Annotated in this window: 55 protein-coding genes (2 of these 55 running past the window's edge); 27 read left to right on the top strand and 28 right to left on the bottom strand. The window is 68.6% G+C overall.

What is annotated here, in order from left to right; genetic code table 11:
• The 4 genes from ACLF6J_RS11345 to dnaB form a co-directional block, all read right to left on the bottom strand.
• Positions 1-459, bottom strand: partial view of a ThiF family adenylyltransferase gene (locus ACLF6J_RS11345; protein ID WP_421076884.1) — the start only. Its footprint begins 789 nt before the window's first position; 459 of the gene's 1,248 nt are visible here — the first part of the coding sequence; the start codon lies at positions 457-459; its stop codon lies off the left edge, out of view.
• A gap of 55 nt (positions 460-514) precedes the next feature.
• Positions 515-1,021, bottom strand: coding sequence for a hypothetical protein (locus ACLF6J_RS11340; protein WP_005054597.1), 507 nt, complete (start codon positions 1,019-1,021; stop codon positions 515-517).
• 2 nt (positions 1,022-1,023) lie between these two features.
• A complete protein-coding gene (locus ACLF6J_RS11335) occupies positions 1,024-1,980 on the bottom strand; it encodes a hypothetical protein (RefSeq protein ID WP_005054599.1) in 957 nt (318 codons plus the stop codon).
• 201 nt (positions 1,981-2,181) lie between these two features.
• Complete coding sequence (gene dnaB / locus ACLF6J_RS11330) at positions 2,182-3,558, bottom strand: replicative DNA helicase (RefSeq protein ID WP_414021151.1); 1,377 nt, start codon at positions 3,556-3,558, stop codon at positions 2,182-2,184.
• A 531-nt stretch (positions 3,559-4,089) separates the two neighbouring features.
• Here dnaB and ACLF6J_RS11325 point away from each other — a divergent pair.
• Together ACLF6J_RS11325 and ACLF6J_RS11320 are read left to right on the top strand one after the other, a co-directional pair.
• Complete coding sequence (locus ACLF6J_RS11325) at positions 4,090-5,148, top strand: hypothetical protein (RefSeq protein ID WP_244093545.1); 1,059 nt, start codon at positions 4,090-4,092, stop codon at positions 5,146-5,148.
• A gap of 105 nt (positions 5,149-5,253) precedes the next feature.
• Positions 5,254-7,326 carry a beta strand repeat-containing protein gene (locus tag ACLF6J_RS11320; RefSeq protein WP_421076883.1) on the top strand — a complete coding sequence of 691 codons (2,073 nt, stop codon included), beginning with the start codon at positions 5,254-5,256 and terminating at the stop codon, positions 7,324-7,326.
• A gap of 635 nt (positions 7,327-7,961) precedes the next feature.
• Here ACLF6J_RS11320 and ACLF6J_RS11315 read toward each other — a convergent pair.
• The 10 genes from ACLF6J_RS11315 to ACLF6J_RS11270 all read right to left on the bottom strand — a co-directional run bounded on the left by ACLF6J_RS11315 (position 7,962) and on the right by ACLF6J_RS11270 (position 15,852).
• Positions 7,962-8,405, bottom strand: coding sequence for a hypothetical protein (locus ACLF6J_RS11315; RefSeq protein WP_134352551.1), 444 nt, complete (start codon positions 8,403-8,405; stop codon positions 7,962-7,964).
• A gap of 309 nt (positions 8,406-8,714) precedes the next feature.
• Positions 8,715-9,167, bottom strand: coding sequence for a 50S ribosomal protein L9 (gene rplI, locus ACLF6J_RS11310; RefSeq protein ID WP_047523968.1), 453 nt, complete (start codon positions 9,165-9,167; stop codon positions 8,715-8,717).
• An 11-nt stretch (positions 9,168-9,178) separates the two neighbouring features.
• Entirely contained in the window at positions 9,179-9,433 is a 255-nt protein-coding gene (rpsR, locus tag ACLF6J_RS11305) for a 30S ribosomal protein S18 (RefSeq protein WP_017203799.1), read from the bottom strand.
• A 56-nt stretch (positions 9,434-9,489) separates the two neighbouring features.
• Positions 9,490-10,002, bottom strand: a complete 513-nt coding sequence (locus ACLF6J_RS11300; RefSeq protein ID WP_045262453.1) for a single-stranded DNA-binding protein — start codon at positions 10,000-10,002, stop codon at positions 9,490-9,492.
• A 5-nt stretch (positions 10,003-10,007) separates the two neighbouring features.
• On the bottom strand, positions 10,008-10,376 hold the full coding sequence (gene rpsF / locus ACLF6J_RS11295) for a 30S ribosomal protein S6 (protein WP_047523969.1): 369 nt from the start codon (positions 10,374-10,376) through the stop codon (positions 10,008-10,010).
• A 261-nt stretch (positions 10,377-10,637) separates the two neighbouring features.
• A complete protein-coding gene (locus tag ACLF6J_RS11290; RefSeq protein WP_047523970.1) occupies positions 10,638-11,477 on the bottom strand; it encodes an ABC transporter ATP-binding protein in 840 nt (279 codons plus the stop codon).
• Positions 11,470-12,288 (bottom strand): ABC transporter ATP-binding protein, encoded by an 819-nt coding sequence (locus ACLF6J_RS11285; RefSeq protein WP_134352552.1) that lies wholly within the window; start codon positions 12,286-12,288, stop codon positions 11,470-11,472. Before ACLF6J_RS11285 ends, ACLF6J_RS11290 begins: the two co-directional genes overlap by 8 nt.
• Positions 12,285-13,196 carry an ABC transporter permease gene (locus tag ACLF6J_RS11280; protein WP_134352553.1) on the bottom strand — a complete coding sequence of 304 codons (912 nt, stop codon included), beginning with the start codon at positions 13,194-13,196 and terminating at the stop codon, positions 12,285-12,287. The genes ACLF6J_RS11285 and ACLF6J_RS11280 overlap by 4 nt, the downstream gene beginning before the upstream one ends.
• On the bottom strand, positions 13,193-14,254 hold the full coding sequence (locus ACLF6J_RS11275; RefSeq protein WP_134352554.1) for an ABC transporter permease: 1,062 nt from the start codon (positions 14,252-14,254) through the stop codon (positions 13,193-13,195). The genes ACLF6J_RS11280 and ACLF6J_RS11275 overlap by 4 nt, the downstream gene beginning before the upstream one ends.
• Positions 14,255-14,265: 11 nt before the next feature.
• Positions 14,266-15,852 (bottom strand): ABC transporter substrate-binding protein, encoded by a 1,587-nt coding sequence (locus tag ACLF6J_RS11270; protein ID WP_134352555.1) that lies wholly within the window; start codon positions 15,850-15,852, stop codon positions 14,266-14,268.
• A 204-nt stretch (positions 15,853-16,056) separates the two neighbouring features.
• Between ACLF6J_RS11270 and ACLF6J_RS11265 the strand changes: the two genes are divergently transcribed.
• A complete protein-coding gene (locus ACLF6J_RS11265) occupies positions 16,057-16,590 on the top strand; it encodes an Lrp/AsnC family transcriptional regulator (RefSeq protein ID WP_047523975.1) in 534 nt (177 codons plus the stop codon).
• A 13-nt stretch (positions 16,591-16,603) separates the two neighbouring features.
• Here the strand turns inward: ACLF6J_RS11265 and ACLF6J_RS11260 are convergent, their stop codons facing one another.
• The gene (locus tag ACLF6J_RS11260) at positions 16,604-16,960 is read right to left on the bottom strand and encodes a hypothetical protein (RefSeq protein ID WP_226533924.1); all 357 of its coding nucleotides are present in this window, start codon (positions 16,958-16,960) and stop codon (positions 16,604-16,606) included.
• Positions 16,961-17,037: 77 nt separating this feature from the next.
• Between ACLF6J_RS11260 and ACLF6J_RS11255 the strand changes: the two genes are divergently transcribed.
• Positions 17,038-18,006: a hypothetical protein gene (locus tag ACLF6J_RS11255; protein ID WP_134352556.1), complete on the top strand. Its 969-nt coding sequence runs from the start codon at positions 17,038-17,040 to the stop codon at positions 18,004-18,006.
• Positions 18,003-19,106, top strand: a complete 1,104-nt coding sequence (locus ACLF6J_RS11250; RefSeq protein ID WP_134352557.1) for a hypothetical protein — start codon at positions 18,003-18,005, stop codon at positions 19,104-19,106. The genes ACLF6J_RS11255 and ACLF6J_RS11250 overlap by 4 nt, the downstream gene beginning before the upstream one ends.
• A 210-nt stretch (positions 19,107-19,316) precedes the next feature.
• On the opposite strand, the gene ACLF6J_RS11245 is transcribed toward ACLF6J_RS11250, so the two are convergent.
• A complete protein-coding gene (locus ACLF6J_RS11245; protein ID WP_134352558.1) occupies positions 19,317-20,642 on the bottom strand; it encodes a glycosyltransferase in 1,326 nt (441 codons plus the stop codon).
• A gap of 64 nt (positions 20,643-20,706) precedes the next feature.
• Here ACLF6J_RS11245 and ACLF6J_RS11240 point away from each other — a divergent pair, with 64 nt between their 5' ends.
• Both ACLF6J_RS11240 and ACLF6J_RS11235 read left to right on the top strand, forming a co-directional pair.
• Complete coding sequence (locus ACLF6J_RS11240; RefSeq protein WP_134352559.1) at positions 20,707-21,348, top strand: TetR/AcrR family transcriptional regulator; 642 nt, start codon at positions 20,707-20,709, stop codon at positions 21,346-21,348.
• A 125-nt stretch (positions 21,349-21,473) separates the two neighbouring features.
• Entirely contained in the window at positions 21,474-21,974 is a 501-nt protein-coding gene (locus tag ACLF6J_RS11235; RefSeq protein ID WP_208526492.1) for a GNAT family N-acetyltransferase, read from the top strand.
• Positions 21,975-22,059: 85 nt separating this feature from the next.
• Here ACLF6J_RS11235 and ACLF6J_RS11230 read toward each other — a convergent pair whose 3' ends face one another.
• On the bottom strand, positions 22,060-22,806 hold the full coding sequence (locus tag ACLF6J_RS11230; RefSeq protein ID WP_421076882.1) for a 3-hydroxybutyrate dehydrogenase: 747 nt from the start codon (positions 22,804-22,806) through the stop codon (positions 22,060-22,062).
• 18 nt (positions 22,807-22,824) lie between these two features.
• On the bottom strand, positions 22,825-24,186 hold the full coding sequence (locus ACLF6J_RS11225; RefSeq protein WP_131491690.1) for an MFS transporter: 1,362 nt from the start codon (positions 24,184-24,186) through the stop codon (positions 22,825-22,827).
• Positions 24,187-24,292: 106 nt separating this feature from the next.
• On the opposite strand from ACLF6J_RS11225, the gene ACLF6J_RS11220 reads away from it, so the two are divergent.
• A complete protein-coding gene (locus tag ACLF6J_RS11220; protein WP_134352561.1) occupies positions 24,293-25,204 on the top strand; it encodes a LysR family transcriptional regulator in 912 nt (303 codons plus the stop codon).
• A gap of 6 nt (positions 25,205-25,210) precedes the next feature.
• Here ACLF6J_RS11220 and ACLF6J_RS11215 read toward each other — a convergent pair whose 3' ends face one another.
• Together ACLF6J_RS11215 and ACLF6J_RS11210 are read right to left on the bottom strand one after the other, a co-directional pair.
• Entirely contained in the window at positions 25,211-25,714 is a 504-nt protein-coding gene (locus tag ACLF6J_RS11215; RefSeq protein ID WP_131491688.1) for a GNAT family N-acetyltransferase, read from the bottom strand.
• The gene (locus ACLF6J_RS11210) at positions 25,707-25,991 is read right to left on the bottom strand and encodes a DUF1778 domain-containing protein (protein WP_047521454.1); all 285 of its coding nucleotides are present in this window, start codon (positions 25,989-25,991) and stop codon (positions 25,707-25,709) included. The genes ACLF6J_RS11215 and ACLF6J_RS11210 overlap by 8 nt, the downstream gene beginning before the upstream one ends.
• A gap of 121 nt (positions 25,992-26,112) precedes the next feature.
• Between ACLF6J_RS11210 and ACLF6J_RS11205 the strand changes: the two genes are divergently transcribed.
• From ACLF6J_RS11205 to ACLF6J_RS11175, 7 genes are read left to right on the top strand one after another with little or no spacing between them, the layout of a single operon-like run.
• The gene (locus ACLF6J_RS11205) at positions 26,113-26,808 is read left to right on the top strand and encodes a DUF1684 domain-containing protein (protein ID WP_134352562.1); all 696 of its coding nucleotides are present in this window, start codon (positions 26,113-26,115) and stop codon (positions 26,806-26,808) included.
• A gap of 28 nt (positions 26,809-26,836) precedes the next feature.
• On the top strand, positions 26,837-28,333 hold the full coding sequence (locus ACLF6J_RS11200; RefSeq protein WP_134352563.1) for an ABC transporter substrate-binding protein: 1,497 nt from the start codon (positions 26,837-26,839) through the stop codon (positions 28,331-28,333).
• A 52-nt stretch (positions 28,334-28,385) separates the two neighbouring features.
• The gene (locus ACLF6J_RS11195; protein WP_421076881.1) at positions 28,386-28,955 is read left to right on the top strand and encodes an ABC transporter permease; all 570 of its coding nucleotides are present in this window, start codon (positions 28,386-28,388) and stop codon (positions 28,953-28,955) included.
• Positions 28,956-28,960: 5 nt separating this feature from the next.
• Complete coding sequence (locus ACLF6J_RS11190; RefSeq protein WP_421076880.1) at positions 28,961-29,347, top strand: ABC transporter permease subunit; 387 nt, start codon at positions 28,961-28,963, stop codon at positions 29,345-29,347.
• Entirely contained in the window at positions 29,344-30,204 is an 861-nt protein-coding gene (locus ACLF6J_RS11185; RefSeq protein ID WP_134352565.1) for an ABC transporter permease, read from the top strand. Before ACLF6J_RS11190 ends, ACLF6J_RS11185 begins: the two co-directional genes overlap by 4 nt.
• Positions 30,201-30,998: an ABC transporter ATP-binding protein gene (locus tag ACLF6J_RS11180; protein WP_134352566.1), complete on the top strand. Its 798-nt coding sequence runs from the start codon at positions 30,201-30,203 to the stop codon at positions 30,996-30,998. The genes ACLF6J_RS11185 and ACLF6J_RS11180 overlap by 4 nt, the downstream gene beginning before the upstream one ends.
• Complete coding sequence (locus ACLF6J_RS11175; RefSeq protein ID WP_047521428.1) at positions 30,995-31,750, top strand: ABC transporter ATP-binding protein; 756 nt, start codon at positions 30,995-30,997, stop codon at positions 31,748-31,750. The genes ACLF6J_RS11180 and ACLF6J_RS11175 overlap by 4 nt, the downstream gene beginning before the upstream one ends.
• 11 nt (positions 31,751-31,761) lie before the next feature.
• On the opposite strand, the gene ACLF6J_RS11170 is transcribed toward ACLF6J_RS11175, so the two are convergent.
• The 4 genes from ACLF6J_RS11170 to ACLF6J_RS11155 form a co-directional block, all read right to left on the bottom strand.
• Positions 31,762-32,163 carry a DUF779 domain-containing protein gene (locus ACLF6J_RS11170; RefSeq protein WP_208526493.1) on the bottom strand — a complete coding sequence of 134 codons (402 nt, stop codon included), beginning with the start codon at positions 32,161-32,163 and terminating at the stop codon, positions 31,762-31,764.
• Between the two features lie 64 nt (positions 32,164-32,227).
• Positions 32,228-33,778: an acetaldehyde dehydrogenase ExaC gene (exaC, locus tag ACLF6J_RS11165; protein WP_131491681.1), complete on the bottom strand. Its 1,551-nt coding sequence runs from the start codon at positions 33,776-33,778 to the stop codon at positions 32,228-32,230.
• A gap of 182 nt (positions 33,779-33,960) precedes the next feature.
• Positions 33,961-35,289 (bottom strand): GAF domain-containing protein, encoded by a 1,329-nt coding sequence (locus ACLF6J_RS11160; protein ID WP_134352567.1) that lies wholly within the window; start codon positions 35,287-35,289, stop codon positions 33,961-33,963.
• A gap of 79 nt (positions 35,290-35,368) precedes the next feature.
• Complete coding sequence (locus ACLF6J_RS11155; RefSeq protein WP_047521414.1) at positions 35,369-36,796, bottom strand: CCA tRNA nucleotidyltransferase; 1,428 nt, start codon at positions 36,794-36,796, stop codon at positions 35,369-35,371.
• Positions 36,797-37,068: 272 nt separating this feature from the next.
• On the opposite strand from ACLF6J_RS11155, the gene ACLF6J_RS11150 reads away from it, so the two are divergent.
• The 11 genes from ACLF6J_RS11150 to ACLF6J_RS11100 all read left to right on the top strand — a co-directional run bounded on the left by ACLF6J_RS11150 (position 37,069) and on the right by ACLF6J_RS11100 (position 50,119).
• Positions 37,069-39,615: a purple acid phosphatase family protein gene (locus ACLF6J_RS11150; RefSeq protein WP_134352568.1), complete on the top strand. Its 2,547-nt coding sequence runs from the start codon at positions 37,069-37,071 to the stop codon at positions 39,613-39,615.
• A 143-nt stretch (positions 39,616-39,758) separates the two neighbouring features.
• Positions 39,759-40,403, top strand: coding sequence for a hypothetical protein (locus ACLF6J_RS11145; RefSeq protein WP_134352569.1), 645 nt, complete (start codon positions 39,759-39,761; stop codon positions 40,401-40,403).
• Positions 40,404-40,563: 160 nt separating this feature from the next.
• Entirely contained in the window at positions 40,564-41,589 is a 1,026-nt protein-coding gene (locus tag ACLF6J_RS11140; RefSeq protein ID WP_047521408.1) for an Lrp/AsnC family transcriptional regulator, read from the top strand.
• Between the two features lie 115 nt (positions 41,590-41,704).
• Positions 41,705-43,195 (top strand): aldehyde dehydrogenase family protein, encoded by a 1,491-nt coding sequence (locus tag ACLF6J_RS11135; protein WP_134352570.1) that lies wholly within the window; start codon positions 41,705-41,707, stop codon positions 43,193-43,195.
• The gene (locus ACLF6J_RS11130; protein WP_047521405.1) at positions 43,192-43,950 is read left to right on the top strand and encodes a gamma-glutamyl-gamma-aminobutyrate hydrolase family protein; all 759 of its coding nucleotides are present in this window, start codon (positions 43,192-43,194) and stop codon (positions 43,948-43,950) included. Before ACLF6J_RS11135 ends, ACLF6J_RS11130 begins: the two co-directional genes overlap by 4 nt.
• On the top strand, positions 43,947-44,417 hold the full coding sequence (locus ACLF6J_RS11125; protein WP_017829890.1) for a DUF3830 family protein: 471 nt from the start codon (positions 43,947-43,949) through the stop codon (positions 44,415-44,417). Before ACLF6J_RS11130 ends, ACLF6J_RS11125 begins: the two co-directional genes overlap by 4 nt.
• 41 nt (positions 44,418-44,458) lie before the next feature.
• Positions 44,459-45,538, top strand: a complete 1,080-nt coding sequence (locus ACLF6J_RS11120) for an ABC transporter substrate-binding protein (protein WP_047521403.1) — start codon at positions 44,459-44,461, stop codon at positions 45,536-45,538.
• Positions 45,535-46,362: an ABC transporter permease gene (locus ACLF6J_RS11115; RefSeq protein WP_134352571.1), complete on the top strand. Its 828-nt coding sequence runs from the start codon at positions 45,535-45,537 to the stop codon at positions 46,360-46,362. The genes ACLF6J_RS11120 and ACLF6J_RS11115 overlap by 4 nt, the downstream gene beginning before the upstream one ends.
• Before the next feature lie 2 nt (positions 46,363-46,364).
• On the top strand, positions 46,365-47,165 hold the full coding sequence (locus tag ACLF6J_RS11110) for an ABC transporter permease (RefSeq protein ID WP_244093546.1): 801 nt from the start codon (positions 46,365-46,367) through the stop codon (positions 47,163-47,165).
• Complete coding sequence (locus tag ACLF6J_RS11105) at positions 47,165-48,208, top strand: ABC transporter ATP-binding protein (RefSeq protein WP_047521395.1); 1,044 nt, start codon at positions 47,165-47,167, stop codon at positions 48,206-48,208. Before ACLF6J_RS11110 ends, ACLF6J_RS11105 begins: the two co-directional genes overlap by 1 nt.
• Positions 48,209-48,367: 159 nt before the next feature.
• A complete protein-coding gene (locus ACLF6J_RS11100) occupies positions 48,368-50,119 on the top strand; it encodes an alkaline phosphatase family protein (RefSeq protein ID WP_134352573.1) in 1,752 nt (583 codons plus the stop codon).
• Between the two features lie 36 nt (positions 50,120-50,155).
• Here ACLF6J_RS11100 and ACLF6J_RS11095 read toward each other — a convergent pair whose 3' ends face one another.
• The 4 genes from ACLF6J_RS11095 to ACLF6J_RS11080 all read right to left on the bottom strand — a co-directional run bounded on the left by ACLF6J_RS11095 (position 50,156) and on the right by ACLF6J_RS11080 (position 55,018).
• Positions 50,156-52,090 carry an MSCRAMM family protein gene (locus ACLF6J_RS11095; RefSeq protein ID WP_134352574.1) on the bottom strand — a complete coding sequence of 645 codons (1,935 nt, stop codon included), beginning with the start codon at positions 52,088-52,090 and terminating at the stop codon, positions 50,156-50,158.
• A 10-nt stretch (positions 52,091-52,100) separates the two neighbouring features.
• Positions 52,101-52,253 carry a hypothetical protein gene (locus ACLF6J_RS11090; protein ID WP_166804674.1) on the bottom strand — a complete coding sequence of 51 codons (153 nt, stop codon included), beginning with the start codon at positions 52,251-52,253 and terminating at the stop codon, positions 52,101-52,103.
• Between the two features lie 169 nt (positions 52,254-52,422).
• The gene (locus ACLF6J_RS11085) at positions 52,423-53,478 is read right to left on the bottom strand and encodes an LLM class flavin-dependent oxidoreductase (protein WP_131491663.1); all 1,056 of its coding nucleotides are present in this window, start codon (positions 53,476-53,478) and stop codon (positions 52,423-52,425) included.
• Positions 53,479-53,506: 28 nt separating this feature from the next.
• Complete coding sequence (locus ACLF6J_RS11080) at positions 53,507-55,018, bottom strand: DUF7059 domain-containing protein (RefSeq protein WP_134352575.1); 1,512 nt, start codon at positions 55,016-55,018, stop codon at positions 53,507-53,509.
• A gap of 95 nt (positions 55,019-55,113) precedes the next feature.
• On the opposite strand from ACLF6J_RS11080, the gene ACLF6J_RS11075 reads away from it, so the two are divergent.
• Positions 55,114-55,912, top strand: the 5' end (the start) of a protein-coding gene (locus ACLF6J_RS11075; protein ID WP_134352576.1) for a DUF6049 family protein. Its footprint extends 1,334 nt past the window's final position; 799 of the gene's 2,133 nt are visible here — the first part of the coding sequence; its start codon is at positions 55,114-55,116; the stop codon falls past the right edge of the window.

The raw sequence follows: 55,912 nt of genomic DNA, 5'->3' as shown, positions 1-55,912 counted from the left end.
TGGCCAGAGGCTTCCAAGGGCGGTCACATGCTGGGTTCCGTCCTGGATGTCCAAAGAAATGGGGCGGACGGTGTCGTTCGAGATCGTCCACGCCGACCAGGCCGGAAGCCGTTCCCCATCGCGGATCTCCGGAGGGTCGGGACAGAAGGTCACGGCGATGTGCCATTGGCCGGGAAGCGGTGCGATCGCCTGCGGGACGAGGGTCTGGAAGGCGTCGAAGGGCATTGTCGCGTGTTGGTGGGTGAGAAGGTACGCGCAAAACGCGGCGTCCGCCGGCACTCGGTACCAGTGGCCGACGCGATTGAAGTCGGCGACCGTGAGGAAGTGGTCGGGATCCTCCGTGAGATGGACGAGGTCCGAGTCTTCGTTCGAGAGGGCGACGACTATGGCGGCCTTGTCCGGTGCGGACAGACGGCAGGTGAGATTGCCCCACGCGTACGACTTGTCGATGACCTCCATCGCTTCGGTGGGCAACAGCACCAGCCAGTTCTCGCCACTCATGCGCTGTGCTCGGTCACGCTGTCTCTTCCGCGGTCGCGGTGATCAAGTGATCGAGTTGCTCGTCGGTGACGATGCCGTTGACTGTCATGTTCGGGATCTTGCCGCGCTGAAACAGGGCGAACTCGATCATCCATCCCGACGCTTTCAGGATCAGATCGCTGGTCCGCGAGAAGAGGTCCCACTGGTCGGCATCACGGAGCAGGCAGAGGCCGCCATTGGGGAGCACGTGGTACTGGGTGAAGCTTCGCAGGGTGACGTCGGGCTGCGGTTCCAAAGGGTAGAGGATTGGTGGGACCGCGGGGAAGCCGTGCCCGTACGCGACCCGCGCGCGCAGCGGCTGGTCGACGAGGTTTGACAGCCCGGCTGGTTCGGGTCGTGTGAATGGCCATACCGGGAGTGCGCCGCTGAAGTGACCGGCACCTTCGGGCGTCCACTCGAGGGCGGGGGCCACCGAACCGATGTCGTCGATCTCCTGCGCGAGACGACCCGGGTCATCCTCCCACCAGCTGCGGAGGATCAAGGTCAGCCCTGCGGGGAATCGCGAACCGGACGCGGCCCAGTCTCTCCCGCTCCACCGGGAGGCAGTACGAGCGGGAACGCAGTCCCGAAGACGGACTGCCAGTGACGTGTCGCGGCCGGCTGATCATTGGAGGCGACGGCCCGAAGCGCCGCGACGGCGTCAGCTGCTGCATCCTCTAGGGACCTGCGCAGACCGGCCACGTCCAGACTCGGCTGGATCAACCCGGAGAGCTCCGCGGGATCTTCAACGCGCAAGGAGTGCGTCGAGGCGTTGACGAAGAAGTTCTTCAACGCCTCGGGTCGGTTGTTGCTCACCGACAGGCAGTCCAACGCGAGAACCTCCATCACGAGCGACTTGACCGTGCCGGTCACATCTTCATGCTGACGCGACCAGTACTTGAGGACCCGGACCAGCGGGCGAAACAACGACCAGTCCTGCTGCCGCCGTGCGACCTCGTTGATGAGGTACTCAGGGTCTGCGAGCGACCAGCGCTCCTCCTTCTTGAACGGGATCAGGATCCCGTCCGGACGTCGCAACGCTGGCATCACATCGACAGTGAACGCGTTGTCCTGCTCCGGCGGATCGACGAAACACTTCGCGGCGCGATTGCGGTCGGCGGTGCGGATCAGGCGCACCAGCTGCGCGCGCGATCCGTGGGACACGGAGAGGAGATCGTTCACCAGATCATGGCAACGCTCGATCGCCTCTTCGGCAGAGCCCCCGTCCTCGCCCCAGTCCGGGTGCTCGTCCTGATCGAACTCGACCACGAGATCCACATCATGCACCGGCTGCAGCTGGGTGCTGCGGGCGAGCGAACCCGACCCCCACACCACCTTCACATCCGGCGCGGTCAGCAACGCGGACGTGAAGGTGTCGCGACGGTCACGGGCAATCTGCACGACCTTCACATCCGCGTCGACAACCGACTGCAGGGTAGCGAAAGACTCGAGAACCGTCATGGAGCACCTCTCCCCAGCGGCCCGGGTGCGGGCGCTGATTCAGCGTACGGCCGACCTCGGACATCTTGCGGAAGAGTCGCCGTCTCTCGTCCCGCATACTCGGCGCCCTCACGTCCGACTACATGCAGCGTTCTCAGGAACATGGCGGATCCGCCATTTGTCCGCCACTTCATCTGAGAATCCGCCATCTTCGCCGAGAACCTACAAGTTGAAGTCGCCGCCGGGAGCCATGTCGGCGAAGCGTGAGTAGTGACCCTGGAACGCGACGGTGATCGTGGCGGTCGGGCCGTTGCGGTGCTTGGCGACGATCAGGTCGGCTTCACCGGGTCGCACGTCTTTGTCGTAGACGGAGTCGCGGTGCAGCAGGATGACCATGTCGGCGTCCTGCTCGATCGAGCCCGACTCTCGCAGGTCGCTGATCGCGGGCTTCTTGTCGGTGCGCTGCTCGGGGCCACGGTTCAGTTGCGACAGGGCGATGACCGGAACCTGGAGTTCTTTGGCGATGAGCTTCAGGCTTCGCGAGAACTCCGAGACCTCCTGCTGTCGCGACTCGACGCGCTTGCCCGACGTCATCAGCTGCAGGTAATCGATGATGACCATGCGCAGCCCCTCGCGCTGCTTGAGGCGACGGCACTTGGCGCGGATCTCGACGAGCGTCATGTTGGGGCTGTCGTCGATGTAGAGCGGCGCGTCGTTGATGCGTCCGCGGGTCGCGGCGACCGTGGTCCAGTCGCGGGGGTCGAGGTTTCCCTTGCGCATGTTCTGCAGCGGGATCGCACCCTCGGCGCTGAGCAGACGCATCGCGATCTCGCTCTTGCCCATCTCGAGGGAGAAGAAGACGGACGGAAGGTCATGGCCGATGGAGGCCGCACGCGCGAAGTCGAGCGCCAGCGTCGACTTACCCATGGCGGGTCGCGCGGCGACGACGATCATCTGACCGCCGTGCAGACCGTTCGTGAGTTCGTCGAGTTCCTTGAACCCGGTCGGGACACCGGTCATCGAACCGTCACGACCGCTCGCTGCCTCGATCTCTTCGAGCGCGGCATCGACGGCGATCTGCAGGGGGACGTAGTCCTCCGCGGTCTCGGATCCGGTGATCGAGTAGATCTCGGCCTGCGCGTTGTTGACGAGGTCGGTCGCGTCACCCTCGCCCGCGTAGCCCAGCTGCACGATGCGGGTGCCGGCGTCGACGAGTCGGCGCAGGATCGCACGCTCCGAGACGATGCCGGCGTAGTAGCCCGCATTCGCCGCGGTGGGGACGATCGAGGTCAGGGTGTGCAGGTAGTCGGCACCGCCGGCGCGACCGAGCTCGCCCGTCTTGATGAGCTCGTCGGTGACGGCCACGACATCGGTGGGCTCGCCGTGCGAGTACAACGAGAGGATGGCCTCGAAGATCAACTCGTGCTTCGGGATGTAGAAGTCGGCGCCCTTCAGCGTCTCGATCACATCGGCGACCGCGTCCTTCGACAGGAGCATTCCGCCCAGAGCACTCTGCTCGGCGAGAAGGTCGTGGGGAGGCGTGCGCTCCGGCCCGCGCGACGAACCCATGCGCTCCTCTGAGATGTCGGCGATCGACACAGTCTTCCCTTCGATGCGACGTTTCCGATGCGATGCCCTGATGAGGCGTCTCGACGGCTGAGCCGTCTGATCCTCGACCGTCACGCCGTCCTGCACAGCGAAACAGGTGCCTCCGACATTCGGTCGCTCGCTCACGCTACGAGCGACTCTTTCCCCATGCAACACGGCCTGTGGATAACCATGTGGAAAGCGTGCGGACAAAGTCGGAGTGTCTGTGCACAACAGGTGTGGATAACCCCGTGGAGTGCTCCGACTTAAAACTTTTTTATCGTGCTTGAGCAGGGCTTTCCTGTTTCCCCACCCTGTGGATGAGAATCAGTTTAAATCGGGCGTTGAAGGTTGGCCCCGTCGGGGATGGGATGTGTAGAACCTGGGGAAAGTCAAGCCGAGATTTCGTCGGGCGCGTCACAGGCCGACATCGGCGGAAACTCGCGGATACCCCCCTAGACAGACGGTCGGGACGCGAGTATCGTCACCCGCAATCGACGCATCTGCGCCGAGGTGACGTTGCCTTCGGAGGGGGAGGTCGACGTGGACGTTCGGGCCACCCGACGCGGCGTTCCAGCCGCCGTCCTCTGGGGTGCCCTGGGAGTGCTCGCCTGGGCGACTCTCGCCGTCTTCCTCGGAGGCGGATCCGCGCATGCGGACGACCGCGACGATGGCCCACTCGACGGACTCACCTCGCTCGTCGGCGACACCGTGTCGAGCGTGACAGCTCCCGTGAAGCCGGTCGTCACGGAGGTTGTCGCTCCGGTCGTCACCAAGGTGGTCGCGCCGGTCGTCACCAAGGCCGTCGCACCCGTCGTCACCAAGGTCGTCGCCCCCGTGCAGCAGACCGCACCGGCGGTCGTCGAGACCGTCACGGAGACGGTCGCCGCGACTCCGGTCGTCGGCACCGTGACAGCGCCCGTCGTGCAGGCGGTCACGGAGACGGCGCACGACGTGGTCGCCCCCGTCACGGCGGTGCTCTCCGACGCACCGGTCTCGCAGATCACCGATCCACTCCTCGACACCGTCGCCGGCCTTCCGCTCGTCGGAGGACTCGTCACCGATCTCGGCGTGATCACGACCGTCGACGACCTGGTCGACGTCGTCGACGACACCACAGCCGTTCTCGGCGGTGTGGTGGAGTCGACCGTCCCGCCCGTGCTCGACGCCCTGGACCCGACGACACCCGATCCCGCACCGGGTTCCGGAGTGGTCGTGGAGCCCTCGACGCCCGGCGCCACCACGGTCGCGCCCAGAGATGAGGCCGCGCCCGGACCGGCGCCGTTCTCGGCGTCGTCCCGGGTGCTCGCCGGCGCGGCATTCGTCGCGACCGCTCCGACGGTGTCGACCGGGTCTTTCGACACGGTCGGATCCGGCGCCGACGCCACCGGTGCGCCCGAAAACTCTCCCCCGGGAACCCTCCCGGGCGGCCCTGTTCCCGCGTCTTCCTCCGCCGGTTCCGGCGGAGGGGCAGGCGCTGCCCACGCGCGCCTCAGCGACGTGGATCCTTCTCCGCTCCGTGCTGGCGAGCGGACCTCCGGCGCATCCGACGACGCTCTTCCGACGTCGCCGGTCGCCGACACCGACGTCTCTCCTGACTGACGGACCGTCACGTCGTTCCTTCGGGGACGACAGATGCCGTGCTGCGCGCGCACGTCGATCGCGCGCACCCATCAGACGATCCCATCATCAGTCAGGAGAACGATCATGCGCACGTACATCAAGCGGGCCCTGTGGGGCACGCTCATCGCCGGGGGCATCACGCTCCTCGGTGCGACGGCCGCCAATGCGGCCGAGACGACCGGAGAGGACGGGTTGCTCTCGGGCACCCAGGCGGAGACAGCGATCACCGCCCCGATCACGGTCGTCGGCAACGCGATCTCGGTGCTGGGCGACACTGTCGTCTCCGCACCGGCACCCGCGCCCGCACCGGCACCCGCCCCGGCACCCGCACCCGCCCCTGCACCCGTCACCAGCGGGTCGGACGGCACGGCATCCGGCACCCAGGCCGTGGTGACCGTGAACCTTCCCGTCACCGTGTCGAACAACGCGGTGAGCCTGGTCGACGACAGCTCCTCGACCAGCGCCCCGGCCGCGGCTCCCCAGACCCCGGCTCCCCAGTCCGGGACACCGGCCGAGGCGCCTCTCGTGACCACGAACGGCGTGGACGGCGTGCTCTCGGGCACGCAGGCGCTCCTCGCGGTCAACGCACCGATCACCGTCACGGGGAACGCGATCTCCCTCGTCGGCGACAGCGCCAGCACCGGCACGGGCACGCAGGGAGCCGCAGCACCGGCACCCGCCACCCCCACCGACGCAGCCACCTCCGGCGAAGACGGCATCGGCAGCGGCACACAGGTCGTCGCGCCCGTCACAGCACCGATCACCGTCACGGGGAACGCGATCTCCCTCCTCGGCGACAGCGCCAGCACCGGCACGGGCACGCAGGGAGCCGCAGCACCGGCACCCGCCACCCCCACCGACGCAGCCACCTCCGGCGAAGACGGCATCGGCAGCGGCACACAGGTCGTCGCGCCCGTCACAGCACCGATCACCGTCACGGGGAACGCGATCTCCCTCCTCGGCGACAGCGCCAGCACCGGCACGGGCACGCAGGGAGCCGCAGCACCGGCACCCGCCACCCCCACCGACGCAGCCACCTCCGGCGAAGACGGCATCGGCAGCGGCACACAGGTCGTCGCGCCCGTCACAGCACCGATCACCGTCACGGGGAACGCGATCTCCCTCCTCGGCGACAGCGCCAGCACCGGCACGGGCACGCAGGGAGCCGCAGCACCGGCACCCGCCACCCCCACCGACGCAGCCACCTCCGGCGAAGACGGCATCGGCAGCGGCACACAGGTCGTCGCGCCCGTCACAGCACCGATCACGGTGTCGGGGAACGCGATCTCCCTCCTCGGCGACAGCGCCAGCACCGGCACGGGCACGCAGGGAGCCGCAGCACCGGCACCCGCCACCCCCACCGACGCAGCCACCTCCGGCGAAGACGGCATCGGCAGCGGCACACAGGTCGTCGCGCCCGTCACAGCACCGATCACGGTGTCGGGGAACGCGATCTCCCTCCTCGGCGACAGCGCCAGCACCGGTACAGGCACGCAGGGAGCCGCAGCACCGGCCACTCCGGCCATCGGCGGGAACACCACCAGTGGTTCCGACGGCGTCCTCGGCGGCACCCAGATCACCGCACCCGTCACCGCCCCCGTGGGCGTGACCGGCAACGCGATCTCGCTGCTCGATGACGCGACCGTCACCGGCACCGGCGGGAACACCTCGGCACCGGCCACCCCGACCACCGGCGGCATCACCACCAGCGGTCTCGGCGGCATCCTCGGCGGCACCCAACTGGCACTGCCGATCAGCCTTCCGATCACGCTCGGCGGCAACGCCATCTCGGTGCTCGGCGAGGCCGCGGTGACGGACCCGGGAACGGACCCCGGCACCGACCCGGGAACCGACCCCGGCACCGACCCGGGAACCGACCCCGGCACCGACCCGGGAACCGACCCCGGCACCGACCCGGGAACCGACCCGGGAACCGACCCGGGAACGGATCCGGGCACGGACCCCGGAACGGACCCGGGAACGGACCCCGGCACTTCGACCGGTTCCGCCACCGCTTCGGGCGCGGCGTGGACCGGCCAGTCGACGGGGCTCGCGATGACGGGCGGGGGCTCATCGGCAGGACTGATCGTCCTCGCCATGATCCTGCTCGCCCTCGGAGGCGCGGGCCTTCTGCGACGTCGCGGAGCGTCGGCGTAGGGAGAAACGCCGGCGGTGCGGCTGTCCTCGGGGGAGGAGACCCCGCACCACCGGTGCGCCGACGCGTCATCACCCACCCCATCGCGACGGGTTCGTAGCCCCCAGCTCCCCGTCGCCGGACGCCGGCGCAGAACGGGCGGATGCCCCGTGGAAATCCCACCACGGGGCATCCGTCGCGCCCGTCCAAAGCATCCGAGGTCCACTTGTCGGGAGCCTGGGCAGATGCAAGGAGAAAGTAGCCTCGAACGCCGTCTCCGGACGGATTCTCCCGACAGGTGCACCGCCAACCGGCGAGGAGGCAGCGCGGGAAGACCGAGTCAGGGGATGTCGTCGACCTCGCCGTACGGGATGATCGCCGCGCGATACCGCTCCACGAGGTCACGCCATCCGAACCCCTCGGAGGCTTCGGCGATAGCCTCTCGCAGGTGCGTCGGGGACGCGCTTGACCATGGTCACTGCTTCGGTACCGGCTCACGCGTCGCCGCCACCACGGCCGGGGTGTAGCGAGTTCGGCCGCATAAGACCGGCACTGCTGTCGTTCGATGGGCCCGCGGACCATCGACCTTGAGGCCAGTTCCACGCTCTCGTGCTGCTGAGATTCCTCGCCGCCGACGGGGCGGACGCCGGTGCCTGGACTAGACGAGCAGGGCGCGCGACGGCGCGGAGTCCGCAGCGAGGACGAACGCGCTCAGCCGCCGGGAGATCTCTTCCGCCTCTGCTTCCTGCCGGTGCAGGAGCTCGTGGGTGAGACGGTCGGCCGGCGTCGGGTCCGGCGACCCCTCGAACGACATGGGCAGCGCCGCGCACTGCGTGTGCCCGCAGAGCAGATGCGCCAGTTGGTGGACCACGACGTGCAGCCGGTACCACCGCGGGTCGGATTCCCGGAGGAGGATCCGCGCGCGATCACCGTTCACGAGCACGAAGGGCGCGATGCTCGCCCACTCCCCCTCGCCGAGCAGCTCGACCTCGATGTCCACCCCCTGCAGGACCGACACCCGGTCCGTGATGCACTCCACACTTGCGCCGCATTCGACTTCCAGCTCCTCGAAGAGCTGAGTCACTCCGTTTCGTCCGTTCATGAGGCCCCTCCGCCCGATGAGCTCGCACCGTGATCGGCCGAGCATTGCTCCCACTAATGAGACGGGTCGAGGGCACGTCTCATTACGCCGATATATTGGCGACTTTCGTCCAGATCTCTCGCCGAACGTCTAAGCCTCGCCGACCAGGTCAGAGGACGCGCGGAGCGGATACGTGAGGGGCACTACTGAATCTCGGCGGCGCTCCCCACGCGGTCGACCTACCCCGTGTCCTCGTGCGGCCGTGCCCTCACGCCCCGGAGACGCCGAACGCCCCCTCTCCCGAGGGAGAGGGGGCGTTCGAGAACAGCGTTACTTCGCGGCGATGACCTGCAGCGTGATGACTGCAGTGACGTCTTCGTGCAGACGCACGGTCGCCTCGTGGTCGCCGGTCGACTTGATCGGCGAGGTGATGTGCACCTTGCGCTTGTCGATCGACCCCAGGCCGGCGGCTGCGACAGCATCCGCGACGTGGTCGGTCTTGACCGAGCCGAAGAGACGACCCTCCTTGCCGGCCTTGACCGTGAGGCGCACCTTGGTGCCCTCGAGAGCGTTCTTCAGCGCGACAGCGTCGTCACGATCGTGGATCGCGCGTGCCTGACGCGCGGCCTGGATCGATGCGACCTGCTTTTCGCCACCGCGGGTCCACGCCGTAGCGAAACCCTGGGGGATGAGGAAGTTCCGGGCGTACCCGTTCTTGACCTCGACCACGTCACCGGCGCTACCGAGCCCGGCGACCTCATTCGTGAGAATCAGCTTTGCCATCTCGATACCCCTTACCGGCCGGCGCCAGCGTAGGGCAGGAGCGCCATTTCGCGCGCGTTCTTGATCGCCGTGGCGATCAGACGCTGCTCCTGCACCGAGACACCGGTGATACGACGGGCGCGGATCTTGCCGCGCTCCGAGACGAACTTGCGAAGGGTGGCGACATCCTTGTAATCGATGACACCGACCCGGATGGACTTCGCGGGAGCAGCGTTCTTCGCGCCCTTCCGCGGCTTGCGGCGGTCGCCGCTCGACTTTCCAGCCATTGTTTTTCCTTAGTGATGAGCGGATGCCGGCCCTGCGGACCGGATCCAGAAGTTGTTCAGAACGGAGTGTCGTCGCCGAAGCTGCCCGGAGTGCTCCAGGCATCCGCGCTGGTCGACGAGCCGGGCGTGGACCACGGCTCCTCCGACACCTGCTGCTGCGCGGGGCGAGACTGTCCGCCGCCGCCACCACCGGCACCGCCGGTCGAGGCCGCGCGCGTGACCTGAGCGGTCGCGTACCGGAGCGAGGGGCCGATCTCGTCGACCTCCAGCTCGATCGCGGTGCGCTGGTTGCCCTCGCGGTCCTGGTAGGAGCGCTGACGCAGACGGCCCTGCGCGATGACGCGCATGCCCTTCGTCAGCGAGCCCGCCACGTGCTCGGCGAACTCGCGCCACACGGATGCACGGAGGAACAGCGCATCGCCGTCCTTCCACTCATTCGCAGCGCGGTCGAAGTTCCGAGGCGTCGAAGCGATGGTGAAGTTCGCCACCGGCAGCCCGTTCTGCGTGTAGCGCAGCTCGGGGTCGGCCGTGAGGTTTCCCACCACGGTGATGACGGTTTCGCCAGCCATGGACGTCAGGCCTTCGCAGCCTTGGCGGCCTTGCGAGCAGCCTTCTCTTCGCTGCGCTTGGCCTCGGAAGCGATCATCGCCTGAGCCTCTTCAGCGCGGAGGACCTTGGTGCGCATGATCTGCTCGTTCAGCTTCAGCTGACGGTCGAGCTCCTGCGTGGCTGCGCTGGTCGCGGTGAAGTTGACGACGGCGTAGATGCCCTCGTTCTTCTTCTGGATCTCGTAAGCGAGACGGCGCTTGCCCCAGATGTCGACGTTCTCGATAGAGCCACCATCGTTGGTGATGACCTTCAGGAACTTGTCGAGCGTCGGGGCGACCTGGCGCTCGTCGATCTCGGGGGTCAGAATGACCATGAGTTCGTACTGGTGCGTCACTTACCCACCTCCTTCGGACTAGAACGGCTCTCGGGACTTTCCCGGGAGCAGGAGGGTGTGTGCACGTGTCTGCCCCAGGATTCCCGATTGGAGTCCGGAAGGCAGACAACCTGCACAGTCTAGCGGATTGCGCCCCGGGCTGCTGAACGGAGCCCCCTGTGCGAAAACGGAGAGCAGCCGCGCGTGGGGCGGCGTGTCCGGGCGAGGCGCGCCGCCCCGCCCGCGGTTCGTCTCCGTTTCGGCCGCCCCGTCCCCAAAGGATCAGTACGTGACCGGCGGTACTTCCGCCCACACGGTGCGGTCGTCGACCGAGGGCGCTGCGGGGATGCGTCCGGCCCCGTCCGGTTCCGGGATCGCCGCCAGCAACGCCTGCGTGTAGGGATGCTGCGGTGCGGCCCACAGCGGCGCCGTCGGCCCCGATTCCAGCACACGACCACCGAACATCACGTGGGTCCGGTCGGCGATGCGTCGCACCACCGCGAGGTCGTGCGAGATGAACAGCATCCCCGCTCCCGACTCCGCGACCAGGTCGCGCATGAGCCGGGCGACGCTCGTCTGCGTCGAGGCGTCGAGGGCGGAGATCGGCTCGTCGGCCACGAGGAGCGACGGCCGCGCAGCCAACGCCCGCGCGATCGCGAGGCGCTGCTTCTGCCCGCCCGAGAACTGGTGGGGGAAGCGCGTGCTGACCTCGGTCGGCAGCCCGACGCGGTCGAGCCATTCGTCGACGGTCGATCCGGCCTCGCCGCGGGCCCGTGCCGTCGCGATGCCGTCCGCGATCTGGTCGCCCACACGCCGTCGGGGGTTCAGCGACGTGGACGGGTCCTGGAACACCATCTGGATACCGGTCATCGCGGTGGGTCGACGACGGATGCCGAGCGGGGCGACGGGCACATCGCGGAAACGGACGGCACCGCCCGCGATCTTCTCGATGCCGACGACGGCGCGGGCGAGGCTCGACTTCCCGCTTCCGGACTCGCCGACGAGAGCCACGGTCTCCCCCGCGGCCACGCTGATCGACACGCCGTTCACGGCGACGACGGGCGGATTTCCCGGGTAGCGCACGACCACGTCCTGCGCGTCGAGGACGGCGACCTCACTCATCTGCGGACTCCTGTTCCGGTGCCTCGTCGACCCGCGAGCCCGGCAGGGCCGCGAGCAGCATGCGCGTGTAGTCGTGCTGAGGATCGAGGAAGAGCGTCTCCCGGTCGGCGAGCTCGACGATCCGCCCGTCCTTCATGACGGCCACCCTGTCGGCGATCGCGCTCATCACGCCCAGGTCATGCGTCACGAGCAGCACCGCGAGGTTCCGCTCGACCGCGAGGTCGCGCAGCAGCTTCAGGAGGCCAGCCTGCACCGTGACGTCGAGGGCCGTCGTGGGCTCGTCGGCCAGCAGCACCTCGGGGTCGCACGCGAGGGCGCACGCGATCGCGATGCGCTGGCGCTGTCCGCCGGAGAACTGATGCGGATAGCGTTTCAGCGCCTCGGCGGGATTCGGCACCTGCACGGTCTCGAGCAGCTCCACCGCCCGCGCCCGTGCGGCGGCGCCCGTGAGCCCGAGATGCACACGCATGTGATCGGTGAGCTGACGGCCGACCGGAAGCTGCGGGTGCAGCGAGGCGGACGGATCCTGGAACACCATGGCGATCCGCTTGCCCCGCACGCGGTTGAGCGCACGTCGACGCAGGCCGACGAGCTCTTCGTCCCCGAGCAGGATCGATCCCCCGGTGCGCGCCTGCCGCGGCAGCAGCCCCAGCACGGCGAGCGAGGTGAGGGTCTTGCCGGATCCGGATTCCCCCGCGAGCCCCTGGACACGACCCGCCTCGAGTTCGAGCGAGACGCCCTTCACCAGCGGACGGCCGATGTCGATCGTGAGGTCGCGGATGCGCAGGACCGTGGCTCCCTGTGCGCTCATGCCGTCGCCCCCGTCGCCGATGCCGCGTGCTCGTCGGCCTTCTCGTGCGTGATCTCCGCGGTCGGGTCGAGCACGTCGCGCATCGCGTCACCGAGGAAGTTGAACGCCAGCACGACCGTGAGGATCGCGAGGCCGGGGAACACCCCGAGCCACCAGGCGTCGAAGTTCTGCATCGCTGCGGAGATCATCGACCCCCACTCCGCCGTCGGCGGCTGTGCACCGAGACCGAGGAACGAGAGTCCGGAGAGGAGGAGGATGGCCGCGCCGATGTCGAGCGTGGCGAGGACCAGGATCGGGCCGGCGATGTTCGGCAGGATGTCGACGACCAGCGTGCGCACCGGCGAGTGTCCGAGGAGCCGGCCCGCGATCACGTAGTTCTGCCCACGCAGCCCCAGCACGATGCTCCGTGTGACACGCGAGTACTGCGGCCAGGACACGACGATCGCGGCGATCACCGCGTTGAAGAGGGAAGGTCCGAGCGAAGCCGCGACCACCATGGCCAGGATCACCGTCGGGAACGCCATGAAGAGATCGGTGATGCGCATCAGGGTCTCGTCGACCCAGCCACCGAAGTACCCGGCGACGGCGCCGATGACCGTGCCGATGATCATGGCGGCGATCACGAGCATGAGCGCGAGCGGAAGGCTCACCGTCGCGCCCGTCATCAGCCGGGAGAAGATGTCGCGGCCGTTGCCGTCGGTACCGAGAAGAGTCTCGATCCCCGGCGGCTGCAGACGGGGTAGCACCTGCGCGTTCGGCGGATACGGCACCCACCACTGGGCGGTGAAGGCCACGATGACCCAGGCGCCCGCGATCACGGTGCCGATGATGCCGAGCGGGGTGCGCCAGGCTCGGGGCCAGCGGAAGCGGAAGCGACCGGCCGGGGTGGCGGCGGCGATGCGGCTCATGCGATCCTCACTCTCGGGTCGAGCACGCCGTAGAGGATGTCGACGATGAAGTTGATGAGGAGGTAGATGATGCCGACCACGAGACCGACCCCCATGATGCCGGGCAGATCGAGGTTCGCCGCCGAGTTGTACGCGTAGGTACCCAGTCCCGGCCAGGCGAACACGGACTCGACGAGCACCGTGCCCGAGAGCAGGGCTCCGAACGCGACGCCCACGACCGTGAGGATCGGCAGCGAGGCGCCCCGCAGGACGTAGCCGACGATCACGCGCATGGCCGGGAGCCCCTTGGCCCGGGCGGCGCGCACGTAGTCGCTCCCCAGGACCTCGAGCACCGAGGTGCGGATGAAGCGGGTCAGCAGGCCGATCGTCACGAGCGAGAGCACCATGACGGGGAGGGCGAGGTGCGCGAGGGCGTCGAAGAACCCGACCGCGTCTCCGTTCAGGAGATAGTCGACCGTGTAGAGCCCGGTCACGCGCGGCGGCGGGGTGATCGACGGCGAGATGCGCCCGGAGCCCGGCGCGATCCGCAGCTCCAGGAAGAAGACGTAGAAGCTGACGAGCGCCAGCCAGAACGTCGGCACGCTCAGGCCCACCAGCGTGACCACGCGGATGACCTGGTCGGTGACCAGTCCGCGACGGTAGGCGGCGAGGGTGCCGAGCACGATGCTCACCGCGAGACTGACGATGATCGCACCGATCGCGATCTCGATGGTCGCCGGCACCGCGGTGGCGAGGTCGCTGGTGACCGGGCGTCCGGTCACCAGCGACGTGCCGAGGTCTCCGCGGAGCAGATTCCCCATGTAGATGAAGTACTGCACGAACAGTGGCTGGTCGAGACCCTGCTCCCTGATGAACGCTTCGCGCGTCGCGGGGTTCTGCGACGCGCCCTCACCGAGCGCGGCCGAGACCGGGTCCCCCGGCACCAGGTTGGTGAGCGCGAACGTGACGATCGTCACGCCCACCAACAGGAGCAGGGAGGTGCCGGCCCGCCGCAGCAGGTATCCGACCAGAGGCGATCGACGCCGCTGCGCCTGCCTCTGCACCGCCACTGTCGTCATGAGATGTCCGCTCAGCCGGCCGGCGTGATCTCGGCGATGTCCATCTCCCACACGGAGTTGTACACGGCGCCCTTCACGCTGTCGGCGGAGGAGATGTTGCGACCGGGGACGATCATCGGGACGAACGGCCCCTCGGCCTGCATGGCCTCGGCGAACTCCGTGAAGGCGGCCGTGCGCTGGTCGGCGTCGGTCGCGGCAGCGGCACCGGCGGCGATCCCGGCGATCTCCGGGTTGGCCTCTGCGGCCCAGCCGGCGCGCAGGCCGACCTTCAGCCCCGGACCGAACGGAAGGAAGTTCGCGGAGTCCGCGTAGTCGGGGCCCCAGAACCAGAGGCCGAAGCCCTCGGTGCCGTTGACGTAGGCGTCGAGCTCGGTCGCGAACGGCGCGGGGGCGAGGTCGACCGTGATGCCGGCGTCCTTGAGCTGCGCCTGGATGCGCTCGGCGAGGGGCGTGAACTCCACGCCGCCGACCGGGTAGTCGTTCGGGAACTGCAGCTTCAGCGTCTGGCCGGTGTAGCCGGCTTCTTCGAGTGCGGCCGCGGTCTTGTCGAGGTCCTGCTCCACGCCGCTGTCGAGCGCGCCCTCGAATCCGGGCGGGATGACACCGGTCGCCTGCACGGATCCGGCTCCGGCCAGCTCCAGCAGTGCGTCGTAGTCGAGTGCGTAGCGGATGGCCTCGGCGATCTTGACATTCGCCAGGTCACCGGCGACCGCTTCGGACTGGTTCAGCAGCAGGAAGATCGTCTGGCCGGAGGGGACCGAGTCGACCGTGATGCCGTCGCCGAGACCGGCCACCTGGTCGCCGTTCAGGTCCATCGCGACCATGGAGTCGCCACCCTTGAGGTTGGCGAGCTGCGTGGCGCTCTCCGACACGTTGCGCACGACCACGCGCTTGTAGTCCGATGCCTCGTCGCCGTTGTACTCGTCGTTCTTCGTCAGGACGACCTGCGAGCTGAGGTCGAGGGTGTCGAGCACGAAGGGCCCGGAGCCCGCGGAGGCACCGTCGAGGAACTTCTGCGCCGAGTCGGTGCCGTCGGTGGCGCCGCCGTTCTCGAGCACGACATCGGAGTTGACGATGCCCAGGGCGGGGTTCGCGAGGATCGCGGGCAGCTGCAGCAGCGGGGTCTCGGAGGTGAAGCGGATCGTCTTGTCGTCGACCTCGGTGATGGTCAGGCCGCCCAGGAGGAAGTTCGGCTTGGCGTCTTCCATGCCCTGAATGCGCTGCAACGAGAAGACGACGTCCTTGGCCTCGATCGGCGTCCCGTCGGAGAAGACGCGGTCGCCCTCGAGCGTGAACGTGAACTCGGTGGCCTCGTCGTTCTGCTCCCACGAGGCGAGCCCGGGAACGGGGGTCGAGACATCGGAGCCCTCGAAGTCGACGAGGGTCTCGTACAGTGCCTTCGCGATCATGTTGCCGGTCGGGTCGTAGGTGTGACCCGGGTCGGTGGTCTCGATCGAGAACGCGGTGTCGATGACGAGGGAGTCGGAGCCGGAGGAGTTGTCGCCGTTGTTGGCGGAGTTCCCTCCCGAGCATCCTGCGAGCGCGAGGAGCGCGACGGCTCCGAGCGCGATGACCGGCGTGATACGGCGTGACGACATGAGGGCCTCCAGAGGCGAGGAGTACATTCGGGTGAGTCGCCACCGATGTGGACGACCGTGGATCAGATTCGCATCATATGCGACGATGTGTCCAGCAAGAGTGGGTCACCTCGACACGCTCTGTCCAGAACCTCGACCGTGAGGAACAATATGTCCAGCAAGGATGCGGAACACTCGAAGCATTCTGGACGAAGTGCTGCCCCTTTGGACGAGACGGCATACAGAATCCTCGAAGTCCTCCGGGATAACGGTCGCGTCTCGATCGCGGCGCTCGCCGAGAAGATCGGAATATCGCGCGCGAACGCCTACACCCGGGTCGAGTCGCTGGTGCACGACGGCGTCATCACGGGATTCACGGCGCGTGTCGATCAGGCAAAGGCCGGGCTCTCGATCGGAGCGCTGGTGTTCGTCACCGTGATGCCCCAGGCCTGGGCGTCGTTCCGCGAGCGGGTGCTCGAGATGCCCGATGTGGAGTGGTGCGCCATCACGACCGGCGAGCACGATGCCATGCTGCTGATCCGCGCGGTCGACGTCAGCGGCGTGCACGAGTTCTCGACCGGGGTGATCGCGCAGCTTCCCGAGGTGCGAACGGTCGTCAGCGTCGTGGTGCTCGACGAGGTGATCCGCCGGCCCTATCTGCTGCCGGGAGACCTGCCCGAGCGCGACACCGAGATCCCGCTCGGGATGACGCGCTGGACACCGGCCTCACCCGGACGCGACACGTTGCCGCCGCGCTGAGGCCGGCTCGACGTCAGGCTGCGATCTCCTCGCACACGCTCAGCTGCGGGAGTCCGTGCATCTCGTAGTGCTCGACCAGACGGATGCCACCGTCGTCGGTGAGCTCGAGCTCGCTCTCGCCGTCTCCGGTCACGACCGTGCCGTCGGCCTTGAGCACGTGCACGAACGACACCCAGATCGTGTCACCGGTGCGGGTGCCCACGAACTTGCCGAACGTGACCGTGTCACCCTCGTACCCGCCCCAGATCGCGCCGTCGCGCTCGAAGTACTCGAAGATGCTCGGAGATTCCGGGTCGACCGCCGAGGTGGTGGACGAGATCATCCGGAAGCGGCGGCCGTCGAGGGAGGGGAGGGTTGCAGTCGCAGTCACACCCTCGATTATGGGGGATCCCGCCACGAGTCGTCCGTGCGAGCATCGGAGGCACTGCCCCCGGGTAGCGTGGTGGCATGGAGTGGATTTCCGATCCCTCGGCGGGGGCATGGCTGCGCGAGCGGCTCGACGCAGGTCACGAGACGATGCACGGGGTGGTCCCCCGCGGCTATGCCGCCTACGCCCGGGTGCTGCATCCCGCCGTCGCCCGGACCCTGCCGGATCGCGCGGTGCCGACGGCCGAGGAACTGGTGCGGATGCCCGAGGCGGAGCATCAGGCCCTCGTCGCCCGGTTCGTGGATGAGCCCGTCACCTGGGCGCAGACGGCAGCCGCATTCGGCACGGTCCTGCATCCGCTCGCGCAGTGGCAACGGATCGTGCGCACGCCCGCGGATGGCGACTGGGGCGTCAGGATCGCCCCCGACGGCCGCGAGTTCTCGGCCCCGATCGAGGGGGAGCTCGACCCGGACCTCCTGGCGGCGGTCGCCGAACATCTCGCCGACCACACGCAGACCCCTGACGCCGGGGTCGCAGCGCTCTGGGAGGGACGAGGCGGCCTGCTCGGGTTCGTCGGCATGTCGCCTTCTCGGGCGTTCCTGACCTTCTCGGACGACCCGAACCATCAGGCGATGCTCGATCGCAGCATGAAGGATCCGTTCAACAACGTCTTCCGCAAACCCACGTGGCAGGAGGGCATCCTGTCTCGCGAGATCTCCGAGGGGCCACGCCTTCAGCTCACCGACCGGGGCCACGTGCTGTTCTCCGCCGCCCCGAGCGCCTTCGCCGACCCGGACTGGATCCTGCACGTTCCCTGGCGCGATCACGCGGCCGAGGAGCACGGGTTCCTGCTGTCGGCGCAGAGTCCGAGCATGCTGTGGCCGGAAGACCGCTCGTGGGTCCTGGTGAGCGAGGTCGACTTCGATTCGACGATCGTGGCCGGCTCGTCCGCCCTGATCGACGCGATCTGCGCGGACGAACGCCTGGAGGCCCTGCCGATCCCCGAGGGTGCCGCGCTCACGTGGGATGCCGACACGGTGAACCGGTGACCCCGCCGCAGCTGAGCTTCGACCCGCGGCCGCTCACCGAGCCGGTCGACGCAGCATCGGTGCGCGCGTTCGCCGCGGAGCTCCGTTCCCGCCGCACTGCAGGCATGTCGGCGTCCACCGTCATCGGCATCGCGGTGGCGGTGATCGCCGCGGTCGTGATGATCCCGATCTTCGTGAGCGTGGTGCTGGCGCTGGCGTCCTTCGGAGGCTCTCCCGCCACCGCGGCCATCCCGCTGGTGCTCATCCTGCTCCTGCTCGCGGCAGTGGGGGTCATGATCTGGCTGAGCGTGCGCAACGCCCAGGCGACGCGGTACCGACTCGATCGCTTCGCCCGGGCGAACGGCATGTCGTACGAGCCGAAGATCGTCGATCCGCCTCTTCCCGGCATGATCTTCAGTCTCGGCCGCGCGCGCCAGTCGACCGATCTGATCCGGGGCACCCGGCCACGTTTCGTCGAGTTCGGCAACTACCAGTACACGGTGCAGTCGGGGAAGAACTCGACGACCTACCGCTGGGGCTACGTCGCCGTGAAGCTCGACGTGCCACTGCCGAACATCGTCCTCGATGCCAAGGGGAACAACGGTTTCGGGTCGAACCTGCCCGCGTCGTTCCAGAAGGCGCAACGCTTGTCGCTCGAGGGCGACTTCGACCAGCACTTCACCCTGTACTGCCCCGCCGGGTACGAGCGCGACGCCCTGTACCTGTTCACGCCCGACATCATGGCGCGGTTCATCGACAACGCCGCCCAGCTCGACGTCGAGATCGTCGACGACTGGCTGTTCCTCTACACGCAGCGCAAGGTATCGACCCTCGATCCCGCCACCTGGGCCTGGCTGTTCGGCGTGGTCGGCGCGCTGCTGACCAAGTTCGATCAGTGGGCGCGGTGGCGCGATGACCGGCTGATCGCGGAGAATCCGGGGGCCACGGCATCCGTCGCTCCACCGAACCAGGCACTCCCCTTCGCACCACCCGCGGGCCTGCTCACACCGCCGCCGGGTGTCGCACCGCAGGGGCGTCGTCTGAAGCGCGGCGGAACCTGGGTGCCGATCATCATCGTGATCGGGTTCATCGCGTTCTGGATCGTGAGCCGGATCATCTGACGCAGAACCGAGTGTGGGGGTGGGTGCCGGCTGGGGACCGAACTCCCACCCCATCCCCCCTCGGGATCGAAAGAAGATCGACTCTCCCTCCGCATGGCGGCTGAGCCGCCCCGCCCACGGTCAGCTGGGGACTGACGCTGCTGGGCGTATACCGAAATGGTATACCGCGAGAGGTTGCAACACGTTGCATCCATGCGTCGGAATGCGCTTTCACACGCCCTCCGCTCGACCGGCGCGGGAGCGAGTGCGGCCCCACTGCGCCGAGACCTCGTCCAGGACGCGATCGAGCGCGCGTCCTGCATCGGCCTCGCGCATGGCGGCGCCGATGCGTTCCGCGTTCGCACGGAACGCGGGCTCCGACAGGACACGCTCCACGGCACGGGAGACCTGAACCGGCGTCGCGTTGGTCGTGCGCAGGTTCACTCCGGCACCCGACCACCCGACGCGCGCCGACACCTCGACCTTGTCTTCGGTCTGGCCCGCGACCACGAGCGGGATCCCGTGGGCGAGCGCCTGCTGGACACCGCCGTAGCCACCGTTGGTGACCAGCACGTCGACCAGCGGGAGCAAGCGGTCGTAGGGCAGATACTCCGCCACGCGCACGTTGTCCGGCAGCGTGACCCCCAGGGCGTCGACCGGTCGTCCGCCCGTGGTCACCACCACGAGGACATCGGAGCCCGCGAGCGCCGTGATCGTCGGGAGGACGAGCTGCCCGAAGTCGGAGTTGGCGATCGTGCCCTGCGTGACATGCACCACGGGACGGGATCCATCGAGATCGGGCCACCACTCCGGCACGCCCGCCGTCGACGTCACGGCCGGCAACGGTCCCGCGAAGTGCACGGTCGCGGGCAGGTCGGTGCGCGGGTACTCGAACTCGGGCACGGTGAACTGCACGTAGGCGTCTGCGCGGCCGGCCCAGTCGAGCACGAAACCGCCGAGCTCACGGCCGACCGTGCGGCGCGCCATCTCGTCGGCCTCCTTCTGCACGCCCCCGAAGATCGCTCTCTCGGCGATCACACGCAGGGCGGCGTTGCGGAGGCGGCCGAACGGCCCTGGGATGGGCGCGGCCCCGAGGCCGAACGGCGCCGTGTCCCTGCTGCGCACTCCGAGCGGGAAGATACCGAGGACGACGACCGGCGGCCGTTCGTGGACGGGCATCAGCTGCAGGAGAGCACCCCCGACGAAGAGCGGCTCCGTGAGGACGGCATCGACCGGGTGGGCGTCGAGCTCGGCCTGGACGGCAGCGAGCTGCGCCGCGCCAGGACGCACGAAGAGAGTGCTCATGTCGAACCGCAGCGCGGCGGGGCCGGTGAGTCCCGCACGCTCCGGGAACGACCCGTCGGCGTCGTCGAGGTCGACGTCCGCCTCGGCAGGCAGAGCGAGGAAGCGTGCGCCTGCATCGGCCACCCGCTCGGCGTAGCGGCTGCTCGTGAGGAAGCTCACCTCGTGGCCGCGGGAGAGGAGGTGGCGCGCGACCTGCAACAGCGACAGGACATGACCGTGAGCCGGTGTGCAGGTGAGGAGGTAGCTGGACATGCCGAGCCCTTTCGCTAAGATTGAATGTACCGTCGTAGTATTCATAACACCGACAGGAAAGTCAATGGTTGAGATCGCTCCCCGCGCCTATCGATCCGAGTTGCGCGCACGCCAGGCGCTGGAGACCCGCGAGCGCATCGTCTCCGCATCCGCCCGCCTGTTCGCCACGCAGGGCTACCAGGCGACCACGATCGCCGCGATCGCTCGTGAGGCAGGGGTCTCGGCCGAGACCGTGAAGACGACGGCATCGAAAGCCGAGCTGCTCATCGCCGCTTTCGAGGTCACCTTCTCCGGCTCGGAAGGAGCGGAGACGCTCGCCGACACCGAAGTCGCGAACGGACTCTTGGATCTGCCGGACGACGTCTTCCTCGATACCGTGCTGACGCAGATCACGACCGCGAACGCGCGCGGACACGGCTTGTGGACGGTGCTGCTGGGGGCTGCGCTGTCGGATCCCGTCGTCGACGAAGCGCTCCGCCGGATCCTCGAGCACCGCAGCGCGGACTACCGGGGGCTGGTTTCGGAACTACGCCGCCGCGACCTCGCCTCACCGGACATCGACGACTCCGCAGTCGCCGATGCCCTGTCGTTCCTGCTCTCCCCCGAGAGCTACCAGCAGCTGGTCACGCAGTCGGGGTGGACGAGTGAGCGCTACGCCGAGTGGCTCCGCCGCGCCGTGCACGCCGAGATCGCCTCAGCGAGCTGACCAGCCGCCGTCCATCGTGTAGATGGTTCCCTCGAGGACCCACCCCCTTCTTCGAGGAGGAAGCTCGATCGTCGTACCCTGCTATACATGTTGCGAAGAGGGGTGTCAGCGTGTCAGAAAGATCGATGAATCTGCAGGCCGACGCCCGTGGACCGATCATCCGTCCGCGTGTTTCGAGTGACATGGCCGAATGCGCCAAGGTCCTCCGCGCAGTTCACCTGCGGGATTCGTACCCGGTCAACTGGCCCGCGGATGCCGAGAGCTGGCTCGCGGAAGTTGAGTCCGCGTGGGTTGCGGAGATCGACGGTCGGGTGGTGGGGCACGTCGCCGCGACGATATCGGACGACGACGCGAGGGTGGTGACCGTCGAACGGCTCTTTGTCGCACCTTCGGTCAATGGCCGCGGGATCGGAGCGCTATTGCTTGATGTGGCCACGGCCCATGGTGATGCGGAACTAGCGCTCCTCGCAGTGGCGGATAACGGCCACCACGCCCAACGCCTCTACCGCGAACGCGGCTGGTCTCTTCGCTCGCGCACACCGATCACCTGGGGCGGCTCGGACGCATCGAGTCTGCTCTGGTATGAGCTTCGCCGGAACGTCCGCGAGGATCCTGGCTCCGGTTGATTCCTGATCCAGGGGAGCCAACCGGTCGCAGCCCTCGCTCGACCACCTCGTGAGCGGTCGCACGCAGGGTTGGTCGTCTCGTACCTCACCGCGCCGACCAGCCACCGTCCATCGTGTAGCTCGCGCCCGTCACCATGCCCGCGGTATCGCCGGCGAGCCAGAGTGCGAGTGACGCGACCTCATGCGGTTCGACGAGCCGCTTGATCGCCGACTCGGTGAGCATCACGGTCTCGAGCACCTCACTCTCCGGGATGCCGTGCACCCGGGCCTGGTCGGCGATCTGCTTCTCGACGAGCGGCGTGCGCACGTAGCCGGGATCGATGCAGTTGCTCGTCACCCCGCGGGTGCCGCCTTCCAGCGCCGTCACCTTCGACAGGCCCTCCAGGCCGTGCTTCGCCGCGACATAGGCCGACTTGTAGGCAGAAGCGCGCACGCCGTGCACGCTCGACACGTTGATCACCCGCCCGAACCCCCGCTCGTACATCCCGGGCAGAGCGGCGCGGATGAGGAGGAACGGCGCTTCGAGCATGAGGCGCAGGATGAACGAGAACCGCTCCGGCGCGAAGTCCTCGATCGGGCTCACGTGCTGGACGCCGGCGTTGTTGACGAGGATGTCGACGTCGAGGTGCGCATCGGCCAGCGCTCCGACATCCGACAGATCGATGTGCCACGCCTCTCCCCCGATCTCCGCGGCGAGCGTCTCCGCCGCCGTGCGATCGACATCGGCCACGACGACCCACGCGCCCGCCGTGGCGAAGGCTCGGGCGCACGCCGCGCCGATCCCGCTCGCGCCGCCGGTGACGAGAGCCCTGCGTCCGTGCAGATCGGTCATGTCGTGCTCCTCCGTGGTTCAGGCCGCGGCGGTACGCGCCGCGTCCGCGTCGTCGATCGACTGCAGCGAGATGCCCTTGGTCTCCCGCAACGACAGCACGGCGACGGCGGTGACGACGCACGCGATGACGATGTAGATCGCGATCGGCAGCCAGGAGCCGAAGTCGCGCAGCCACTGGATCGCGAGGATCGGTGCGAGCGATCCGGCGAGGATCGCCGTGACCTGGGATCCGAGCGAGACGCCGGAGTAGCGCATGCGGGTCGGGAAGAGCTCGGCCATCACCGCGGGTTGCGGCGCGTACATGAACGCGTGGAAGCAGAGCCCGACCGTCACCGCGAGCACGATCAGCACCGGGTTGAGGGTGTCGAACAGCGGGAAGGCGAAGAACGCCCAGGTCGCGCTGAGGATCGCACCGGTCAGGTATACCGGCTTGCGTCCCCAGCGATCGGCGAGACGCCCGAGCTGCGGGATGATCGCGAAATGCACCACATGCGCGATGAGCAGAGCGAGCAGAAGCTGACTCGTGTCGTACTCGTGCACCGTCTTCAGATACACGATCGTGAAGCTCACCACGATGTAGTAGACGATGTTCTCGGCGAAGCGGAGTCCCATCGCCTGGAGGAGACCCTTCGGGTAGCGGCGCAGCACCTCGACGACGCCGTAGGACGTGGCCTTCTCCGCCTCGACCTGTGCCTTCGCTTCGAGGAAGATCGGCGCCTCCTCGACGTGACGACGGATGTAGAAGCCGACCAGGACGATCACAGCCGACAGCCAGAAGGCGATGCGCCACCCCCACTCGAGGAAGGCGTCGGAGGTCATCACCCAGGAGCTCACGAGGAGCACGAGCGTGGCGAGCAGATTGCCCACCGGCACGGCGGCCTGCGGCCAGCTCGACCAGAAGGAACGGGAGCGGTCGGGACTCTGCTCGGCGACGAGAAGCACCGCGCCGCCCCACTCACCGCCGACCGCGAACCCCTGGAGGAAGCGCAGCGCGACCAGTAGCGCCGGGGCCCAGTAGCCGATGCTCTGGAACCCGGGCAGGCACCCCATCAGGAACGTCGCCGCGCCCACGATGATGATCGTCGCCTGCAGGGTGGGCTTGCGGCCGAACCGGTCACCGATCTGCCCGAAGACGATGCCACCGAGCGGGCGAGCGATGAAACCGACCGCGTAGGTGACGAAGGCGGCGATGATGCCGTCGAGCGGGGAGCCGGTGGCCGGGAAGAAGTAGGTGCCGAAGACCAGGCTCGCGGCCGTGGCGTAGAGGAAGAACTCGTACCACTCCACGACCGTGCCGGCCATGGAGGCCGCGACGACGCGCTTGAGCTTCGAGGTCGGGGCCGAGGGGGCGGCGGGGGCCGCGCTCACTGAGGATGTCATGTCTGTCTCCTTCGGGTGTCGCCGGTGACACCCGCGTCCCAGTGTCAGGCACCTGCGGCTTTGCAACAACGCCCAGTGCTGCACATCGCATGTGCATAATTGCAGAATGGATGCCGCCAAGCGCCCCCGTGCCGATGATCTGCTCGTCCTCCTCGCAGTCGCGCGCACCGGGCGCTACATTAGTGCCGCCACGCATCTGGGCCTCGACCACACGACGGTCGCCCGGCGCATCGCGGCCCTCGAGGACGTGCTCGGCGGTCGCGTGGTCGCGCAGTCCGCGACGGGATGGGAGCTGACCGACCTCGGCCGATCCGCCGCGGAGACGGGAGGCCGTATCGAAGCCGCGCTGTCTCAGCTCGACAGCGGCGCCGAGACCCCCGATCCGGTCTCGGGAGTCGTCCGCATGTCGGCCACCGATGGCTTCAGCGCCTACATCGCGGCTCCCGCGGTCGCCGCCCTCCGCATCGCGCATCCGCGGCTCACGGTCGAGATCGTCGCGGCGACCCGGCGCGCTGCCGAGCATCGCGCCGGACTCGATCTCGAAGTGGTGGTGGGAGCTCCGCAGACGCGTCGCGCACACGCGGTGAAGCTCGGCACGTACACGCTGGGCATGTACGCATCCCGCGACTACCTCGCTCGGGCCGGAACACCGAGCACCGCCGCCGATTTGGAGCAGCACCACCTGGTCTACTTCGTCGACTCGATGCTGCAGGTCGATGCCCTCGATCTGCCCCGTCGACTCGTCCCCCGCATGCAGGACGGCCTCACCTCGACCAATGTCTTCGTGCACGTGGAGGCGACGCGCGCAGGTGCCGGCGTCGGGCTCCTCCCCTGTTTCGCGGCCGACCGCCATGCCGACCTCGTGCGACTGCTGCCCACGGTCTTCGCCGAGAAGCTTCCGTACTACCTGGTCGCCCGTCCGGAGTCGTTGCGTCTGCCCGCCGTCTCCGCCCTCGCCGCAGCGCTGCGCGCCCAGACGCGCGCGTCGAAGGCGATGCTCGACGGCGTGAGCGGCTGAGGTCGGTCACGCCGACAGCGTCGCCCTGGCATCCTGGGCGAGGAGGAACAGCGAGCGCTGCGCTCCGGGGAACCGTTCGAAACCGAAGCGCTCGTAGAACGGCACGACCTCATCGTTGATCGCGTGCACCAGGATGGCACGCACTCCGATGGCGTCTGCGGCTTCGAGCGCACGCATGGTCGCGTGCTGCAGGAGGGAGACGCCGAGGCCGCGTCCTGCGTACTCGCGGTCGACGGCGAGACGCCCGAGCAGCACGATGGGAACGGAGACGGGCATTCCGACCGCGAGGGGCGGAGGTCCGTCGCCACGGTCCAGCGCACTCGACGAGAGGCAGTAGTACCCCGCGACCCTCCCCTCCCGCGTCACCGAGACCATCGTGCGGGAAGCACCGCTCTTCTCGTTCGAGCGGGCCCGTCCTCGCAACCAGCTGTCGAGACTCTCCTCCCCACAGCGGAAATCGGACAGCTTGTCGCCGGCCGCGAGAGGCCGGGGTGTGCGGAACTCAGTCAACGAAGACGGATTCCCGTCTCAGCAGCTCTCGCAGACCCTCGACGGTGCGAGGCGGGCGTTCCATGACCTCGATGAAGGCATCGAACCGGACAGCATCGACGCGCAATCGACGTTCGCGTTCGATGACCTCCTGCGCCCGCTCCACCAGCACCGATGCCGAGAAGTCCGTCACGGTGCGGCCCTCGATAGCGGCTGCCTCTTCGATCGTCTCCTTCTGGTCGGCCGTGACTCGGAATTCCAGGCGGGCGCTCTTCAGCGGCGTGGTGGAAGTACTCATGAGGAGAGTGTACGGCAGATACCCGTACAGGGGTCCTCGGAATGGAGAGTGCGTCCCCCAGCGTTACCCCGGGTGACGAGGCCGACCCCGCCGCCTTCTCCATGCAAGAGAATTGAAAGTGATGCCTGAACGCGAAGAACACACCCACTGGCAGGCCGAGCGCCGCGCCGCCGTCACCTCGGCGACCGGCAACCTCGCCCTGATCGAGACCCGTTGGACCGGCGAGCGCCCCGACCTCGAGGCCGAACAGCGCGCCGCGGCCGACACGGTCACGGTGACACCGATCGAGCGCACGAACATCGAGACCGGTGAGGCCGAGCATGGGCTGCGCGTCTGGGACGCCGATGCCCCCGCCATCCGCGCCTTCGAACGCATCGACACCTACGAGTACGACCCGGCCTGGGTGCTCGAAGGGCACTTCACCCCGGTCTCCGGCGACCGCCGCGTGTCGTTCGAACACATCCGCGACAACGGTGGCACCCGCGACCTGGTCGTGCCGGGCGACATCCGCCTCGAGCTCGCGGGCCAGGAGTACACCCTGGCCGCGTTCGACGACGGCGGCACGCTGCTGCTCGTCTTCGGCGACGAGACGAACGGCGCGGAGACCTACGGATCCGGACGGTTCCTGTTCGTGCAGCTGCGGGATGACGAGGGCTCGGTGGTCCTCGACTTCAACCGCGCGTTCGTGCCGCCGTGCGGTTTCAGCGCCCAGTACAACTGCCCGCTGCCGCCGGCATCCAACCGCTTCCCCCTGCCCATCCGAGCAGGCGAGAAGAACGTCGTGTTCCGCGACGGCTTCGACATCTACGCGGCGTGACGCCGCACACTCTCACCCTGGAGCACTCATGAGAAGAACCCGCATCCTCGGCGCGCTCGGCGCCGTCGCCACGCTCGCGCTCGTGGCCGGCTGCGCGTCGGGCACGAGCGACGACGCCACCGCGAGCGAAGACGCCACGATCTTCATCGGGTCGCTGTACGAGCCGACCAACCTGAGCAACACGCAGGGCGGCGGGCAGGGCGTGACCGAGGCGCTGACCGGCAACGTCTACGAGGGGCTGTACCGGCTGACGGATGACGGTGAGGTCGAACCTCTTCTCGCCGAAGACGCCCAGGTGTCCGACGACGGCCTGACCTACACGATCACGCTCCGCGACGACGTGACCTTCCACTCGGGCGACCCGCTCACCTCCGCCGACGTGAAGTCGAGCATCGAGGCCGTCACCGCCGAAGATTCCGTGTCGGCCCGCAAGTCGAGCTTCACGACGATCGCCGACGTCGCCACCCCCGACGACAGCACCGTCGTGTTCACGCTGTCGCAGCGGTCGATCTCGTTCCTGTACAACCTCAGCTATGTCTGGATCGTGAACGACGAGGCCGGCGACATCACGAGCACGGAGGACGGCACCGGCCCCTACACGCTCGACGAGTGGAAGAAGGGTTCGACCCTCACCCTCCAGCGCTGGGACGACTACTGGGGCGAGCCCGCCAAGAACGGCGAGGTCGTCTACACGTACTTCACCGACGCGACGGCCGAGAACAACGCGCTCCTCACGGGTGAGATCGACGTCATCACCAGCGTGCAGAACCCGGACTCGCTGACGCAGTTCGACTCCGACGACTATGTCGTGAGCGAGGGCACCTCCACCACGAAGGAGCTGCTCGCCTTCAACGACCGCGTCGCGCCCTTCGACGACACGCGCGTGCGCAAGGCGGTCTACTCCGCGATCGACACGAAGAAGCTGCTCGAATCGATCTGGGGTGACTACGGCACGCTGATCGGCTCGATGGTGCCGCCCACCGATCCCTGGTACGAGGACCTCACGCAGGTCAACCCCTATGACGTCGACCTCTCGAAGAAGCTGCTCGCGGAGGCCGGCTACGCCGACGGCTTCACGTTCACGCTCGACACCCCGAGCTACGACCCTCACCCCGCGGTGGCGGAGTTCCTGCAGTCGCAGCTCGCCGAGGTCGGCATCACGGTCGAGATCAACACGATCAGCGCCGACGAGTGGTACACGAAGGTCTTCAAGGAGCAGGACTTCGAGGCCACGCTGCAGGAGCACGTGAACGACCGCGACGTGGTCTGGTACGGCAACCCCGACTTCTACTGGGGCTACGACGACGCCGACGTGCAGCAGTGGGTCGCCGACGCCGAGCAGGCCGCGACGACCGACGAGCAGACCGCTCTTCTCAAGAAGGTCAACGAGAAGATCGCCGCCGATGCCGCGAGCGTATGGTTGTACCTGTACCCGCAGATCGTGGTCGCCTCGAGCGACCTCAGCGGGTACCCGGTCAACGGCCTGAACTCGCAGTTCTTCGCCTACGACATCGTCAAGTCCTGACGTGCGTGGGGGATGCCGCGCGTCGGCATCCCCCACGTCATCCTGAGAAGCCATGCTCGCCTACCTCCTGCGCCGCCTCGCGTTCCTCGCGGTGTCGCTCGTCGTCGCGATGGTCGCGATCTTCGTGCTGCTGCGCCTTCTCCCGGGCGACCCGGCCAACGCGCTGCTCTCGGTGAACGCCACCCCCGAGCAGATCGCCGCCGCGCGCGCCCAGGTCGGCTCGGACCAGCCCCTGCTGCAGCAGTTCACCACCTGGGCGGGTCAGCTGCTCCGCTTCGATCTCGGTGAATCGTTCCTGAGCTCCCGTCCGGTCGGACCCGACATCGCCGATCGCCTCGCCGTGACGCTCCCGCTCACGCTCATCGCCTTCACCCTCGCGCTCCTCGTCTCGCTCGTGATCGGCATCACCGCGGCCGTCAAGTCCGACCGCTGGTACGGGATCGCGCTGTCGGGGTTCGCGCAGCTCGGCGTCGCCGTCCCCGTGTTCTGGGTCGGCGTCGTGCTCGTCTGGGTCTTCGCGCTCGGTCTCGGCGTGCTGCCCTCCGGCGGGTTCCCCGGAAGGAGTGGGAGGATCCGGCGGATGCGCTCCGTTCGCTCGCGCTGCCCATTCTCACCATCGTGATCGTCATGAGCGCCTCTCTCAGCCGCTACGTCCGCTCGGCGACACTCGACGTGCTCGGAAGCGACTACCTGCGCACCGCGCGCGCCGGCGGTTCCGGCATGGGAGAAGCGCTGCTGCGGCACGGGGTGCGCAACGGGGCGGTGCCCGTGGTCGCGGTGCTCGGCATCGAACTGTCGACCACGCTCCTCGGCGCGGTGGTCGTCGAGAGCGTCTTTACACTTCCCGGGCTCGGCAGCCTGCTGCTCTCGGCCATCGAGCAGCACGACTTCCAGGTGATCCAGGGCGTCCTCGTCGTCAGCACGCTCTTCGTGCTGCTGGTCGGGTTCGCCGCCGACATCGTGCAGCGTCTGATCGATCCGCGCCTGCGCACGAGCGTCTCGGGGAACCGATGAGCCGCGTCGCCGAACAGCTGATCACCGCCTCCGTACCCGTGCGCCGACGGCCGAAGGCGACCCTGGTGATCGGGATCGTCCTCACCGGCGTCATCGTGCTGATCGCGCTGGTCTCCCTGTTCTGGCTGCCCTATCCGCTCGCCGACACCAGTGGAGGCCGGCTCGAAGGCCCGAGCGCACAGCACCTCCTCGGCACCGATCGACTCGGCCGCGACCTGTTCTCGCAGCTGATGTGGGGCGCACGGATCGCGCTCATCGTCGGCACGGGCGCGGTCGCGATCGCCGCGGTCCTCGGGACGATCATCGGGCTTCTCGCCGCGTTCGCCCGCCCCTGGGTCGACGACACCCTCTCGGCTGGTCTCGACGTGGTGATCGCGTTCCCCGTGCTGCTGCTGGCGATGCTGGTCGTCGCGGTGCAGGGAGCGTCGCTGTGGTCTGCGGTGCTCGCGATCGGCCTGGCGATGTCGGCGGTCGTGGCGCGACTCACGCGTATCCTCGCGCGCCGCGTGCTGCAGGAGCAGTACATCACCGCCGCGCGCACGAGCGGCACCGGCGTGCTCGGGATCGTGTTCCAACACGTGCTGCCGAACATCGCACCCACCCTCGCCGTGAGCCTGGCGCTGCAGTTCGGTGCCGCCGTGCTGGCCGAGGCGAGCCTGTCGTACCTCGGGCTCGGGGCACCGCCGCCCAACGCTTCGTGGGGACGGATGCTGCAGGAGGCGCAGGGCACCGTGCTCACCGCACCCGTCGGTGCCATCGCTCCCGGAATCGCGATCATCGCGCTCGTGCTCGGTGTGAACTTCCTCGCCGATGGTCTGCGCGACCTCGCCGACCCGACCCGAAGGAGGAGCCGATGAGCCTCCTCGACGTCTCCGGACTCACGGTCCGCTCCGGCGCCGGCGCGCTCGTGCGCGATGTCTCGTTCTCCCTCGGGGCGGGGGAGCGCCTGGGGCTGATCGGCGAGTCCGGCTCGGGCAAGTCGCTGACCTCGATGGCCGTGACCGGCCTGCTGCCGGATGCCCTCCGCGCGTCGGGCTCGGTGCTGCTCGACGGGCACCAGGTGATCGACGCTCGCGACGCCGACCTCCGCCCGCTGCGCGGACCCGTCGCGCAGATCGTGTTCCAGGAACCGCTCACCGCGCTCGACCCCCTGATGCGGGTGGGACGACAGATCGCCGAACCGCTGCGGCGCCACCTCGGTCTGCGCGGGGCGGAGCTGAAGAGCGCCGTCGCCACGGCCCTCGACGAGGTCTCCCTCTCCGACGCCCGCATCGCGCGCGCCTACCCGCATGAGCTCTCGGGTGGTCAGCGTCAGCGTGTCGCCATCGCCATCGCCCTCGCGGCCCGCCCGCAACTGCTCATCGCCGACGAGCCGACCACCGCACTCGACGTGACCGTGCAGGACGGCGTGCTCACGTTGCTCGAACGCCTGGTCGACGAGCGGGGCATGGCGCTGCTGTTCATCAGCCATGACCTGGCCGTGGTCTCGCGCATGGTGGATCGCATCGTCGTGCTGCGCGACGGACTCGTCGTGGAAGCGGGCGCGGTGGCGCAGGTGCTGCAGGAGCCGGCCGAGCCGTACACGCGGATGCTGGTGGACAGCGCCCGCGCGCTCGATGCCTTCCTCGATGCCGGGGAGGTCGGACGATGACGCTGCTCGAAGTGCGCGGAGCCGGCTTCGCCTATGGATCGCGCCGCGTTCTCCACGACGTGTCGCTGCGCATCGACGAGGGCGACTCGTTGGGCCTCGTCGGCGAGTCGGGGGCGGGCAAGTCCACGATCCTGCGGCTGATGCTCGGGCTTGATGCTCCGCGCGACGGACGGGTGCTGTTCGAGGGCGCCCCGCTCGCCCTGCGCGACCGCGCACAGATGCGACGGTTCCGCGCGAGCGTGCAGCCGGTGTTCCAAGACCCGTACTCGTCGCTCGACCCTCGTCAGCGCATCGACCGGATCGTCGGCGAACCACTCCGCTCGCTCGGCCTGGCATCCGGCGCCGACGCGCAACGCCGCATCGCCGAGGCCCTGGACTCCGTCGGGCTTCCCGCTGACACCGCCCGCCGCTATCCGCACGAGTTCTCCGGCGGTCAGCGTCAGCGCATCGCAATCGCCCGCGCCGTGGTCTCCCGCCCGCGCGTGCTTCTCGCCGATGAGCCGGTCAGCGCGCTCGACGTGACGACGCGCGTGCAGGTGCTCGAGCTGCTCGATCGCTTGCGCCGCGAGAACGGCCTGTCGCTCGTGATGGTGTCGCACGACCTCACCGCGATCGCCTCGGCCTGTGACCGCACGCTCGTGCTGCAGAACGGTCGCGTCGTCGAGCAGGGTGCCACTTCGGCCGTGCTGCACGACCCGCAGGACCCGTACACGCGAGCGCTCGTCGACGCGGTTCCGCGGCTGCCGCGCTGAGGCGGGGCGACTCAGCCTGCCGGCGTCGCCAATCCGAAGTACGCGAGCTCCGCGTCGTCCAGCATCCGGGAGCGGATGAGGAATCGCATACCCGTCGGCCCCTCGACGCTGAACCCGGCGCCGCGACCGGGGACGACGTCGATGGTCAGGTGGGTGTACTTCCAGTACTCGAACTGCGACTGCGACATGTAGACCTCGACGGGGTCTGCGAGTCCGACATCGAGATTGCCGAGCAGCACGTCGCCCTCGCCGATGAGGAACATGCCGACCGGGAAGCACATGGGCGCGGAGCCGTCGCAGCATCCGCCCGACTGATGGAACATGAGCGGACCGTGCTGCACGGTGAGCTCGCGCACGAGAGAGGCCGCAGCCTCCGTCACATCGACCCGCTGCTGTGTGCCGCTGATGGCCACGGTTCCCCCTTCCAGAGATGGTCCGGGCGGGCGCTGAGGGAGCAGCGCCCGCCCGGGGTCGAGCTCAGAAGAAGCCCATGGGCCCTTCCGCGTACGAGACGAGGAGGTTCTTCGTCTGCTGGTAGTGGTCGAGCATCATCTTGTGGTTCTCGCGCCCCACACCCGATTGCTTGTACCCGCCGAACGCGGCGTGGGCCGGGTACTGGTGGTAGGTGTTCGTCCATACGCGTCCGGCCTCGATCGCCCGGCCCGCGCGATAGGCCGTGTCGCCACTGCGGCTCCACACACCCGCACCCAGTCCGTAGAGCGTGTCGTTCGCGATGGAGATCGCGTCGTCGAAGTCATCGAACGACGTGACCGAGAGCACCGGACCGAAGATCTCCTCCTGGAAGATGCGCATGTCGTTCGTGCCCTCGAACACGGTCGGGGCGACGTAGAACCCCTCGCTGAGATCACCGCCGAGGTCGACCCGCTCCCCTCCGGCCAGCAGTCGCGCACCGCCCTGCGTGCCGATGTCGATGTAGCTGAGGATCTTCTCCAGCTGGTCGTTCGACGCCTGCGCACCGATCATCGTGGCGGGGTCGAGCGGGTTGCCCTGCACGACCTTGCCGACGCGCTGGAGTCCGTCGGCGAGGAATCCGTCGTAGATCGACCGCTGGATGAGTGCACGCGAGGGACAGGTGCAGACCTCGCCCTGGTTCAGCGCGAACATCGTGAAGCCCTCGAGTGCCTTGTCGTAGAACGGGTCACTGGTCGAGCGCGCGACGTCGTCGAAGAACACGTTCGGGCTCTTGCCTCCCAGCTCCAGCGTGACCGGGATCAGGTTCTGCGAGGCGTACTGCATGATCAGACGACCGGTCGTGGTCTCTCCCGTGAAGGCGACCTTGCGGATGCGCTTGTGCTGCGCGAGCGGAGCGCCCGCCTCGATGCCGAACCCGTTGACGATGTTCACGACACCCGCCGGGAGCAGGTCACCGATGATGTCGAACAGGAACAGCAGGGATGCCGGCGTCTGCTCGGCCGGCTTGATCACGACGCAGTTGCCTGCGGCGAGCGCGGGCGCGAGCTTCCACACGGCCATCAGGATCGGGAAGTTCCAGGGGATGATCTGCCCGACCACGCCGAGCGGCTCATGGAAGTGGTACGCGACGGTGTTCTCGTCGAGTTGACTGATCCCGCCCTCCTGTGCCCGCAGCACACCGGCGAAGTAGCGGAAGTGGTCGACGGCGAGAGGGATGTCGGCGGCGAGGGTCTCACGCACGGGCTTGCCGTTCTCCCACGTCTCCGCGACAGCGATCTCCTCGAGGTGCTGCTCGATGCGATCCGCGATGCGATTCAGGATGACCGAGCGCTCGGCCGGACTCGTCTTCCCCCATCCGGTGAACGCCTTCCAGGCCACGTCCACGGCGCGGTCGATGTCTTCGCTCGTGCCGCGGCCGACCTCGGTGAAAGGCTTGCCGTTGACGGGGCTGATGTTCTCGAAGTACTGACCCTTCACGGGTTCGACGAACTCTCCCCCGATGTAGTGGCCGTATCGGGGACGATAGTTCGCGAGGGCGCCCGGCCGACCCGGGGCCGCGTAGGCGAGGGACACGTCTTCTTCGACGATGCTCATGGAGTCTCCTTCGACGGGCCGCGCTTCGTGCGCGGCTGTGTTCCGAAGGTAGGTCGCGGGAGGTTGCACCCCGATGCGCAACGTTGCAGCGGGTTGCAGTCGCGGGATCGACCCCGTGCGGGATCAGAAACGCACCGGAGAGGTGCCTGGGAGGGGCGTTTTCGATCCCGCAAACGGGGGGATCAGCTGCCGAGGCGCTCGATCCGGGTGACCAGTGCCGCGCGCTTCGGCGACCGCGCGGGGAGCATCTCCAGGGCCAGGCGCAGCACCTCGGCGTCGCCCTGCCCCTCGGGGATCTCGGCGTAGGAGAGCAGAACGTCGAGGCTGGCCTCCGAGAGCATCACCTCACGCAACGCCCCGCGCACCGTCTCGCGGAACTCCTCCACCCCGGGCGAGGTCGACTCGGGCAGCACGGGCCCGCGGTACGCCGTCAGTGCGACACGGTGAGCACCGCGGTCGAGCAGCGAGAGCACGTCATGCGCGTCGGTGTCGAGGGCGACGGGCAGCCGATAGGGACGGGACTCCGGCACGAGGTCGGGGGCCGTGCGCTCGAGCACCTTGCGCAGACGCACCATCTCCGGGCGCAGCGTGTCGGGCGAGACCCCTTCGCCGTAGACCAGCTCGCACAGGCGCTCTGCCGAGAGTCCCTGACGGTGGACCGCGAGCATCAGGAGGATGGCGGCATGTCGCGCGCTCAGGTCGATCATGGCCTCGCCGTGCGCCGACTCGGTCTCCAAGCGCGCACGGTCGCGACCGAGAACGTGCAGCGTCGCCCGGGCGGTCGCCGGGATACGCGCCTTCGAGGGGGTCGACCGCGAACGCGGCGTCTCGCTCCTCGCCCGGAGGCGCGCGACCATCAGCTCGGACTCCACGGCCCGAGCCGTCGCATCGACCAGCAACCGTGCCTGCGGGGACACGACCTCGGGTCCGCCGGTGATGTCGATCACTCCGAGCACACGCTTCGTCTCCGGGTCGCGCACAGGTGCGGCCGTGCACGACCACGGATGCACGAGCCTGTTGTAGTGCTCGGCACCGCGGATCTGCACCGACTGCTCCAAGGCGAGGGCCGTGCCGGGCGCACTCGTCCCGACCGCATCCTCCGACCAGTTCGCACCGGCGACGAAGCCCATGTCGTCCGTGAGCGAGCGCAGCTGTTCGTCGCCTTCGATCCACAGCAACCGACCCGCCTGGTCACCGACGGCGATGATCACCCCGGTGTCCTCGTTCGAGCCCGGCAACAGCAGGGCGCGGATCATGTCCATCGCGGAGGCGAGCGGGTGGGCGAGCCGATACTCCTCCAGTTCGTCGCTGATCAAGTCCAGCGGCGGTGTGTCTTCGGGGGCGACACGGCGGCGCCACGAGCGTTCCCATGACTCGCGGACGAGCGGACGCACCCCCTGCAGCCGTCGGTCGTCGAGATTGCCGGCGAGCAGTTCCTCGTGCGCGCGCTCGACGAGAAGGCGCGATGTCGCCGGAAGGGACTCGCGGGATACCTGCCACGGCGCAGACACAGCGATCTCCGATCATCGAAGAGGCTTCGTGGATTCAGTGTACGAGCGCGGGGCCACGTGCGGAATAGGCGGGCCGGAGTCAGCCGCGCGAGGCCCACCACTCGCGGAGGCGCTGCTCCGCGACGTCGGGACCGAGCACACCCTCGTCCAAGCGCAGGTCGAGCAGGAACCGGTACGCCTCGCCCACCTCACGCCCCGGTGAGATGCCGAGCACCTCCTGGATGCGGTTTCCGTCGAGTTCCGGACGGATCGAGTCGAGCTCCTCCTGCTCACGGAGGGCGACGATGCGCGATTCGATGTCGTCGTACGCAGCCGCCAGGCGACCGGCCTTGCGTTTGTTGCGCGTGGTCACATCGGCTCGGGTCAGGATGTGCAACCGCTCGAGCAGGTCGCCCGCGTCGCGCACGTAGCGTCGCACCGCGGCATCCGTCCAGGTCCCCTCGGCATAGCCGAAGAAGCGCAGGTGCAGCTCGATGAGGGTGGCGACGGCGTCGGTCGTGGCGGTGTCGAAGCGCAGAGCCTGTAGCCGCTTGCGAGCCATGCGCGCCCCGACCACGTCGTGGTGGTGGAAGGTCACCACTCCCCCGGCCTCGAGCTTGCGGGTGCGAGGCTTGCCGATGTCGTGCAGCAGGGCGGCGATGCGCAGGGGCACATCGGGGGCGGCACCGGGGTGCCGGGAGTGCTCGAGCTCGATCGCCTGACGGAGCACGGTGAGCGAGTGCTCGTAGACGTCCTTGTGATGATGGTGCTCATCGACCTCGAGGCGCAGCGCGGTGACCTCGGGGAGGAACTCGTCGATCAGGCCGGTGTCGACCAGCACGCGGATGCCGCGCACCGGATCGTCCGTCTGCATGAGGCGTACAAGCTCGGACTGGATGCGCTCGGGGCTCACGATCGTCAGGGTCTCGCGCAGCGCGGCGATCGCCTCGGTGGTGGCCTCGTCGACGCGGAAGCCGAGCTGGGCGCTGAAACGAGCCGCCCGCAGCATCCGCAACGGGTCGTCGCCGAACGAGATCTTCGGGTCGGCGGGGGTGCGCAGAACACCGGCGATGAGGTCTTCCACTCCACCGGTCGGGTCGACGAGCTTCACAGCCGGCACCTGGAGCGCCATCGAGTTGACCGTGAAGTCGCGGCGCACGAGGTCGCCGTCGATCGTGTCGCCGAACTCGACCGTGGGCTTGCGGGTCACGCCGTCGTAGCTGTCGGCGCGATACGTCGTGATCTCGACCTGCTCGCCCTGCACGCGCGCGCCGATCGTGCCGAACTCGCGGCCGATGTCCCAGCGGGCGGTCGAGATCGGAGTGACGATCGCCAGGATGTCGTCGGGCGACGCGTTCGTGGTGAAGTCGAGATCGTGCGTCTCCCGACCGAGCAGCGCATCGCGCACCGGACCACCGACCACGGCCAATTCGTAGCCCGCGCTCTCGAACGCCCTCGCGAGGGTGCCGACGACCGGATTCTCGGCGAGCGCACCGAGACGAGCGAGGCCGTCAGCCATGTTGAGCATGGGTTCCAGCGTACCGGGGTGAGCCGACTCCGCCTGGGCTCTGCGCCCCCTCATCTGCCGAAAAGCAGACCATCCGCTCGCCCCACGGCGCGCCGCCCCTCGACACGCGGGCCCGCGACCGATCGGTCTCCGCTATGGCCCCGGTGACGTGGCCCGCATCACATCGTTCACCTCCCGGTCCCCGCGGGGTCAGGCTCCGGCCATCCGTCTTCGGTGGAGTGGATGAGCCCCGTGCGGCTGAGCACGGACCCCCCCCTCCACGAAGGACTGACATGACCTCCCCCACCCCTGCGGTGCGGTGGCGACGTCACGGACTCACATCCGTCGCGCTCCTCGCCCTGCTCGGCGGCGCCGTCGTCGCCCCCGCGGCCCTCGCCGCACCCGACCCCGAGGTTCCGACCGGCTCGCTGATCACCGGCGACACCGCCTGGCACTATCTCGACGACGGCTCCGATCCCTCGCCCGCTCCCGCGGCGCTCCGCGACTGGACGCTGCCCGCCTATGACGACAGCGCGTGGAAGACGGCCCCCGGCTCCTTCGGCGCAAAACGCGGAGAGCTCGCCCCGGTCGGCCCGCAGACGCCCCGAACACTCCTGAACCACTACCTCGACGGCACCCAGGCTCCGACCGTGCCGACGTACTTCTTCCGCACGACCTTCGAGCTCGAGGCGGGTGTGGCGGAGAAGGTCGCCGTCCTGCAGAGCACGATCACCTACGACGATGCGATCATCGTCTGGATCAACGGCGAGGAGGTCGCCCGCTACGTCGACGGCCGCATCACCGACACGACCAACGTCGAGTACGCCGGCGACAGCAACGGCGACCCGCTGACGAGCACGTTCAGCGCCGAAGGCGACCTGCTCCACGACGGCACCAACACCATCGCCGTCTCCCTCTTCCAGGATCGCGAGACCAGCTCGGACATCTTCTTCGACATGTCTTCGTTGACCCTGGTGGAGGCGTCCGACCCCGGCACGCCCGTGCTCGCCCCGCCGACCCGCGTCATCTTGACACCGACCGAGCAGCCCGAGGTCTCCCAGGCCTTCTCGTGGCTGGCCGGCGACGCCTCGCACACGGTCGGACAGGTCGAGATCGCCCCGGCCGCCGGCGGCGAGACCCGCACGATCGACGCGTACGACGCCGGCGTCGTGAACGGCAACCCGAACAAGCACTTCTCGGCGACCGTGACCGGCCTCACCGCCGCCACCGAGTACCGCTACCGCGTCGGTCTCCCCGGCAGCTGGAGCGAGTGGTTCACCTTCCGCACCGCGGATCCTTCCGCGACCGACTTCCAGTTCATCTACTACGGCGACGCGCAGATCGGCCTCGACACCACGTGGCCGAGCGTCGTGAAGCAGGCCGAGGCCAACGCTCCCCGGTCGATCGGCTCGGTGCACGCAGGCGACCTGATCAACACCTCCAGCAACGAGAACGAGTGGGTCAACTGGTTCAAGGGCATGAAGGACTCGGCGGTCCGCACCAACGTGATGGCAGCCCCCGGCAACCACGAGTACTCCGGCGACAAGCTCCTCACCGCCTGGAAGGCAGCCTTCGAATACCCGCACAACAACCCGTCGACCAGCTCGATCGGTGAGCTGGCAGACCTCGCGAAGGGCGACTCGGAGGTCGCGCAGCAGTACCGCGCGTTCTTCGACCACTGGAGCTCGTTCGCTGCCGAGACCGCGTACTACACCGACTACCAGGGCGTGCGCTTCATCACGCTGAACGCGACACGCGACACCACTTTCCTCACGCCGGCCGGACTCCCCTCCTGCAGCGGCGCGGAGTGCCCATCCACGCAGATCGGCGTGCTCTGGACCCGCTTCCAGGGCGCATGGCTCGACCTGCTGCTGCAGAACAGCCCGTCGAAGTGGAACGTCGTCACCTTCCACCAGCCGGTGTTCTCCGCATCGGCAGGCCGTGACGAGCCGGTGCTGCGCGCGGAGTGGCTGCCGGTCTTCCAGCGCAACGACATCGACCTGGTACTCATGGGCCACGACCACACCTACGCCCGCGGCTATGTGAACACGGACGCGACCGAGACCCCCGGCCTCACCACGGGCCCCGTCTACGTCGTGTCGAACTCGGGCGCGAAGCACTACGACCTGGAATCCGCCGAGAAGAACGTCTGGACCAACAACGGCGCCACGCAGGTGCTGCGCGGTCAGGACGTGACGACGTACCAGGTGATCGACGTCTCGAAGAACCAGCTCGTCTACCGCTCCTACCTCGCGGAGAAGCAGCCGGGAGCCACGACCGACCTCCCCGTCGGCGCCGTCTACGACACGTTCACCGTGACGAAGTCGGACGCCGGCGAGAAGTGGGTCACCGAGGAGGGCGTCACACCCCCGGTCACGCCGGAGCCCGAGGTTCCGGCCAAGATCGAGCTCGGCGCGGCCGCGGTGAAGGCCGGTGGCACCGTCACGGTCTCGGGCAGCGGCTTCGCGGAGGGCGCCGAGCTTCGCCTCGAGCTCCGCTCCGACCCGGTGCAGCTGGGCACCGCGACCGCCGGTGCGAACGGCTCGTTCCAGCGGACGGTCACGATCCCCGCGAACACTCCGGCGGGCGCACACACCCTCGCCGTCATCCTGCCCGATGGCACGGAGGTCACCGCGGCACTCACCGTCGCTGCGGTCTCCGGCGGAGGGGCAGTGACCCCGGGCGCGGGGAGCTCGACCGCGGACGACCTGGCCGCGACCGGTGCCGACAGCACGCCGTACATCGTCGCAGCCGCGGTGCTCCTGGCAGCAGGCGTCGGCCTGTTCGCAATGCGCCGTCGTCGGCAGCACACCCCGGCGGAGACGACCGAAGCGGACTGATCCGCGATCGTCGTCACAGGACGCCGTCCGGGCTTCGGCCTGGACGGCGTCCTCGTTCGTGGTACAGGCCTCCGCACATAACGATTCGGTTCGGTCACGGGTCTGACCGAAGAACGTCCATGCGAACGCCCTAGGCTCGGGTCATGCCAAGCCGTCGTCACCTCGTCCTTGCCTCCGTCACCGCCGCGCTCCTGGGCCTCTCGCTCACCGCCTGCGCTCCCGGGCAGTCGCCGGACGGCTCCGCGACCTCGACACCGTCATCAACCCCGAGCAGCTCGGCCTCCGCCACGCCCGCAGACCGTGTCGTCGAGATCTCCGTCGCGGGCCTCTCGATCGACGAGGGGCCCGTGATCGGATACGACGACCCGGATGGCGTCGTCGCCGCCCTCACCGACGCCTTCGGATCCGCGCCGACGGAGGGACCGGTCGAAGGCCCGTACGACTCGGTGTACGACGGGTTCGAGTGGACGGGGACGAAGGCGACGGCCTACGAGACCCGCATAACCCTGGTCGTGTCGGCGGATGCCCCCGGCGTGATCTTCCGCACCCCGGAGGGGCTCGGCCTCGGTTCCACCCGCGCCGAGGCGATCGCCGCCGGCGCAGAGGATGAGTGGGATGAAGACGGCGACGGCGTCTCCGACTACCTCAAGATCGGCATGCGAGAGGTTCCCGGCACCTCGTCTCTCGTGAATCCCGGAGAGGTCGGTGTCGAGTACATCACCCTGAAGGTCACCGACGACGTCGTGACGCGCATCAGCAGCGGCGGCAACGACTTCTCCGACATCTGACGCCATCGCCGCGGATGCCGAAACCGGGACCGTCTCGCGCTCCGGTGGCAGGTCGGTCGAGACACGCCGCAACGACCGCGTCCGGTCTCCGTTTTGGTCCCGGCGGCTCGGCGCACTGGGATAACCTTCACCCGAGTCCGTCCCCGGTGAAGGAGAGCCCGTGCCCACGAACGATGTGATGGCCGACGAAACCGATCGGATCGTCGCCGCGGCCCTGCAGGTGAACGGCCGTGCGTCGTGGGGGGAGATCGGCCGCGTGGTCGATCTGCCGGAACGCACCGTCGCCCGCCGTGGACAGCGACTGCTCGACCGCGGACTGGTGCGGGTCTCCACCTATGTCGACCCCGCCAGAGTGCTCCACGCCCGCGCGGTGCTGTTCCGCATCACGACCGAGCCGCACGCGCTCTGGCATGTGGCACGCACGCTGGCACGACGGTCGGACGCCTCCTCCGTCTCGGTGCTCGAAGGCAGCAGCGACATCGCCGGAATGCTGCTCCCCCACGACGACGCCTCGATCCGCGAGCTGCTCTTCACCGATTTCCCCGAGCTCGAGGGCATCGACTCGATCAACGTGACGACGGTGCTGAAGTTCTTCCGCTCGGGGCACGATTGGCGCGCGGGAGTGCTCACCGACGAACAGGCCCGCATGCTCGACGAGTCGTCCGGCTCCGAGGTCGACCCCGCCGATTCCCTCAGCGCGGACGAGGAGGCACTGATCCGCCTGCTGCTGAAAGACGGTCGGATGCCGGTCGCGCAGCTCGCCCGGTCACTGGGACTGAACGTCACCACCACCCGGAGACGGATGGAGTCCCTGAGCCGTCGCGGCCTCATGCATCCCCGCACCGAGGTGGTGCCGAGCCTGTTCGGCCTCGGTTTGGAGGCTCTGGTGTGGCTCCGCGTCCCGATGGCGCGCCTCGAGAAGGTGGGAGCGGCTCTCGCCGCCGCGCCGGAGGTGAAGTTCATCGCCGCCACCACGGGGACCTCGCAGCTGCTCGCCAATGTGCTCGTCAAGGATGCGGATGCGTTCTACGAGTTCCTCACCGGGCCGGCCGTGGCGGGGCACGACGGACTCGAGGTCGTCGAGTCGCTGGTGGTGATCACTCCGGTGCTGCGCGGGTCCCTGATCGTCGACGAGGCACCCGCCGCGCTGGCCAATGACATGCCCACGGGCGCTATTCGCCTCTAGGCCGATTCTGTTACTGGCATGTAACGAAATGGCGAGATCGGTCTCTATGGCTTGACCTAGTGGCGAAATAGGGCGAGTATCCTCTCCAGGGCCATCACCCCTGGAGAGGACGACCGTGTTCACGGCTACTGGAGACGACTGGGCGGATCGCGCGGCGACGCTGCCCCTGCACACGCGCATGTTCATCGACGGCGCGTGGGAGGAGGGCTCGGCCGAGCCCCTGTCTCCCGTGAGCCCCCGCGACGGTCGCGCACTTCCGCAGATCAGCGCCGCCTCGCCGGCCGATGTGGACCGGGCCGTCCGCTCCGCGCGCACCGCCTTCGATTCCGGGGTCTGGTCGCGGATCGCCCCTCGTGAGCGCGGACAGCGGCTGATCGCCTTCGCGCAGAAGATCCACGACAACGCCGAAGAGCTCGCCCTCACGATCTCGCTAGAGATGGGAAAGCCCGTCCGTGAGGCTCTGCAGACGGAGCTTCGCGCCGTCGTCACCTGTTTCCGCTGGTACGGGGAGGCCGCCGACAAGATCCTCGACGAGGCTCCCGTCACCGCACCGAACAGTCTCGCGCTCGTCACCCGCGAGCCCGCAGGCGTCGTCGCGGCCGTGGTGCCGTGGAACTTCCCGCTGACCATGACCGCCTGGAAGCTCGCCCCGGCCCTCGCGGTCGGCAACAGCGTGGTGCTCAAGCCCGCCGAGCACACGACCTACTCGGCGCTGCGACTGGCCGAGCTCGCGCACGAGGCCGGCATCCCCTCCGGCGTGCTCAACGTCCTCCCCGGCGCCGGACACGTCGCCGGTCGCGCCCTCGGCGAGCACCCCGATGTCGACATCGTCACCTTCACGGGATCCCCGGAGGTCGGACGGCGCTTCCTCGGCTACTCGGCGGCGTCCAACGGCAAGCGGGTCTGGCCCGAGCTCGGCGGGAAGACCGCGAGCCTGGTGCTGCCCGACGCCGACCTGGAGCGCGCGGTGCGTGCCACGGCCGACGGATGCTTCTACAACCAGGGACAGATGTGCACGGCGTCGTCCCGCCTGCTCGTGCCCCGAGCACACCATGACCGGGCGCTGGAGATCGCCGCCGAGGTCGCGCGGACGAGTCTGCCCGCCGACCCGTTCGACGTCACCACCTCGATGGGAGCGATCGTCAGCGAGAAGCAGCTCGCCGGCATCGCCGGTTTCGTGGAGCGCGCCCAGGCGGAAGGCGGAGAGCTCGCGGCCGGAACCCCGGAGCGTTTCGAGGCCGTCGACGGCGGCAGTTACTTCGCCCCCGTGGTGCTCGGAGTCACACCGCAGCACGAAGTCGCCCAGCGCGAGGTCTTCGGCCCCGTCCTCTCGGTCATCGCCTATGACGGCGTGGAGGACGCCCTCGAGATCGCCAACGGCACCGAGTACGGACTCGCGGCCGCGCTGTGGAGCACCGACCTCAACGCGGTGCACACCCTGTCGCGACGTCTGCGTGCCGGCGTCGTCTGGGTGAACTGCTTCGAGGAGGGCGACATGACGATCCCCTTCGGCGGGGTCAAGGGGTCGGGCTTCGGCCGCGACAAGAGCCTGCATGCGATCGACAAGTTCACCAATCTCAAGACCACCTGGATCGAGCTGTCATGACCCGTCCGCTCATCGGCATCACGACCTGGCGTCGCTTCATCGACACCGATCTCGGGGCGGGCCGCCCCGCACACACCCTGGGTGCCGAGTACGCCGCACCCGTCGAAGCCGCCGGTGGCGCCGTCGTCCTGCTGCCCCCGACGGCGGGCGTCGACGACGTTCTCGACCGCCTCGACGGACTGCTCCTCTCGGGTGGAGAAGACGTACACCCGTCCCGCTACGGCGCGGAACCGCAGGAGGGCAAGAACTACGATCCGTCGCGCGACGGGTTCGAGATCGCCCTCGCGCGGGGCGCCCGCCGACGCGGCATCCCGGTCCTCGCCGTCTGTCGCGGGCTGCAGGTGTCCAACGTCGCCTTCGGTGGCACCCTCCTCGTCGACATCCCGCACACCGAGGACCACCAGCCCGTGCGCGGAGCAGACCAGCAGCTCGCCGCCCGGCATCCGATCAGACTCGCCGACGGCAGCCGTCTCGCCGACCTCTACGGCACGCGGCACCGGATCGTGAACACCATCCACCACCAGTCCATCGCCGTCCCCGCCCCCGACCTGCACCCGGTCGCGTGGGCCCCGGACGGGATCGTCGAAGCCGTCGAAGCAGACGGCGACTGGCCCTTCTGGGCGGTGCAGTGGCACCCCGAGAAGATGATCGACCCCGATGAGGCCGCGGAGGAGATGCCGCTGTTCGCGGCGTTCGTCTCGGCCGCCCGCGAACGAGCAGCGGAACAACCCGCTGCGGAGAAAGGAACACGATGACCAAGCAGGTCTTCCTCGAGTACGAGAACGGCGTCCGCGCCGTCGCCACCCTGTTCGAGGACCTCGCCCCTCGCACCTGCGAGGCCATGTGGGGTGCACTGGAGAAGCCGGTCACCATGCAGGCGATGCACGCGATGTACGCCGGCCCCGAGGTCATGGTCGGCCTCCCCGAAGAGGCGCAGAACTTCGACCCGGAGAAGGTGCCGTTCGAGAACCAGCAGGTCGTACCCGCACCGGGTGACCTGCAGTGGTACTGGCAGCGTCCCATGCAGATGGGCGGTCTGCCGTTCGAGTGGTACGAGATCGGCGTCTTCTACGATCGTGGTGCCCGTACTCTCGGCCCGCTCGGATGGACACCCGTCAACATCTGGGGCGGCATCACCGAAGGACTCGCGGAGTTCGCCAAGGAAAGCGCGGCGATCCGCATCGACGGAGCGAAGCAGCTCACCATCGGACGCCTGGTCTAAGGCGTCTACTCAGTGCTGGACCCATCCCGAAGGAGCAGTGCATGAATACCCGAAGAATCCTCACCACCGGAGCGCTCGTCGCCACCGGCGCCCTCGTCCTCGCCGGCTGTGCGGCCGGCGATGACACCGCATCGTCCGGCGACAAGGAGTTCGCCGGCGAGACCCTCGTCGTCACGTCGTTCGGCGGCGACTGGGAGAAGGCCTTCATCGAGGCCGTCGTCGATCCCTTCGAGGAGGAGACCGGCGCCAAGGTCGAGCTGATCACGCTGTACAGCGCCGATGCCCTCGCCCAGGTCACCGCCCAGAAGGCCAGCCCGCAGATCGATGTCGTGCACTTCTCCGGCGGGCAGGAGCTCACCGCCGCCGCGGACGGTCTCATCGCGCCGATCGCCGCCGACGAGCTGTCCGAATCCGGTGACCTGATCGACCTCGCCACCGCGGGCCTCGAGCGCGGGGAGGGCCCCGTGATCCAGCTCGCACCGATCGGACTCGTCTACAACACCGAGGCCGATGCCCCGGCACCGACCTCGTGGCTCGACCTGTTCGACGAGGCCTACGCCGGCCACATCGCCCTCACGGACTTCTCGAACACGTACGGCGTGCTCTCGATGCTCCGTGTCTCCGATGCGCTCGGCGGCGGCATCGAGGATCCCTCGCAGGCCATCACCGACCTCGGGGAGCTGGCTTCGTCGGGCGACGCGATCGTCGTACCCACCTCGCCCGACCTGCAGACCGCCTTCGCACAGCGCGACACCTGGCTCGCCCCGTACGCGATGGACTACGCCGGCACGCTGCAGGACGCGGGCCTTCCGGTAGAGTTCATCGTCCCGGAGGAGGGCGTCACCGCCTCCCTCATCACGGCGAACGTGGTCGAGGGCCGGGACAACCCCGACCTCGCGAAGCTCTTCATCGATTTCGAACTGCGCCCCGAAGCGCAGGCCGTCTTCGCGGAGAACATGCGGTACTCGCCGGTCAACACCCAGACCGAACTCTCCGGCGACGCCGCGGAAGCCGTGCTCACCGGCGACGAGTTGGAGACGGTCGTCGTCTACGCTCCGGGCGATGTCGCAGCCTCGCGGCAGTCCTGGACCGATGAGTGGAATGCGCTGATCACCAAATGAGTGTCCGAACCCGTAGGGAGCCCTGGCTCCTGCTCCTGCCGGCGATCGTGCTGCTCGCGCTTGCCTTCATCACCCCGGTGGCTGGCATGCTCCTCATGAGCGTGCAATCGTCGGCAGGCGGGTTCACCCTCGACAACTTCACCCGGTTGTTCACGAGTGAATATCACCTCCAGGCGGCGCTGCGTTCGCTCCGCCTGGGGGTGATCCAGACGATCATCACGCTCGTCATCGCCATCCCGCTGTCGTACGTGATGGCTCGCGCCGGCTCCCTGGTGCGCTCCTTCCTGCTCATCGTGGTGATCCTCCCCCTCATGACGAGCGTCGTGGTCCGCACCTTCGGCTGGGTCGTCCTGATGGGACCGGCCGGGCTGATGATGCAGATTCCCGGCATGGAGTTCCTCGTCGGCGGCACGCAGGGCTTCCTCGGCACCGAGACCGGGGTCGTGATCGCGATGGTGCAGGTGCTCCTGCCGTTCGCGGTGCTCAGCATCCTGGGTGTGATCTCCGGCATCAAGCCTCAGCTCGAAGAGGCGTCGCGCACGCTCGGCGCCGGATTCTGGCGCACGCTGTGGCACGTCGTCCTCCCGCTCGCGATCCCCGGCATCGTCGCCGGTGCCTCGCTCGTCTTCGTCCTCTCGGTGAGCTCGTTCATCACGCCGCGCTTCATCGGCGGGGCGCAGATCCCTGTTTTCGCGCAGACCATCTACGTCGATGCGACCACCAACCTCGACTGGTCGTTCGCGGCCGCGCAGGCGGTGCTGCTCTTCGCCGGGGTCATGCTCGTGCTCGCAGCGACGTCCCGACTCGGGAAGCAGAAGGTGTGACCATGGTCCGTTCCGTTCCGATCCTCGGCAGGGTCCTCGCCATCGTCCTCGGCGTCATCGTGACGCTCTACATGCTCGTCCCGCTCCTGGTCGTCGCCGGTGCGTCCGTCGGCGAGAACCGCTTCCTCACGTTCCCCGGCCAGGGGTTCACCCTCGACTGGTACGTCGAGGCGCTCACCTCGGACACCTACCTCGAGCCTTTCCGTCTGAGCCTCATGGTCGGCGTCACCGTGGCCGTCGTGGCCGCGTCGATCGGCACCGCTGCCGCCCTCGCGCTGACCCGCTTCACCATCCCCGGCGGCGCCGCCATCCAAGCCCTGCTGATGTCGCCGCTGACCATCCCGACGATCATCCTGGCGATCGGTGCCCTGTCGATCTCGTCGCTCACGATCGGCGCCCCGAACGTCGGTGTCCTGATCGCCGTGCACGTCGTGATCGCGATCCCGTACGTGATGCGCACCGTCACCGGCGTCATGGCGCGGGCAGACCACTTCACGGAAGAAGCCGCGCGCACCCTCGGCGCCAGCGCCTGGAACCGCTACCGCCTCGTCGTGCTGCCCATCGCCCGCCCCGGCATCGCGGCGGGTGCGTTCTTCGCCTTCAACATCTCCTTCGACGATGCGGTGATCGCCCTCTTCCTGCGCACACCGCAGCTCGAGACGCTCCCCATCGCCATCTACGGCCAGCTGGAGTTCAGCACCTCGCCCACCGTGGCGGCGGTATCGACTCTCATGGTCCTGCTCACCGTCGTCCTCATGATCGTGCTCGAACGCATCATCGGCCTGGGAAGGTTGTTCGTCTGATGACAACACTCACCATCACTGCTCTCACCAAGGACTTCAAGGGGACATCGGTGCTCAAGGGCATCGATCTCTCGATGCGGTCCGGGGAGTTCGTCTCCCTGCTCGGCCCGTCGGGGTGCGGCAAGACGACGCTCCTGCGCTGCATCGCGGGGCTCGAGTCACCCAGCAGCGGCACCATCGAGATCGCCGGCCAGGATGTGACGAAGCTCCCGCCCGAGAAGCGTCACCTCGGCATGATGTTCCAGAGCTATGCCCTCTTCCCTCACATGAGCGTGGTCGAGAACGTGCGCTTCGGGCTGCGGATGTCGGGCGAGAAGTCCAAGACCGAGCAGAAGGAACTCGCCGTGCGGGCTCTGGAGCGCGTGCAGATGGGTCACCTCGCCGACCGGATGCCGGCGCAGCTGTCGGGCGGCCAGCAGCAGCGTGTCGCCCTGGCCCGCGCGATCGCGTTCGAGCCGCGTGTGCTCCTGCTGGACGAGCCTCTGTCGAACCTCGATGCCCGGCTGCGGGAGGACATGCAGGTGGAGCTCAAGGAGCTGCACCGCACTCTCGGACTCACCACCGTGTTCGTCACGCACGACCAGGAGGAGGCGATGAGCCTCTCCGACCGCATCGTCCTGATGAATGCGGGAGTGATCGAACAGGAAGGTGCGCCGGCCGAACTCTACGGCGCACCGCGCACGCCGTTCGCGGCAGACTTCATCGGCGCGGCCAACCTGCTCCCGGCCACACGTTCCGGAGCGGTCGCGACGCTCGACGGCACCGCGATCCAGGTGCCGCTGACGGGGGCGGGCCCCGATGGCACCGGTGAGGTCGTGCTCCGCCAGGAGGACCTGCGGCTCTCGCCGACGGTCGGCGCGGAGACTCCGGTGAACGTCGACGTCGTCGCCCACGTCTACCGCGGGGCCGACATCGTGTACATCGTCGAGCTCGCGGGCAAGCGGATGCGCGTCGTGCGCCCGCGGCACGAAGCGCCCATCCCGGAAGGCGCAGCCGGCCTCGGCTGGCGCGACGGCGCGGTGCTCTGGATCGCCGCCGCCTGACCTCCCCCCTTCGCCCCTCCCTCGCCCTCGGTCCCGGGGCTGAAATCCAGACGACCCCTCGCACGCCCGGCGTGTCCCACCCCGACACGCCGGGTCGCGCGCATTCCGTCTCTGTTTTCGCCCCTGCGCTCGACACGGGCACGGTCATAGGATCGGGGCGTGACAGACGACTCCTCCGCGCGTGCCACCTCGCGCCGCGGTTTCTTCAAGATCGGGGGCGCCGCGCTCGCGGGCGCGGCGGTCGGCGGTGCGGGCGGCGCGGCGATCGGCGCGTCGATGGCCGGCAACCCTCGCGACGGCTTCGCAGACGACCCGGATCCGTTCGCGGCCCTCACTCCGCGCAGTGAGCCGGGGTTCGATCACCTCATCGTCGTGATGGGTGAGAACCGCTCCTTCGACAACCTGCTCGGATACCTGTACTCCCGGGAGAATCTGCCGGCGGGCGAGACGTTCGAGGGCCTGGACTTCGGCTCGTACAGCAACACCTCCTCCGACGGCACGGTCGTCGATGCGCACGTGTACGAGGGCGACACCGACCGGATCATGAGCCTTCCCGACCCGGACCCCGGCGAGGAGTACCCGCACGTCAACACGCAGATCTTCGGCACCGTGGATCCCGCGAGCAACGCCAAACTCTTCGTCGACGAGATGACCGCGCCCTTCAACGCCCCGACGCACGGCGAGAAGCCCACGATGTCAGGGTTCCTGGAGGACTACATCATCAACTTCCGGCGATTGCGCAAGGGAGCCGACCCGAAGCCCGACGAGGCCAGACACATCATGGGTTCCTTCTCTCCGGAGATGCTCCCGGTGCTGTCGACGCTCGCCTCCGAGTTCGCCGTGTTCGACCACTGGTACGCCGGGGTCCCGTCGCAGACCTTCTGCAACCGTTCCTTCTTCCACGCCTCGACGTCACACGGCTTCGTGACCAACCAGGCCGGCGGCGGATACAAGAAGTGGCTCGATGCTCCGGCAGCCCCGACGGTGTTCAATCGGCTCGAAGACGAGAAGGTGAGCTGGAAGATCTACATCGACAAGCTCCAGCTCGTGTCGTTCACCGGGATGCTGCATGCCCAGGTGCTCGAGAAGTACTGGCGCACCGAGCACTTCGGCACCATGGAGGACTTCTACGCGGAGGCGAAGGACGGGAAGCTCCCCGCCTACGCGTTCATCGAGCCCCGCATGGTCTACGACCACAACGACTTCCATCCGCCGTTCGGCCGCCCCCGCGAGGGCGAGGTCGAGGGTGAAGCCGTCTTCGACAGCGCGATCTCGGACGTGCGCGCCGGAGACCGACTCATCCATGACATCTACGAGGCCGTGCGCACGAGTGCGTCCGCGACGGGTTCGAACGCGGTCAACACCCTGCTGCTCATCACCTTCGACGAGCACGGCGGCTGCTATGACCACGTGCCCCCGCCCGCCGCCACCACGCCGACGCCCGACACCGAGGCCGGCGAGATGGGCTTCACGTTCGACCGGCTCGGATGCCGCGTCCCGGCGATCGCGGTCTCGGCGTACACGAAGCGCGGCTCGATCATCCACGACGAGATGCACCACGGCTCGGTCATCGCGACGCTCTCCCGTCTGCACGGTTTGAAGCCGCTCAACGATCGCGACCAGTCCGCCAACACCCTGCTGAACGTCGTCAACCTCGACAAGCCCCGCCACCCCGCCGACTGGCCGGTGACGACCCCCGCCTACACGCCGCCGAACCCCGAGGAGTCGGCGCCGCGACCCGGTGAGAAGGATCAGCTGAGGCCGTTGACCCCGCCGGCCCGCGGGCTTCTCGGGCTGCTGATCGCGCGCTACGGCAAGCCGGGAGAGCCCGAGCCGGAGACCTTCGCGGATGCGTACAGACTGCTCCACGAGCACGGCGAGGAGTTGTTCGGTCCACCCCGGGGCGGCTGAGCCGTTCTCGGCGTCCGGCGCGGGCGACGGACGGGGTCAGTCCCGCGAGCGACGACGGCGCGCGACGATCAGGAGGACGACGCCCAGGAGCGCGACAGCAGCACCAACGGCTGCCCAGGCGAAGGTCTCAGGTCCCAGTCCGGTGGCGGGGAGCGCACCGTTGCCGCCCCCGTTGGCGGGCGGGTCCGTCGGATCCGGCGGCACCACGACGGCGTCGACCGCGACCGTGAAGTCCTGCTCCCCGACGACCTCGCCGGCGGCGGTGATCACGACCGTGCGGGTGGCCGCTCCGACCACCGAGCTGCCCGGCGGCGACACGACCGTGAGCGTATAAGTGCCGGGAGGCAGAGCACCGAGCCCGAACGTGCCGTCCGCTTCGGAGGTCAACCGCTGTGGCACCCCCGGTCCGGTCACGGTCACGGTCACACCGGCGACGGGCGCGCCACCCGGGTCGCGCACGGTGCCGTCGATCGCGCCGAGTCGCGCCAGCTGGAAGTCCACGTTGGCGAGGTCGGTGGCGGCCACCTGCTCGTTCCTGGTGACCGGTGACGTCGCGACGAAACCGCCGGGGGTCGTTATGGTGATCTCGTAGTCGCCCGCGGCCAGGCGGGGGAAGCTGTAGGTGCCCGTGGCATCCGTCACGCGGGTGAGGGTCACGCCTCCCGGGCCTACCGCGGTCACGGTCACGCCCGCCACACCGACCCCGTTCGACCGGACGACGCCGCTCAGATCGGGGTTCTCGGCGAGCCGGAAGTCCACGTCCGTGATCGGCACCTCGCTGCCGGAGGGCACGACGACCGGGTCCGGTGCGAGGTCGATCGTGTACCCAGCCGGCGTCGTGATCGTCGCGGTGTGCGTTCCGACCATGACCTGGTCGAACAGGTACCGCCCATCCGCGTCGGTGGTCGTGGTCTGCCCGGCGATCGTCACGGGAACGCCGGCGATCGGCGCGCCCGTGGTATCGGTGACGCGGCCCGACACGGCGACGGGGACGACGTTGCGCAGCGCGAAGTCCGCGACCGCGTCGCCGGTGCTCAGGTTCACCGGCACGGTGGTGGCTCCGACTGGGATCTTTCCTGCGGGCGGGGTGATGCGCACCGTGTAGCCGTCGGCGGCGACGTAGCCGGGGAAGGAGTAGGTGCCGTCGGCGGCGGTGGTCGTGGTTCCCACCACCGCGCCGTTCGCATCGGTCAGCGTGAGCGTGATCCCGGGCACCGGTGCCCCGGTGTCGAGCACGGTGCCGGTGATGTCCTGCGCGATCGACGCGAACCAGGTCTGGTAGACGGGGAATCCCGACCGGCGGGTGAAGATGAGACTGAGCGAGCTGATCGGCGTACTCGGCTCGAACCAGGCGGCGGCGCCGTTGGTGTCGACGGCTCCCGCGTTGCCGGTGAGGGTGAGGGTCGTCGCATCCCAGGTCGGGACGTCGTCGGCCGCGCCGGTGCACGACGGCTTGCCGACGATGCCGGGAGCACAGTAGTTGAACCGATCTCTGAGCCCGATCTCAGTCGCGTCGAGCACGTGCCCGTCGGGGGCGACTGCGTGGATCCGCACGACGTCGGCGTCGATGTCGCCCACCGCGAACGCCCACCCCGACGTCGGTGTCGGCGTTGCGAACGAGTACGTCGTCGTGGACGGGCTCGTCGCGTTGTCTGCGCGGGGGCGCAGGTTCAGGTACGGGTGGTCCCTGCTCGAACCGTACTTCGCTCCGATCGCCGTGCCCTCGGAGAGCCAGGTCGAGGCGCCGCTGATGACGCCGACCTGTCCGGCACGCGAGTCGCTGGTGACCGATGCGGTGATGGCGGGCTTCGCCGCCACCTGGACCGTCGTCGTGAACGCGCCGCCGGTGCCGGTGAGCGGCTGCCACGTGGCCCATGATCCGACCGTGGCCGCTGATGCGGGGAGCGCGCCGACCAGGACCGCGATGAGGACGATGGCTCCGCCGAGGATGCCTTTGCGAGGCGCACGCATGGCGTTCAGGCTACTGGTATCCCGGTGCTCCGGGAAGTGGATTTCTCCCCGCTGACCACTCGCGTCCGCGCGACGAAGTCATGCGGTCCGCGCCGATCCTCTGGAACACGACGAACGCGACGTACACGACGAGGAGCACGTCGGCGACGATCAGGACGGTCATCAACCGCTTGCCGAGGGCCGCCTGCCGCGACGACGATTCGCCGACGCAGAGATAGATGCAGCGCCAGCGGGCGCACCCCGAACCTCGGCCGACGAGGCGCCGAGCGAGAGGGCATGGCCTCAGTCGATCCGAGGCCATGCCCTCCGGGTCGGCGGGTGCGTGCGCCTGCTCAGACCGGGTCGCCCTGCACCGGCCCGTCGGTGTTCGGCCTCCAGCCGAGCGCAGGCGCCACGTGCGTCGCGAAGGCTTCCAGCACGTGCAGGTTGTACTCCGGGCCGAGCTGGTTGGGGATCGTGAGCAGCAGGGTGTCCGCGGCCATCACGGCCTCGTCCTGCTTCAGCTGTGCGATGAGCACGTCCGGCTCGGCGGCATACGTCTTCCCGAAGGTCGAGCGGAATCCGTCGATCACACCGATCTGGTCAGCGTTCTCCTCGCTGCGCAGCCCGAAGTAGGCCCGATCCATGTCGGACACGAGCGGGAACACGCTGCGGCTCACGGAGACCCGCGGTCGCCCGGTGTGACCGGCTTCCTTGTAGGCCGAACGGAACAGCTCGATCTGTTCGCGCTGCAGTTCGTGGAAGGGCTGGCCCGTCGCTTCGGTCACGAGGGTCGAACTCATCATGTTGAGCCCCTTGCGTCCCGTCTCCACGGCGGTCGAACGAGAGCCCGATCCCCACCAGATGTGGTCACGGAGCGTCGGCGACTGTGGTTCGATCTGCAGATACCGACCCGCTCCCACCATCCTGGGGTCACCGGGGGCGAGACCCTCGCCGTCGATCGCCCGAAGGAAGAGGTCGAACTTCTCCCGCGCCAGCACGCTGCCGCGCTCCGTGTCCTCCTCGTCGACGTAGCCGAACGTCTCGTAGCCGCGAAGCGCGGTCTCGGGTGAACCTCGGCTCACTCCGAGCGCGATCCGTCCATCGGCGATCAGGTCGAGCGCTGCCGCTTCCTCGGCGAACTGGAACGGGTTCTCGTAGCGCATGTCGATCACACCGGTGCCGACCTCGATGCGCTTCGTGCGCGCCGCCATCGCGGAGAGCAGCGGCATGGGGGACGCGGCCTGGCGCGCCCAGTGGTGCACGCGCACCGAGGCACCGTTCACTCCGATCTCGTCGGCGCCTTCGGCGATCTCGATCGTCTGCTTGAGCATGTCGCCCGCTGTGCGGGTCGCCGATCCGGGGACATCGGCGTAGTGACCGAAAGAGAGGAATCCGAAAGCCTTCATGATCTATTCCAACGCATGTATTCGGGTTCTATTCCCCCGGCAGCATGATGCCGTCGAGGATCAGGGCACGGATGCGGGGTTCGAGGTCCGCCCACAGCTCGGCCAAAGGCACGTCGAACAGGTCCGCCAGCGCCGCCACGATCTGTCCCACGGTGAGTTCACCGTCACAGGCCCCGACGAATCCGGCGAGCGCGGGGTCGACCGCGATGGTGCGACTGAATCCCCCGCCCTGACGCAGCTCGATCACGCTCGGGTCGTCGTTGCCGGGCAGCAGGTGCCGCGCCTCGGTGACGTCGGCGGCGACCATCAGAGTCGCCGGCATCCCCTGGGTGAGCACATCGTGGGCGGCGAGCCCCGTCGCCAGTGCCGCACCGACGTTCGAGACATGCTGGCCGATCTTCTCGGTCCGTCGCAGCGGGTCGCCCGATGACCCCCGGCGCATCAGGACGTAGCCGAAGCCGATGGAGGTCACACCGCGGGCCGCGAAGTCATCGAGCCACGCGGTGAGCAGCGGGGTGAACCCGGGATCGCGCGGGGTCGTGCCACCGTCACGGATCCACAGCTCGGCGTACCCGAGGGGCGAGAGCTCTTCGCGTTCGATCACCCACAGGTCGAGCTCGGCCGGCACCCACGCCTCCAGGCGGACGAGGCCCCCGACTCCCGCCTTGGACTCCCAGTTCCCCAGCAGCTGGACGATGCCGTTCTCCGTGAGGAATGTCGGGGCCGTGCGCACGAACTGCTCGACCAGCGCGTCTCCGACCAGTCCGCCGTCGCGGTATTCGTACGCGGGAACCCCGTCGACGCGCGGGGTGATCACGAACGGCGGATTCGAGACGATCAGGTCGAACGCCTCCCCCGCGACCGGCTCGAACATGCTCCCCTGGCGGAACTCGATGTTGGCGACTCCGTTGAGGTGCGCGTTGAGCTCGGCGAAGGCGAGGGCGCGCGCGGAGATGTCGGTCGCGATGACCCTGCCCGCCCGACGCGCGACCAGGAGCGCCTGGATACCGCACCCGGTCCCGAGGTCGAGCGCGCGATCCACCTCGATCGGGACGATGGTCTCGGCGAGGGTTCGGGACGCGCCGCCGACACCGAGGACGTGATCGTCGGGCAGCGCTCCGTCGAGCGCCACCTCGTCGAGGTCGCTCGCGATCCACCACTCCCCCACACCATCCGCATCGACGAACGACTGCGGTCGCAGCAGTGCCGTGGGCGTCACGGTGTCGGCATCGACGGTCGCGAGGCGGAGGGCGACGAGCCCATCCACCCCGAGGTGCGGGAGCGCGGCGGCCACGGGCTCCCGCGGCTGGGCCATCCCGAGCACGAAGAGGCGTCCGAGAGTGGCGAGCGCACCGGTGTCGCCGGCGATCGCGCGCAGGATCGGCTCCCTCATCCCTCGCGCCAGGGCATCGTCCGCCTCTTCTCCCCAGAGTCGCCGAAGCGGCTCGGAACGGAGGTCCGCAGCATCGAGATCCGCTGCGAGAGCGGCGCTGTGGAGCGGGTCGGGAACGGGTGCGAGGGTGTCGGACACGGCCGTCACTCTACGCGTCTTCAGGCTTCTCCTTCATATGGCCTCCTAGAATCAGGAGGTCAGTACTCACGGGCAGCTCTCTCCGGCGCTCGAGGAAGACCTCCATGACCGCGATCACCCCCGAAACCGGCCTCCGTGCGCGCCTGCATCGGCTCGCAGGCAGGGCCGCGGTTTTCGCGATCGCAGCGGGCACCTGTGCCCTGGGTGCGCCGGGCGCCGCTTTCGCCGCGGACCAGGCCCCGAAGGACGACGATCAGACCGTCGAGCTGCACGTCTCCGCCGGCATGCGCGGACTCATCGCTCCGGGGTCGTCGACCTCGGCGACGCTCACTCTCGACAACGGCACGGACACGAGGCTCAGCGGTGGACAGGTCGAGGTCGAGGTCAACCGCACGCCCCTGCCCGACGATGCGGCGGTGACGAGCTGGCTCGACGACGGTGAGGCTCCCGGCGAGTTCGCTGCGATCGGGGCCGACGACACCGAGCCGATCGATGCGGGCGCCTCCGCGACGACCACGATCTTCGTGCCCGAAGACACCCTCGGCGACCTCGCCCCCGGCGTGTACCCGCTGCGCGCGGAGCTCACCGGGGCGAAGACCGGCGACGACGCGGCGGCCGAAGCGGACACGACCGCGACGACCGTCCTGATCGTGGCGGACTCGCAGACCACGCAGATCGGCGTCATCGTTCCCCTCACGGCGACACCGGAAGGCGGTGCGCTGCTGACCGCCGAAGAGCTCGCAGAGCTCACCGCCGCCGACGGCGCACTGACCGCCCAGCTCGACGGGATCGCGGGGACGACGGCCGTGATCGCGATCGACCCATCGATCCTCACGGCGATCCGGGTGCTCGGCACGGCCGCTCCTGACAGCGCACGGGAGTGGCTCACGCGGCTCGATGGGC

It is taken from the genome of Microbacterium sp. IO18 (assembly GCF_049099505.1).
GTDB lineage: Bacteria > Actinomycetota > Actinomycetes > Actinomycetales > Microbacteriaceae > Microbacterium > Microbacterium aurugineum.
This window is presented reverse-complemented; position numbering and strand designations above follow the sequence as displayed.

What these genes read in the sequence shown, in the direction of transcription:
- ACLF6J_RS11335 (WP_005054599.1), bottom strand. Translation starts at nt 1,980, where the DNA reads ATGACGGTTCTCGAGTCTTTCGCTACCCTGCAGTCGGTTGTCGACGCG.
- ACLF6J_RS11320 (WP_421076883.1), top strand. Translation starts at nt 5,254, where the DNA reads ATGCGCACGTACATCAAGCGGGCCCTGTGGGGCACGCTCATCGCCGGG.
- ACLF6J_RS11315 (WP_134352551.1), bottom strand. Translation starts at nt 8,405, where the DNA reads ATGAACGGACGAAACGGAGTGACTCAGCTCTTCGAGGAGCTGGAAGTC.
- rplI (WP_047523968.1), bottom strand. Translation starts at nt 9,167, where the DNA reads ATGGCAAAGCTGATTCTCACGAATGAGGTCGCCGGGCTCGGTAGCGCC.
- rpsR (WP_017203799.1), bottom strand. Translation starts at nt 9,433, where the DNA reads ATGGCTGGAAAGTCGAGCGGCGACCGCCGCAAGCCGCGGAAGGGCGCG.
- ACLF6J_RS11300 (WP_045262453.1), bottom strand. Translation starts at nt 10,002, where the DNA reads ATGGCTGGCGAAACCGTCATCACCGTGGTGGGAAACCTCACGGCCGAC.
- ACLF6J_RS11290 (WP_047523970.1), bottom strand. Translation starts at nt 11,477, where the DNA reads ATGAGTGAGGTCGCCGTCCTCGACGCGCAGGACGTGGTCGTGCGCTAC.
- ACLF6J_RS11285 (WP_134352552.1), bottom strand. Translation starts at nt 12,288, where the DNA reads ATGAGCGCACAGGGAGCCACGGTCCTGCGCATCCGCGACCTCACGATC.
- ACLF6J_RS11280 (WP_134352553.1), bottom strand. Translation starts at nt 13,196, where the DNA reads ATGAGCCGCATCGCCGCCGCCACCCCGGCCGGTCGCTTCCGCTTCCGC.
- ACLF6J_RS11275 (WP_134352554.1), bottom strand. Translation starts at nt 14,254, where the DNA reads ATGACGACAGTGGCGGTGCAGAGGCAGGCGCAGCGGCGTCGATCGCCT.
- ACLF6J_RS11270 (WP_134352555.1), bottom strand. Translation starts at nt 15,852, where the DNA reads ATGTCGTCACGCCGTATCACGCCGGTCATCGCGCTCGGAGCCGTCGCG.
- ACLF6J_RS11255 (WP_134352556.1), top strand. Translation starts at nt 17,038, where the DNA reads ATGGAGTGGATTTCCGATCCCTCGGCGGGGGCATGGCTGCGCGAGCGG.
- ACLF6J_RS11245 (WP_134352558.1), bottom strand. Translation starts at nt 20,642, where the DNA reads ATGTCCAGCTACCTCCTCACCTGCACACCGGCTCACGGTCATGTCCTG.
- ACLF6J_RS11240 (WP_134352559.1), top strand. Translation starts at nt 20,707, where the DNA reads ATGGTTGAGATCGCTCCCCGCGCCTATCGATCCGAGTTGCGCGCACGC.
- ACLF6J_RS11235 (WP_208526492.1), top strand. Translation starts at nt 21,474, where the DNA reads ATGAATCTGCAGGCCGACGCCCGTGGACCGATCATCCGTCCGCGTGTT.
- ACLF6J_RS11230 (WP_421076882.1), bottom strand. Translation starts at nt 22,806, where the DNA reads ATGACCGATCTGCACGGACGCAGGGCTCTCGTCACCGGCGGCGCGAGC.
- ACLF6J_RS11225 (WP_131491690.1), bottom strand. Translation starts at nt 24,186, where the DNA reads ATGACATCCTCAGTGAGCGCGGCCCCCGCCGCCCCCTCGGCCCCGACC.
- ACLF6J_RS11220 (WP_134352561.1), top strand. Translation starts at nt 24,293, where the DNA reads ATGGATGCCGCCAAGCGCCCCCGTGCCGATGATCTGCTCGTCCTCCTC.
- ACLF6J_RS11210 (WP_047521454.1), bottom strand. Translation starts at nt 25,991, where the DNA reads ATGAGTACTTCCACCACGCCGCTGAAGAGCGCCCGCCTGGAATTCCGA.
- ACLF6J_RS11205 (WP_134352562.1), top strand. Translation starts at nt 26,113, where the DNA reads ATGCCTGAACGCGAAGAACACACCCACTGGCAGGCCGAGCGCCGCGCC.
- ACLF6J_RS11200 (WP_134352563.1), top strand. Translation starts at nt 26,837, where the DNA reads ATGAGAAGAACCCGCATCCTCGGCGCGCTCGGCGCCGTCGCCACGCTC.
- ACLF6J_RS11195 (WP_421076881.1), top strand. Translation starts at nt 28,386, where the DNA reads ATGCTCGCCTACCTCCTGCGCCGCCTCGCGTTCCTCGCGGTGTCGCTC.
- ACLF6J_RS11190 (WP_421076880.1), top strand. Translation starts at nt 28,961, where the DNA reads ATGAGCGCCTCTCTCAGCCGCTACGTCCGCTCGGCGACACTCGACGTG.
- ACLF6J_RS11185 (WP_134352565.1), top strand. Translation starts at nt 29,344, where the DNA reads ATGAGCCGCGTCGCCGAACAGCTGATCACCGCCTCCGTACCCGTGCGC.
- ACLF6J_RS11180 (WP_134352566.1), top strand. Translation starts at nt 30,201, where the DNA reads ATGAGCCTCCTCGACGTCTCCGGACTCACGGTCCGCTCCGGCGCCGGC.
- ACLF6J_RS11175 (WP_047521428.1), top strand. Translation starts at nt 30,995, where the DNA reads ATGACGCTGCTCGAAGTGCGCGGAGCCGGCTTCGCCTATGGATCGCGC.
- exaC (WP_131491681.1), bottom strand. Translation starts at nt 33,778, where the DNA reads ATGAGCATCGTCGAAGAAGACGTGTCCCTCGCCTACGCGGCCCCGGGT.
- ACLF6J_RS11155 (WP_047521414.1), bottom strand. Translation starts at nt 36,796, where the DNA reads ATGCTCAACATGGCTGACGGCCTCGCTCGTCTCGGTGCGCTCGCCGAG.
- ACLF6J_RS11150 (WP_134352568.1), top strand. Translation starts at nt 37,069, where the DNA reads ATGACCTCCCCCACCCCTGCGGTGCGGTGGCGACGTCACGGACTCACA.
- ACLF6J_RS11145 (WP_134352569.1), top strand. Translation starts at nt 39,759, where the DNA reads ATGCCAAGCCGTCGTCACCTCGTCCTTGCCTCCGTCACCGCCGCGCTC.
- ACLF6J_RS11130 (WP_047521405.1), top strand. Translation starts at nt 43,192, where the DNA reads ATGACCCGTCCGCTCATCGGCATCACGACCTGGCGTCGCTTCATCGAC.
- ACLF6J_RS11125 (WP_017829890.1), top strand. Translation starts at nt 43,947, where the DNA reads ATGACCAAGCAGGTCTTCCTCGAGTACGAGAACGGCGTCCGCGCCGTC.
- ACLF6J_RS11120 (WP_047521403.1), top strand. Translation starts at nt 44,459, where the DNA reads ATGAATACCCGAAGAATCCTCACCACCGGAGCGCTCGTCGCCACCGGC.
- ACLF6J_RS11115 (WP_134352571.1), top strand. Translation starts at nt 45,535, where the DNA reads ATGAGTGTCCGAACCCGTAGGGAGCCCTGGCTCCTGCTCCTGCCGGCG.
- ACLF6J_RS11110 (WP_244093546.1), top strand. Translation starts at nt 46,365, where the DNA reads ATGGTCCGTTCCGTTCCGATCCTCGGCAGGGTCCTCGCCATCGTCCTC.
- ACLF6J_RS11105 (WP_047521395.1), top strand. Translation starts at nt 47,165, where the DNA reads ATGACAACACTCACCATCACTGCTCTCACCAAGGACTTCAAGGGGACA.
- ACLF6J_RS11095 (WP_134352574.1), bottom strand. Translation starts at nt 52,090, where the DNA reads ATGCGTGCGCCTCGCAAAGGCATCCTCGGCGGAGCCATCGTCCTCATC.
- ACLF6J_RS11090 (WP_166804674.1), bottom strand. Translation starts at nt 52,253, where the DNA reads ATGACCGTCCTGATCGTCGCCGACGTGCTCCTCGTCGTGTACGTCGCG.
- ACLF6J_RS11085 (WP_131491663.1), bottom strand. Translation starts at nt 53,478, where the DNA reads ATGAAGGCTTTCGGATTCCTCTCTTTCGGTCACTACGCCGATGTCCCC.